This window comes from Actinoplanes sp. NPDC051388, from assembly GCF_055586225.1.
Window position 1 is genome coordinate 113296 of record NZ_JBVJIP010000021.1, and the last position, 55004, is coordinate 168299.

Below are 55004 nucleotides of genomic sequence, written 5' to 3' on the forward strand. Positions count from 1 at the left end.
ACGATCAAGGGCGGCAAGTTCGAGCCCACCGAGTACTCGCGCAAGAAGCTCGGCGGGCAATGACCGGCGCGGCCCTTCAGGTCAGCGGGATCGCCCGGTCGTTCGGCGGCGTCTATGCGGTCCGCGACGCCGACCTGAGCGTCGCGCCCGGCGAGCTGCGCGCGGTGATCGGCCCGAACGGGGCCGGCAAATCGACCCTGTTCGCGCTGATCGGGGGCCAGCTCGTGCCGGACGCCGGCACGGTGCGGCTGGACGGCGCGCCGGTCGAGAAGCTGGCCGCGCACCGCCGGGCGCGGCTCGGCGTCGGCGTCGTCTTCCAGGGCGCCCGGGTCTTCCACGGCCTGAGCGTCCTGGAGAACGTCATGGTCGGCGCGCACAGCACCACCCGGGCCGGGTTCGTCGCGGCGGCGTTCCGGCTGCCCGCGCACCACCGGGCCGAGCGGGTGATCCGCGAACGCGCCGCGGAGTGCCTGCGCCGGACCGGCATCGCCGAGTGGGCCGACCGGCCCGCCGAGGAGCTGCCGCTCGGCCAGCAGCGGGCGCTGCAACTGGCCCGGGCGCTGTGCGGGCGGCCGCGGCTGCTGCTGCTCGACGAGCCGGCCTCCGGGTTGCGCACGGCCGAGCGGGAACGCCTGGCCACCCTGATCGAGGATCTGCGCTCGGAGGGGCTGACGATGCTGCTGGTCGAGCACGACGTCGGCTTCGTGATGCGGCTCGCCGACCGGGTGACGGTGCTCGACCTGGGCCAGGTGATCGCCGACGGGACCGCCGCGGAGGTCCGCGCCGACTCCCGGGTGATCACGGCCTATCTGGGCGACGAGGCCGGGGCCGCGGCATGAGCCCGCCGGTGGTCGAGGTGACCGGCCTGACGGTGCGCTATGCCGGCGCCACGGCGCTGGACGGCGTGGACCTGACCGTCGGCGAGGGCGAGCTGGTCGCGCTGATCGGGGCCAACGGCGCCGGCAAGTCCACCCTGGTCAAGGCCGTCTCCGGCCTGGTGCGGCCGGACGCCGGGCAGATCACCGTACGCGGGCGGCTGGCCCAGTCGCCCGAGGGCCGGGAGGTCTTCGGCGACCTGACCGTCGACGACAACCTGCGCCTCGGCGGCTGGCGCAACGGGCGTCGCGGCCGGGACACCACCGCGGTCTACGAGTTGCTGCCCGAGCTGGCCGGGCTGCGGCGCCGCAAGGCCGGGCGGCTGTCCGGCGGCGAACAGCAGATGGTGGCGATCGGGCGGGCGCTGATGGCCCGGCCGGAGATCCTGGTGGTGGACGAGCTGAGCCTCGGGCTGGCGCCGCTGATCGTCGCGACCCTGGTCGAGCATCTGCGCACGCTCAACGCCGAGCGGGGACTCGCGGTGCTGCTGATCGAGCAGAACGCCCGCCTCGCGCTGGAGCTGTGCCACCGGGCGTACGTGCTGGAGGCCGGCCGGATCGTGCTCAGCGGCAAGGCGGCCGACCTGGCCCGCGACCCGCGGGTGACGGCGGCCTACCTCGGCGGGCACGTGGCGGCGTCGTGACCGACTTCCTGGGCTACGTGCTGACCGGGCTGGGCATCGGCGCCGGATACGCGCTGGTGGCCAGCGGGCTGGTCGCGATCTACCGGGTCACCCGGGTGGTCAACTTCGCGCAGGGCGCCTTCGCGGTGATCGCGGCGATGCTGACCGGCACGCTGCTGGCCGCCGGTCTGCCGCACGGCCTCGCCGAGCTGGCCGGGTTGCTCGTCGCCACGCTCACCGGTCTGCTGGTCGGGATGGTCGCGATCGGACGGTCCGGCACCACGCCGGGCACATCGCTGATCGTCACGCTCGGGCTGGGCGTGTTCGCGTACGCGGTGGAGATCTTGATCTGGGGAGACCAGCCGAGATCCTTCGCCGGGCTGACCGGCGTGGCCGAGGTCGCCGGCGCCCGCCTGCAGGCGCACTACTTGCTGATCCTCGCCGTGGCCGTGCCGATCTTCCTGGTCATGGCGGCGTTCTTCGCCCGCACCGACCTGGGCAAGGCGCTCTCCGCCTGCGCCTCCAACCGCTATGCGGCGCGGGTCGTCGGCATCGACGTGCGCCGGATGGGGTTGCTCGCGTTCGCCCTGGGCGGCGCGCTCGGCGGGCTGGCCGGCGTGCTCACCACTCCGGTGCAGCAGGTCACCTTCGACAGCGACGTGACCCTGATCGTGAACGGGTTCGCGGCGGCCATCCTCGGCGGTCTCACCCGGCCGGCGATCGCGCTGCTCGGCGGGCTGCTGCTCGGCGTCGCGCAGACCCTGATCGCCGGTTACGGCGGCGGCGCCTACCAGCTGGAGGTCGCCCTGTTGCTGATGCTCACCGTGATGATCGTGCAGGCGGCCCGCACCGGCCAGGTTCAGGAGGCGCTCCGATGAACCGCTGGTGGCTCGCCGGGCTCGCGGCGCTCACCCTGGCGTTGCCGCCGCTGCTGCCGGAACGGCATCTCGCGATCTATGTGCTGCTCGGTCTCGCCGCGACCGTCACGGTCGGCGTGTCGATGCTGATGGGGTACGCCGGGCAGGTCTCGCTCGGCCAGGCGTCCTTCTATGCCATCGGTGGCTACGCCGCCGGTCTGCTCACCGTGCACGGCCTGCCGTCGCTCGTGGGCCTGCTCGCGGCGCCGGTCATCGCGGCGGCCGCGGCGGTCCTGCTGGGCGCGCCACTGCTGCGGCTGCGCGGCCACCATCTGGCGTTCGCCACCCTGGCCATGCAACTGATCCTGTTGTCGCTGCTGGGCCAGGGCGACTGGGCGGGCGGCGCGATCGGGTTGCAGGGCATCCCGCGGCTCTCGCTCGGCGGCCTGGAGCTGCGCGACGACCTGGGCTATGCGTACGTGGTGTGGGGTGTGCTCGCGGTCGTGCTGCTGATCTCCCGCAACGTGGTCGCGTCCCGGGCCGGCCGGGGCCTGCGCGCGGCCGCGACCAACGAGATCGCCGCGGCGGCCAGCGGCATCCCGATCGGCGGCTACCGGCTCGCCGTCTTCGCGCTGTCCGCCGCGTTCGCCGGGCTGGCCGGCGGGGTCTACGCCTTCTACGTCGGCTATCTGGCGCCGGGCTCGTTCCCGGTGCTGCTGTCCATCGAGTACGTGGTGATGGCCGTGGTCGGCGGGCTCGGCACGATCGCCGGCCCGGTGGTCGGCGCCACCGTCATCATCCTGCTGGTCCAGGTGCTGACCGCGCTCGGCACCCAGCCCGGCATGCCGAGTTACGCGCCGAGCGTCCTCTCCTACGCGGTCTACGCCCTGCTGCTCGTCGTGGCCGTGCTCTATCTGCCGCGGGGCATCGTCCCGGCCCTGCGCGACCTCTCCCCCAAGGGTGGTGCCAAGAATGCGTCTCACTGACAAGGTCGCGATCGTCACCGGCAGCGGACGGGGCCTCGGCCTGGCCTACGCCCGCGCGCTCGCGGCCGAGGGAGCCGCCGTGGTGGTCAACGACCTCGACGCCGCGGCCGTCGACGAGGCGGTCGCCGCGATCACCGCGGCCGGCGGACGGGCGACCGGGGTGGCCGCCGCGGTCGGTGACACGGCGGCCGCCGAGCGGCTGGTCGAGGCGGCGGTCCGGGAGTTCGGCCGGCTCGACGTGCTGATCACCAACGCCGGCATCCTGCGCGACCGGGTGCTCTGGAAGATGACCGACGACGACTTCGACGCGGTGATCCGGGTGCACCTGCGCGGCACGTTCACCTGCGCGCGGGCGGCCGCGATCCGGATGCGCGAGCAGGGCGACGGCGGCCGGCTCATCCTGATCTCGTCGCCGGCCGGGCAGCGCGGCAACTTCGGGCAGACGAACTACGCGGCGGCCAAGGCCGGGATCGCGGCGATGGCCCGCACCTGGGCGCTCGAACTGGCCCGCAGCGGGATCACGGTGAACGCCGTGGTGCCGGTGGCGGCCACCGAGATGACCCGGACCATCCCGGCCTTCAAGCCGGTCATCGAGGAGGCCGAGCGCACCGGCACGCCGCTGCCGGACTGGCTGCGGCGCGACGCGGGCCTCGGCACCGTCGAGGACGTCACCGGCCTGATCACCTTCCTGGCGTCGGACGCCGCGAAGGACGTCACCGGGCAGGCGATCGGGGTGGGCGGCGACCGACTGGCGCTCTGGGCACACCCGAAGGAGAAGACGGTGGCCTTCGCCGACGGCGGGTGGAGTGCCGCGGCGATCGCCGGGCAGTGGCACTCCGGGGTGGGCGCCGAGCTCGAGACCTACGGAATCTGACATGGACATCGAGTCGCTCGACGCCATCGACGTGCACACGCATGCCGAGGTCGGCGCGGACGGGCACGGGTCGCTGAGCCCCTCCCTGCTGGACGCCTCGGCGGCATATTTCAAGACCGGAGGGCATCGGCAGCCGACCATCGACGAGACCGCCGCCCACTACCGTGAGCGCCGGATGGCCGCGGTCGTCTTCACGGTGGACGCCGAGCACGCGACCGGGCATCCGCGGATCGCCAACGAGGAGGTCGCCGCGGGCTGCGCCGCGCACCCGGACGTGCTGATCCCGTTCGCGAGCATCGATCCGCACAAGGGCCGGGCGGGCGTGCGGGAGGCTCGGCGGCTGGTGCGCGACCACGGCGTGCGGGGCTTCAAGTTCCACCCCAGCCTGCAGGGGTTCGCGCCGGACGATCGGATGGCATACCCGCTCTACGAGGCGATCGAGGAGCTCGAGGTGCCCGCGCTGTTCCACACCGGACAGACCGGGATCGGCGCGGGCGTGCGGGGTGGCGGCGGGATCCGGCTGAAGTATTCCCACCCGATGCTGGTCGACGACGTCGCCGCCGACTTCCCCGACCTGCGCATCATCCTGGCCCATCCGTCCTTCCCGTGGCAGGACGAGGCCCTCGCCGTGGCCACGCACAAGCCGCACGTGCACATCGACTTGTCCGGCTGGTCGCCCAAATACTTCCCGCCGCAGCTCGTCCGTTACGCCAACACCCTGCTCCAGGACAAGGTGCTCTTCGGATCGGACTGGCCGGTGCTCACCCCGGACCGCTGGCTCGCCGACTTCGCCGCCCTCGACATCAAGCCCGAGGTCCGCCCGAAGATCCTCAAGGCGAACGCCGCCCGGCTGCTCGGCCTCACCTCATGAGCGGCCTCGGATCATGGCCGGCCAGGCGGGCGGAGATCTCCCCGGACCGGGTCGCGCTGGTCTTCGGCGAGGAGCACATCACGTACGCCGAACTGCACGACCGCGTGCTCCGGACGGCCGGGCACCTGCACGAGGCCGGCGTGCGCGCGGGCGACCGGGTCGCCTACCTCGGCCCGAACCATCCGAGGTTCGTCGAGACCATGTTCGCCACCTACCGGCTGGGCGGCATCTTCGTGCCGCTGAACTTCCGGCTCGCCGCCCCCGAGATCGACTACATGCTCGCGCACAGCGGCGCGAAGGTCCTGCTGCACGCCCCGGAGTCCGCGCCGACCGTCCAGGCCTGCAAGCGCGTCCCCACGGTGGTGACGTCGGCCGAACACGCTGCCCCGTTCTTGTCTCAGGTCCCCGTCGCGGACGACGATCCCGCGTGCATCCTCTACACCTCCGGCACCACGGGCCACCCCAAGGGCGCCGTGCTCACCCACGGCAACCTCATCTGGAACTGCTACAACCTGCTGGTCTCGGTCGACGTGGCGAGCGACGAGGTCACCCTGGTCGGCGCTCCGCTGTTCCACGTCGCGGCGCTCAACCAGTGCCTGCTGCCGACGATCCTCAAGGGCGGCCGCTGCGTGCTCATGCCGTCCTGGAGCATCGACGGCGCCTTCGACCTGATCGCCCGGCACCGGGTGACCTGGATGTTCGGCGTCACCACCATGTACTCCACGCTCGCCCAGTCGCCGCGCTGGGCGGACGCCGACCTGTCCTCGGTGCGGACCATGATGACCGGCGGCGCCGCCGTGCCGGCCGCCCTGATCCGCACCTACCAGGACCGCGGTCTGACCTTCTGCCAGGGCTACGGCATGACCGAGACCGCACCCGGCGCCACCTTCCTGGAGGCCCCGGAGAGCGCCGCGCACGTCGGCTCGGCCGGGGTGCCGGTGTTCTTCACCGAGGTGCGCTGCGTGCGCCCGGACCTGACCGACACCGCGCCCGGCGAGCCCGGCGAGGTGCTCATCCGCGGCCCGAACGTCACCCCCGGCTACTGGAACGACCCCGGCGCGACAGCGGCGTCGTTCGCCGGCGACGGCTGGTTCCGCTCCGGCGACGTGGCCACGGTCGACGAGGCCGGCCACTACTTCATCGTCGACCGGATCAAGGACATGTACGTCTCGGGCGGCGAGAACGTCTATCCGGCCGAGGTCGAGGCGGCGATCTTCGAGCATCCGGCGGTGGCCGAGGTGGCGGTGGTCGGCGTCCCCGACGAGCGCTGGGGCGAGGTGGGCCGGGCCTTCATCGTGCCGGCGCCGGACCGGTCGGTCGACGCGGCCGGCCTGCGCGCGTTCCTGGACGGGCGGCTGGCCCGCTACAAGCTCCCGGTCTACGTCGACGTCGTGGCCGAACTCCCCCGCACCGGCTCCAACAAGATCCGCAAGGCGCCGCTGCGGGCGCTACCCCTCCGCGATCCGGCCTAGGAAAGGGCTACATCCGGGTGCATTCGTGCCGAAAAGGTTCCATGTGAAGGAGCAGGCGACCGGAGGCGGCGATTCGATCTCGCTCGTCGAGATCGCCGGGCGGCGGATGCACCTCCTGGCCGGCGCCACCATTCCGCTCTACCTGGTCGGTGTCGTCCAGACGAACGGCGCCCGGCGGGTGACGATGATCGTCATCGGCGTCGTCATCGCCGTCTCCGTCGCCATCCGCAAGCAGCACCACACGCGGATGAACGAGGCGCCCATCACGGTGGCCTCCGCGGCCCTGATCGTCGCGCTGTGGGGCTGGCTGATGCCGGACGAACCGCAGATGGCCGTCACCATCATGGCGGCCTCGATTCTCTACATGGCGCTGATGACGCCACGCCCGTTCGCCGAGATCGGCCTGAGCGTCGTCCCCGCCACCTACGCCGTCTCGCAGATCGTCCTGCGCGGGGCGGACGTGGCCGGCGTGGTCATCGGGGTCGGGGTGGCCCATGTCGCCCTCGGTTTGCTGGTGCTGTTCATCCGGGTCAGGACGGAACGCACGGTCGCCGACAACACGCGCGCCCTCGCCGCCGCCAACGACCGCCTCGAACTGCTCAGCCGCACCGATCCCCTCACCGGCATGGCCAACCGCCGGCACCTGAGCGAGACGCTGGCGGGCAAGTGGAACGAGGCGATCCGCACCGGCCTGCCGATCGGGCTCGTCATGATCGACATCGACCACTTCAAGCAGTACAACGACCACTACGGCCACCTCGGCGGCGACGAGTGCCTGCGCAAGGTCGGCGCCGCGGTGACCAGCGGCATCCGCAACACCGACCTGGCCGTCCGCTATGGCGGCGAGGAGTTCCTGGTGCTGCTGCCGGGCTCGGACGTGGCCGGCGCCCGGCTGGCGGCCGAGCGGATCCGGCGCAACCTGGCCGATCTCGACGAGAAGCATGCGGTGTCGCCGATCGGCGTGGTCTCGGTCAGCATGGGAGTCGCCGCCATGACCCCGGCGAGCGGCGGCACCGCGGACGAGCTGGTCCAGCTCGCCGACCGGGCACTCTACGAGGCGAAGCGCGAGGGCCGGAACCGGATCAACATCACCCCGGTGGCCGCGTAGGCCCGACGTTCGCGTCGAGCCACGACGTCAGCGGCTTACTCGTACGCAGGAAGTCGACGATCTTCTTCTTTGCCGCCGCCGTGCCCAGCCACCCGGCCGGCGGCCATTCCTTCCAGGTGATGAGCCCCTTGTGCCGCAGCAGGTCCAGCCGCGGATGGTCCTTCGGATAGCCCCGGGGCACCTTCTTCAGGCTGTCTCGCCCGCGCACCCCGATCCCGGCCCGCTCGATCGCCGCGATCAGGCCGGTCAGCTCCCCGCCGGAGCGGTCGTCCGCGACCGCCCGCCGATATCGATCGAGCTGGTCCGGGGCCATCTGGTACATCCCGGAACCGGCCGCCAGGCCGTCGGCCGACAGCTGCAGATAGCCGCCCTCGGCGAGCCACGCGCCCAGATGCGTCTTGTACGGCGTCTTGTCCTTGCTGAACCGCACGTCCCGGTACGGCCGGAAGATCTTGCCCGGCCCGAACTCCGGCTCGAGCGCGGCGAGCAGTTGCTCCATCGGCTCGCGCACCCGGCTCTCGTAGACCTTCGTCCGCGCGGTCCAGTAGGTCTTCGAATTGTCGGCGCTGAGCCCCTCGTAGAACTCGAGCGCCTCGTCCGGCCAGCCACGGAATGTCACTCCGCGAGTCTGAGCCTCCGCCCGGACGCGGGCAACCCGAGGGTGGCGTCGTGGTCGTAGAGCCAGCCGAGGCCGTTGAACGACCAGTCCCGCGGACCGGCCGCCAGCTGACTGTCGCGCTCCCGCTGGGCCGGCCCGTCCGGCAGGTGGAAGCGGGTCTTGTTGCCGGCCGACATCTCCTGCAGGCGTGCGGTGCGCGGCAGCCGGGCCCGCTCGTAGCCGGCCAGGGCGCCGGCCACCTCGGCCGCGCTCGCACCGCGCCGCAGCGGCCGCAGTGCCGCGGCCAGGGTGGCGCCGTCCTCGATCGCCTGCGCGGCGCCCTGCGCCATGAACGGCAGCATCGCGTGGGCGGCGTCGCCCAGCAGCGTGGACCGCCCGGCCGACCAGCCGGGCATCGGCGGCCGGTCGAACAGCGCCCACACGTACATCTCGTCGGCGGCGCCGATCAGCTCCCGCACCTGGGGATGCCACCCGGCGAACGCGGCCCGCACATCCGCGGTCTCGGCCCGGTCGGTCCACGACTCGCGGGTCCACCGATCCTGTTCCACCACCGCCACGAAGTTGACCGAGCGCCGGCCGCTGATGAAGTAGTGCACGAAGTGCCGGCCCGGCCCCATCCAGATCTGCGCGGTCACCTCGAGATCCAGGTGGCGGAGCCGGTCGGCGGGGACCACGGCCCGGTAGGCGACACAGCCGGTGAACCGGGCGTCGGCGGGACCGAACAGCAGCCCGCGCACCGCGGAGTGGATGCCGTCCGCACCCACCAGCACGTCGAACCGGGCCCGGCCGCCGTCGGCGAACACGGCCCGCACCCCGTCGTCGTGGTCGGCGAGGCCGGTGAGGCGGTGCCCGAGGTGGATCCGGCCGGCCGGCAGCGCCGCGGCCAGCGCGTCGAGCAGATCGGCCCGGTGCATCTGATAGTGCGGGAAGCCGAAGGTCGCCTCCAGCGCCTCGGCCAGCGGCGCGCGCAGCAGGGTTCGGCCGTCGTCCCAGCGGCGCTGGTGCCAGGCCAGCGGCTTCACGCCGGTCGCGCCGAGCGGGCCGGCCAGCCCCAGCCCGTGCAGGACGCGCGACGCGTTCGGGCTGACCTGCACGCCGGCGCCCACCTCGGACAGCCGGGCCGCCTGCTCGTACACGTGCACGTCCAGGCCCGCCCGCAGCAGGCTCGCGGCGGCGGCCAGACCGCCGATGCCCCCGCCGACGACGCCGACCGACAACGAATCCGCCATCGCACGATGGTCCACCGCCTCCGGCAGCGCCGCTGCCGGGTAACAGACAGCGGTCAGCTGCCCGAGGCCCACGGCTGACCGGGCGCCAGGCCCCGGGCCTGGGCCGCCGCGACGGCCTGCGCGAGGACGTCGTGGATCGGGACGCCGCGCCGGTCCGCGACGCCCTGGACGTCGTCGAACTCGGGGGTGGCGCGGAGGATCACGTGGTCCTGGTGCGCGATCTTGATGCGTACCGTCTCGCCGTCGAGGTCGACCGGCAGCCAGCTCCGGGGCAGGGCGAACTTTCGCACCGCGGTCTCGCGTACCCCGATCGTGCTGGTGTGCGCGATCATCGCGCCGCGCACCTCGGCGACCCGGGGTGCCGGGGTCAGGGCGTGCACCGTGTGGGCGGGACGGCCCTTCTTCATGACGATCGGGGTCAGCCAGGCGTCGGCGGCGCCGGCCGCCAGCAGGGCGGCCAGCACCGACGGCCACACCCGCGGATCGAGATCGTCGACGTTGGCCTCGATCACCACCTCCGCGGACACGGACGCGGCGGCCGGCTCGCCCAGCACCACCCGGACCACGTTCGCCAGGCCGGCCGGGTCGCGGGCGCCGGCGCCGACCCCCACCCGCGCCACCCGCATCGAGGGCATCGACGCGACCTCGTGGGCGAGGGTGGTGACCAGCGCGACGCCGGTCGGCGTCGCCAGCTCACCCGGGCGGTCGCCGCCGGACACGAGCCATCCCCGGGACAACTCCAGGACCGCGGGCACCGGCACGGCCAGCGCGCCGTGGGCGGTGGCCACGCGGCCCGAGCCGAGCGCGATCGGCCCGGCGGTCAGCCGCCCGACGCCCAGGTCGTGCAGCGCGGCACAGACCCCGACGATGTCCGCGACGGAGTCCACCGCGCCGACCTCGTGGAAGTGGACGTCGTCCGCGGCGATGCCGTGCACCCGCCCCTCGGCCTGCGCCAGCGCGGTGAACACGGCGATCACGTCGCGGCGGACCGGCCCGTCCAGCGGCGCCCGCTCGAGCATGCCGCGCAGGTCGTGCCAGCGGCGGTGCGGCTGGATCGGCTCGGCCACGTCGACGGTCAGCTTGGCCGCCCGCAGCGCGGCCCGCACGACGGGCGCCACCGACAGGGTCACCGCGCCCGGCACCACGGCGTCGACCGCCGCCTGGACCACCGCCAGCGAGGCGCCCGCGTCGAGAAGAGCGCCGAGCAGCATGTCTCCGGCCACGCCGGCGGAGACGTCCAGCCAGGCTTCCCGCATCGTCGATGGCATCCGATCAGGACTTGCCGCGCCGGCGGCGGCGCAGGGCGAAGGCGGCCGAGTCCCGGTCGAGCCGGAAGGACCAGAGACCGTCGAGTCGCTTGTTCTCGCGGGTGGAGCTGTCCTGGGGGCGGAGCATGATCGGGCCCTTTCGCTTCGGTGATGCTCCATTGACCCATCGCGACCCGCGATTGACCCATCGCGACCCGCGGCGGGCGCAGGGATTGCCAGGAGTTGCCTCGGCTCACCGCAGGCGGAACAGGACCTCGCCGGCGTTGGGCACGACGAACGTGCCGGCCGCGATCTCGGCCGGCAGGTCGATGGTGTCCGGGTCCAGGTAGCCCAGGTTGGCGGCGTGGCAGACCTCGGCCGGGATGCGGGTCGCCAGGGTCACCCGCACGCGCAGCCGCTCCTCGCCGGTCTCCGGGTCGTAGGTGCCGGAGCCGCGCAGGTGGGTCGAGTGGGCCAGGGTGCCCCAGTGGATGTGCTTGAAGCGGTCCCACTGCTTCACGAAGTAGTCGCGGCAGTGGTAGCCGATCTCGTTGATCTCCGGGTGGCTCGTCGAGATCTCGGTGATGTGCGGGGCGTAGAGGATGACCTCGCCGCCGTCGGCCACCGCCGGTTCGAGCTTGTAGAAGCCCTTGGCGCCGGTCCAGATGTCCTGGTACATCTCCGGCACCAGGGAGATGACCCGGTGCACCGGCTCGTCGAGGTAGTGCACGTGGGTCGCCGCGCAGACCTCGGCGGCGTCGGACCAGGCCGAGATGGTGTCGCCGAAGGAGATCGAGTGCAGGGCCGGGCTGCCGGCTTCGCCGACCACACAGAAGGACAACTTCTCCGCCGGTACGAGCGCGGCGCCCTCATTGATCAGCGCCCGGACCGGGGTGACCGCCGTGGTGCCGATGATCTCCGCCGAGGTGATCAGCGCGCCGATCCAGTGCGAGACGTCGATGATCTCCTGACCGGCCACCCCCGGGAAGAAGTACTTGTTGCCGCCGGAGATCCCGACCACCTCGTGCGGCAGCACCGGCCCGACGACCAGGGCGACGTCGTGCTCGACGACGGCCCGGTTCAGCAGCACCCGGACGTCCATGGCGAGCCGCCCCTCGGACAGCTCCGACAGCCGCTCCGCGGGAATCGTGCCCAGGTCGGCGAACGTCTCGGGCAGCCACCACTCGTGGTTGAGGACCGTCATGCCGGGATAGGTCGCTTCCAGCGCCCCCTCGGTGAACCCGAGGTGCCGGGCGATCGCCGCGTCGCTCATCGGCTGGTGCGTGCCGAGCGCGATGAGCGTGGTCATCCGGCTCGCCCGCCCGGACAGCGCCTCGTGGATCGCGCCGAGCAGCAGCGGCAGCGGGCAGGTGCGGGTGCCGTCCGGCACCAGGATGCAGACGCTGCGGCCGTCCAGGTCGACGGCGGCCAGCTGCTCGCGAACGAAGTCCCGCACCTGATCGTCGGTCAGCACGCCCTCGGCTCCGCCGAGTCGTGCGGCGGGGAGGTGGTTCTGGACAGCGGTGTCGGTGCGGCTCGTCATGGGTCCCAATCTGACCCGGCACCGGTACGCACGGCAAGCGCGGACGGCAACTGATGGCAACCTCTTGGACTAAGACGCCGATTTCGGCGGTAATGAGGGACGGCGCGCCACCCCGGCCGCGCCCGAAGGGAACGATTCGACAATGGACGCCATGGATCCCGAGGCCGATCTCGGCGACCTGACCGGGACCGCCGACCGCGTCGGCGCCACGCTGCGCGGCATCCGGCGGCTCGGGGTCGCCTATTCCGGCGGCGTCGACTCCGCCGTGCTGGTCGCGCTGGCGGTGCGGGCGCTCGGCGTACACCAGGTGCTCGCCGTCCTGGGCGTCTCGCCCAGCCTGGCCGCCGCCGAGCGCACCGCCGCGCACGAGGTCGCCGCCTTCATCGGCGTCCCCGTGGTCGAGGTCGTCACCCACGAGGCCGAGCGGCCGGCCTATGTCGCCAACGGTCCCGATCGCTGCTACCACTGCAAGGACGAGCTCTTCACCCGCATCGACGCCGAACTGGCCGCCCGGCACGCCCTCGACGCGGTCGCGTACGGCGAGAACGCCGACGACGCCCGGCGCCCCGACCGGCCCGGGTCCCGGGCCGCCACCGAGCACGGGGTCCTGCGTCCCCTGGCGGAAGCCGGCCTGGCCAAGGCCGACGTGCGCCGCCTGGCCCGCGCGATGCGCCTGCCGTGCGCGGAGAAACCGGCGGCGCCCTGCCTCGCCTCCCGGATCCCGCACGCCGAGCGGGTCGACCCGGGCAAACTGCGCCAGATCGAGGAGGCCGAGGCGGCGCTGCGCACGCTCGGATTCACCGATTCCCGGGTACGCCATCACGGCGACGTCGCCCGGGTCGAGCTGCTCGCCGACGACCTGCCGAAGGCGGTGTCCCCGCCGGTCCGCGACCTGATCGTCACCGCGGTCCGGGCGGCCGGCTTCCGGTTCGTGGCCGTCGACCTGGCCGGCATCCAGTCCGGCGCCTTCACCCTCCCCCTGCTCGCCGCCCGGCATGGCTGACGCCTGGCAGCCACCGCGGCCGCTGCACGAGCTGGCCGACCTCGACCACGACCGGGCACACCGGCGCGGCTACCCGGAGGCCGTGTACTGCGAAGGCAAGTCCACCGACCAGCTCCGCACCATCGCCCGGTCCCTGGCCGCCCGTCCCGGCCCGCCGGCGACGACGCTGTTCACCCGCGCCACCCCGGCACACGCCGAAGCGGTCCGCGCCGAGCTCGCCGATGCCTTCCACGACCCCGAGGCCGGTCTGCTCGCCTGGCCGCCGCAGGCTCCCCGGGCCACCGGCGGGCTCGTCGTCGTGGTCGCGGCCGGCACCTCCGACCTGCCGGTGGCCCGCGAGGCCGAGCTCACCGCCGGCTACCTCGGCCGCCCGACCCGGGCCGTGGTGGACGTCGGGGTCGCCGGGCTGCACCGCATCGTCGCCCGGCTGGAACTGCTCCGGCAGGCCCGCGCGATCGTGGTCGTGGCCGGCATGGACGGCGCGCTCCCCGGCGTCGTCGCCGGCCTGGTCGCGGCGCCGGTGGTGGCCGTGCCGACCTCGGTCGGTTACGGAGCCGCGTTCGGCGGCATCGCGGCCCTGCTGACCATGCTCAACGCCTGCGCGCCCGGGGTCGGCGTGGTGAACATCGACAACGGGTACGGCGCCGGGCACCTCGCGGCCCAGATCGCCGCGCCCGCGCCCTAAGGTGCAGCTATGAGCGAGTTTCCCCGCGGCCTGGCCGCGTTCTCCGTGCAGGGTCGCAAGGCGCTGATCACCGGTGGCAACCGCGGCCTCGGGTACGCGTTCACTCAGGCACTGGCCGACTGCGGCGCCTCGGTCGCGTTCATCGGCAGGGACGCCGACGCCAATCGGACGGCGGTCGACCGGCTCGCCGCCGACGGCATCGAGGCCCACGCCATCGCCGCCGACCTGTCGAACGACGACGACGTGCAGCGCGGCGTCGATGAGGCCGTCGAGGCGCTCGGCGGGCTCGACATCGTGGTGAACAACGCCGGCACCGGTTTCCACAACCCGGCGTGGGACGCCACCGACGACGAATGGCAGCAGGTGTTCGACCTCAACGTCCGCGCGGTGTGGAAGGTCAGCCTCGCCGCCGGGCGTCACCTGCGGGCCACCGGCGGCGGCAGCATCGTGAACATCGGCTCCATCTCGGGGCTGATCGTCAACCGGCCGCAGGCGCAGGCGCCGTACAACGCGTCCAAGGCCGCCGTCCACCAGCTGACCAGGTCGCTGGCCGCGGAGTGGGCGCCGGATCACATCCGGGTCAACGCGGTGGCGCCCGGTTACGTCAAGACCGACATGGCGCCGGTCGACCGGCCGGAACTGCGCCGGATGTGGATCGAGGACGCTCCGCAACAGCGGTACGCGATGCCGCCCGAGATCGCCCCGACCGTGGTCTATCTCTGCTCCCCCGCGGCGGCGTTCGTCACCGGCTCGGTTCTGGTCATCGACGGCGGATACACCGTGTACTGAACAGCCCTTGTGCCCGGCCCGGATGGCACGCATGGTGTGCAGGGTGACCTCCGACGAATCCGTGGAACCGGTCCGCCTCGGCCTGGCCCTGGGCGGTGGCGCGGTGCGCGGGGCGGCGCACATCGGGGTCCTGGAGGTGCTGGACGGCGCCGGCCTCGAGCCCGCCGTGCTCACCGGCACCAGCGCCGGAGCCCTGGTCGGCGCCCTCTATGCGGCGGGCACCAGCCCCGCGGACATCAGCAAGCTGGCCCGCACGCTGCGCTGGGCCCGGCTGATCCGCCCGGCGCGCACCCGCAAGGCGCTCTTCGAAACGACCCGGCTGGCCACCTTCATCGACGGCCTGCTCGGCTCGCGTGACTTCGACGCGCTGATCCGGCCGTTCGGCGCGATCGCCTGCGACCTGACCACCGGCCGCGAGGTGGTGCTGCGCGACGGCCCGGTGGCCACCGCGGTGCTGGCCAGCGCGGCGATCCCGGGCGTCTTCCCGCCGGTCGAGCGGGACGGTCAGGTGCTGGTCGACGGCAGCCTGGTCACCATGGTGCCGGCCGCGCTGGCCCGCGAGCTGGGCGCCGACATCGTGCTGGCGGTCGACGTCTCCGGCCCGCTGCCGCGGCGCCCGCCGACCACCCTGCTGCAGATCCTGGTGGCGGCGAGCACGCTGCAGCCGGGCGGCGCGGACACCGTCGACGGCCACGCCGACCTGGTGCTAACCCCCACCCTCGACGAGTACGCCTTCTGGGAGCTGTCCCGCGTCGCGGAGTTCGAGGAGGCGGGCCGGCGGGCGGCCGAGGAGGCGCTGCCCCTGATCCGCGCGCTGATCGCCACCGCCGCGGCCCGGCGCGCCTGGCAGCACGGGACCGGGACGGACGACGCCTGACCGGCCCGGCCCCGGTGGTCAGCGGGCGGCGCCGGCCAGCGCCGTGCGGATCTTGCCGGCGCCGGCCGGGACGGCGACCTCGAACGAGGCCCCGTCGCCGTACGGCTTGCCGTACGCGGGATTGTCGCCGGCCTGGAAGCGCCAGCCCTCGGCCAGCGGACCCGCGTCGACCGCGTCGTAGCCGATCGCGTCCAGAAAGTCGGTGACCAGCACCTTCGCGCCGGCGTTGTCACCGGCGACGGCCAGCGCCGAGCGATCCGGGGCGCCGGCCGGGCGACCGAGCGAGCCCAGCGACCGCCAGAAGATGTTGTTGAAGAGCTTCACCACGCGTGACGTCGGCAGGTGCCGCTGCAGGAGCTCGCTGCTGGTCGCCGAACCGTCGTCCAGCTCCGCGATGCTGCCGTCCCGCGCCGGGTAGTAGTTGGTGGTGTCGATCACCGTCTTGCCGGCCAGCGCCTCCACCGGGGCGCTCCGATAGGCGTGCAGCGGCACCGACAGCACCACGAAGTCTCCGGCCTCGGCGGCCTCGGTCGCGGTGGCCGCGCGCGCCTTCGGGCCGAGCTCCTCCACCAGGTCCTCGAGCGTCTCCGGCCCGCGTGAGTTGCTCACCACGACGTCGTAGCCCGCCGCGACGGCCAGCCGGGCGACGGTGCCGCCGATCTTCCCGCTACCGATGATTCCCACAGTCGTCATGCCCGCGGCAACCCGCCCGGCCGGACCGCTATTTCCCGTCGCGGCTGCGGCCTGGGTCACAGCGCGTCATTGTTCGCGGTCGTTCCGCTCGATCGCCCGGGCGATCTCGACCCGGGAGTTGACGGACAGTTTCTGGAACATGCTCCGGATGTGCGCCTCCACCGTCTTGGTGCTCAGGTACAGCTCCGCGGCGATCTCCGCGTTCGTGCGCCGGTCCGTGACGAGCCGTGCGACCTGCCGTTCCCGCTCGGTCAGGGTGGCGACGTCGGTGCCGCTCCCGGAGCCACGCTCGGTGCGGTGGTGGACGCGCCGGTGACCGAGCCGGCGGAGCTGCCGCTCGGCCTCGGCGCGGCGTCGCGGGGCTCCGCACCGGTCGTACACCGCGCAGGCCTGCTGGAGTTGCGTGACCGCCTGCTCCGGGTCGCCGGCCTCGGCGAGGGCACGCGCGGCGAGTTGCCGCGCGATGGCGGCTTCCAGGACGGCGCCCGCGGTCTCGGCGGTTCTCGCGGCGGCCAGCGCCAGGTCCGCGGCATGCCGGGGCTGTCCGGTGTGCAGGGCGACCGCGGCCGCGGCACGATCGGCCACCGCCCGGGCGAGAGCCGACCCGGAGCCGACCGCGTACGCCCGGGCCCGGTCGGCCGCGTCGGCCGCCTCGGACCCCCGGCCCAGCGCGATCCGGCAGCGGCTCAGCAGTTCGAAGGCGGCGGGCCGGGTCGGACCGGGCACCAGCGCCAGCTCGTCGCCGCCCAGATCCGTGCTCAGCAGTTGCTCGGCCGGAGCCGGATCGCCCGCCTCGACCAGCGCGGCGGCGAGCGCGACCCGGGCCCACACGCCGGGCAGCGCCGTCGGCGCGCCGTGTGCCTCGACGCATTCCTCCGCCGCGGCGCGGGCCGCGGCGGCGTCGCCCTGGGCCACCGCCAGCGATGAGCGGGCGAGCAGCGCCCAGCCCAGCATGGAGGGGTTCCCGTAGATCCGGGCGACGTCGACGGCCTCGTCGACCACCGCCGCGGCGTCGGACAGCCGGCCCAGCCCGGTCCACACCGTGCCGGCCCAGTAGAGCACCGGCACGTGGTGCGGGGAGCCGAGGTGTTGCGCGACGGCCAGGGCCCGGTCGGCGTGCCGGCCGGCGGCCCGGAGGCGGCCGGTGAACAGTTCGCCGGCGGCGAGCCGGGCGGCCATCGGAATCGGCGAGTGCCCGATCTCCTCATCGGTCAGCGCGTCGATCAGCAGGGCGGCGTCGTCGCACGCCGGCCCGGCATCGGCCTGGACCCCGGTGAGCGCGGCGCCCAGGGCCAGCCCGGCGGCGGCCTCGGCGAGCATGTGGCGGTCGCCGAGCCGGTCGGCGGCGGCGCCGGCCCGGCGCGCCCACTCGACCGCCCGCCCGTAGTCCATCCGGAACAGATGGTCCTGCGCGATCGCGTTCATCAGCCGGACCGAGACCGCCGGGTTCGTCTCGCCGGTCAGCGCGAGCGCGCCCATGAGGCGTCGGTGCGCGGCGTCGTAGTGGCCGAGAGCATGTTCGATGCGGGCGCAGTCGGCGATCACCGGAACGTGCGCCGCCATCGCCTCCCCGGGCAGCAGCTCGATGGCCCGGACCAGCGCGGACCGGGCGTCGGCGAGTCGGCCGGCCGCCCCGAGCGCGCCGCCGAGCGCCGTCCACAGCGCGGCCGCTTCGGGCGGCGGCGCGTCCGTCAGCAGGTCCACCGCGGCGCGATACCAGCGGGCCGCCTCGCCCGGCGCCCGCCGGACCACCGCGTCGCCCGCCTCCCGGAGCAGCGCCACCGCGGCCGGATCACCGCGACGGGCGCCCTGCACGACGTGATAGGCGCGTCCGGCCGCGGGGACCCCGCGGGCCGCCAGCGCGTCGGCGATGCGCTCGTGCGCGCCGACCCGCCACGCCCGTGGCGCCGCGTCATAGACGGCCCGGCGCAGCAACGGATGCCGGAACCGGAAGCGGCGCGGCGCCTCGGTCGGCCGGACCAGATCCCGGGCCAGCAGCAGGTCGAGCGCCTCGGCCACGGCCGCCTCGGACAGTTCGGCGGCGGGGGCGACCAGTTCGATGACGAAGGGGTCCCCGGCCACCGCGGCGCCCTCCAGCACGCGCCGGGTGGTCCGGTCGAGCAGGGCCAGCTCGTCCGACATAGCGGTCGTCACGGCCGGCGGCACCTCGTCGCCGGCCGGGCGCGCGACGGCGCCGGGCGGCACGTCACGCCGGGTCCGCGCCAGCTGTCCGAGGTAGAACGGGTTGCCGCCGCTCTCGGTGTGCAGAGCCGCGGCGTTCCGGCCGTCGACGCCGGCTCCCAGCAGCTCCCGTGCGTGCGGCAGGCTCAGCGGGCCCAGTTCCAGCCGGGTCACGAGGCCGGCGGCCTGCGCCCGCTCCAGCCCGGCGGTCAGCCGGCCGCCGGTCTGCCGGGGTCGCATCGCCAGGCCGAAGAGCACCGGGCCGACCGGCGGCCGGCGCAGCAGCGCGCAGATCAGCTCCACCGATCCGGAATCCGCCCAGTGCAGGTCGTCGAGCAGCAGCACCAGCGGACCGCCGGCGGCGAGCGTCTCCAACAGCTGACGCATGGCCCGATGGGTGCGGTATCGCGGATCTCCGCGCTCCGGCGCGGCGCCGGCCCTCACCGGCCAGGACGGCAGCACCTCGGCGAGGTCGGCCGCGACGTCGTCCAGGCCGTCGAGGCGTTCCGGGCCGGCCGCCCGCAGATATTCGTCGAGCGCGTCGACGAACAGCCAGAAGGGCAGGTCCTGCTCGAACTCCGAAGCGCTCGCGGCCAGCACCAGCATGCGGCTCGCGTCGGCGCGCTCGCCCAGTTCGGCCAGCAGGCGGCTCTTCCCGATGCCCGGCTCACCGGCCAGCAGCACGACGGCCGGCCGGCCGGACGCGAGCGCGTCGAGCGCGGTGTCGAACGTGTCCAGTTCGGCGCCCCGCCCCACCAGGCTGCGACCGTCCTCCGCCACCGGTATGCCACCCCTCCCCCGGCAGCATGCCGCATGGCGGCGGCGCGGACCAGGGTGCGGTTGAGGGTCACACCCCAATGTCGGCGGGCGCGAAAGTCACGATGCTCGTCATGTGACGTACTTCCTTCTCCACAATCACCACGCCGCCGACGACTGCGGGGTCGTGTTCGCCGCGTTCCGCGGATTCGCCAGCCCGTTGCGGCACACCGAGGCGCTGGCCTCGTGCCGCAGCGGCGGCCACGAGGTGTGGTGGCGGGTCGCGGCCGAGGACGCGGCCTCGGCACTGAGCCAGCTTCCGCGCTACGTCGCCGGCAACAGCACGGCCACCCGCGTCGACACGGTCGCCGTTCCCTGATCTCCACCCACCCACCCACCCACCCACCCGACCTGGGAGACACCATGACAACCGACCAGCCCCGCACCCCCGCCCTGCCGGCCCGGAGCGGCGTCGTGATCGTCGGCGCCGGACCGACCGGACTGACGCTGGCCTGCACCCTGGCCGCCCGAGGCGTCGACTTCCTGCTCATCGACCAGGCCGAGCAGGGCGGCAACACCTCCCGGGCCGCCGTCATCCACGCCCGCACGCTGGAGGTCCTCGACGACATCGGGGTGACCGACGAGCTGTGCCGCCGCGGTGTCGTCGTGCCCCGGTTCAGCATCCGCGACCGCGACCGGGCCCTGCTGGACGTGCCCTTCGACGGCCTGCCCACCAAGTTCCCCTACACCCTGATGCTGCCTCAGGACCAGACCGAGCAGATCCTCGGCGAACGCCTCGCCGACGGCGGCGGCACCGTGCACTGGCGTCATCAGCTGACCGGCATCGAGAACGGCGACGACGGCGTCGTCGCCACCATCGCCGGCCCCGGCGGCGCCGTGCACCAGGTCCACGCCCGGTACGTCGCCGGCTGCGACGGCATGCACAGCGCCGTCCGGGAGCGGGCCGGCATCGGCTTCACCGGCGCCCGGTACGAGGAGTCCTTCGTGCTGGCCGACGTACGGATGACCTGGCCGCACCCGCGCGACGCCGTGCACCTGTACTTCTCGCCGGGCGGCCTGGTCGTGGTGGCGCCCCTGCCCGACAACCGCTACCGGATCGTGGCCACCCTCGACGAGGCGCCCGAGCAGCCGGACATCTCCGACGTGCAGCGCCTGCTCGACGCCCGCGGCCCGCGCACCGCCCCCGCCCGGGTCACCGAGATGGTGTGGGGCTCCCGCTTCCGCGTGCACCACCGGCTGGCCGACAACTACCGGCGCCGGTCGGTGTTCCTCGCCGGCGACGCGGCGCACGTGCACAGCCCGGCCGGCGGCCAGGGCATGAACACCGGCATCCAGGACGCCGTGGCGCTGGCCCGGGTCCTCACCGACGCGATCGCGGCGCCCGCCGGGGCGGTCGACCTCGACGCCTACGAGGCCCAGCGACGCCCGGTCGCGGCCGGTGTCGTCGCCATGACCGACCGCCTCACCCGCGCGGCGACCGTCCGCAACCCGGTGGTCCGCCGGATCCGCAACACGGTGCTCGGCCTGGCCGGCCGGTCCGCGACCGTGCGGCGAAAGCTCGCCATGAATCTCTCCGAACTCTCCGTCGACGCCGCCCGCCCCAGTGACCAGGAGGACATCCCATGTCCGGCTTCCGAACGTTCGTAAGCACCCACCGCATCCTCGCCTTCTTCGCTCTCGCCTACCTCCTGACCTGGGCGCCGCTGCCGTGGGGCACCTTCTTCAACACCGGCGCGCTGATCGCCGCCCTGATCGTCGCCGCCGTCGCGGACGGCCCGGCCGGCCTCCGACAGATCGGCGCGCGCCTGATCCGCTGGCGGGTCAACTGGATCTGGTACGCGCTCGCCCTCGGCGTGCCGCTGCTGGTCAACGCGGCCACCATGGGTCTCACCATGGCGACCGGCGCACCGGCGCCCGAGGGCCTGCTGAGCGCCCTGGCCGGCGTACCGCTGGCGATCGGGATCACCATCGTCAACCCGCTCAACGGCCCGCTCAGCGAGGAGCCCGGTTTCCGCGGCTACGCCCTGCCGATCCTGCAGAGCCGCAACTCGCCGCTGGTCTCCGGCCTCGTCCTCGCCGTCCTGATCACGATCTGGCACGGGCCACTGTTCTTCATCGACCAGTTCAACCTGCGGCCCTATCAGGCGGTCACCACGTTCGCCGTGACCCTCTGGTACGTGTGGCTGTTCGATCACGCCTCCGGCAGCGCCCTGATCACCCTGATCGCGCACGCCACCGAGGGCTCGCTCAACATCGAGGGCCTCTACCCGGCGGGCAGCCACGCGACCCGCGCCATCGTCGTCAACCTGCTGCTCTGGTGCGTCGTCGCGGTGGTTCTGCTCTTCGCGTACCGCAGGTTCTGGACCTCGCCGGCGCCGGAGGCCGACCGGTCCCCCGCCCACCTGGAAGAGGTCCGGCGGTGATGCCATGGGTGCGGCCCCCGATCGGTACGCTGCGCGCACTCGTGCCGTCGACCGCCATCTCGGAACGGAGCGCATCGTGACCGCGTACCAGATCATCGCTCTGCTCGTCGCCGGCGGGTCGGCGCTCGCCGGCGCCGGTCTGCTGGCCCAGGCCCTCGCCAGCCGGCGCGATCGGCGCCGATTCCCGCCGCCCGGCGCCCTGGTCGACGTCGGCGGACACCGCCTGCATCTGGTGGTGGCCGGGGCGCCCTCGGCCGCACCGACAGTCGTCCTCGAGGCGGGCATGGCCTCCATGTCGGCCAACTGGGCCTGGGTCCGCGACGATCTCGCCCGCGACGGCCGGGTGGTCTCCTACGACCGCGCCCGGCTGGGATGGAGCGATGCCGGCACCGGCCGGCTGGACGCCGCTACCAGCGCCGACGAGCTGCACGCGCTGCTCGGCGCGGCCGGCCTCGAGCCGCCGTACGTGCTGGCCGGCCATTCCTACGGCGGGCTGGTCGTGCGGATGTTCGCCGATCGGTATCCCGGCGAGGTGGCCGGCCTGGTGCTGGTCGACGCGTCGCATCCCGACCAATGGATCTCGATTCCGGCCTCCCGCAACGGACGCACCGTCGCCGCCGGAAACCGGCTGACCGCCCTGTTCGCCCGCGTCGGGCTGTTGCGCCTGTTCCGCGCGGAACGGTCCTTCATCGCGGGGCTGCCCGCCCTCGAGTACGCCCAGATGCGCGCCTACCTGGCCCGGCCGGACGGGTGGGCGGCCGGCGCGGACGGGCTGCTCGCCTGGGACCGCCAGACCCGCGGCCAGGTGAACGCCGCGCGGGATCTGCGCGACCTCCCGCTGCTCGTGCTCAGCGTCACCGACCAGGACCGGTACGCCGACCAGCTGACCCGGCTGCAGGCGGAGCTGGCCGGCCTGTCCACCAACAGCCGGCACGTCACCGTGGCCGACGCCACCCACTACACGCTGGTCTCCGAGCGGGCGCACGCCGCGGTCGTGTCCGACGCCGTCCGAGCGGTCATCGAGGCGGCCCGATCCGGTGGCCGTGTCCGGCTGCCGTCGCCGGCCGGATCATCATCGCGGAAGCGCCCATCGGCCGATGGTTCCACTCCCGTGACCGGTCCATAGTGCGAAGGTGGGAAGCGAACAGCTCGCGTGGTCCGGCCGCGACTGGCGGATGCCGGTCTGGCTCTGGCTGGGCCTGGCCACGATGTTCGTCAGCGCTCTGCACATCATCATCGACTTCGGCGTCGGACTGTTCGACCTGCACGGAAAGCTCAGCCTGTCCGAGGCGGCGACACTTGTCGGCGTCGCGCTGATCCAGATCTGGTGGGCGATCTCCTTCATGGCCGGCGCCCGGGGCAACGGCAGCGGCGTGGCCAGCGCCGGGATTCTCGGCGCCGGGTGGGCGGCACTGACCAACGGCTTCCCGATCGTCTACTGCCCGCCCGTGTGCCAGGAGGCGTGGCCGCTGACCGACCTGGGCCACGTCGGCAGCATCGTGTTCGGCATCCTGCTCGCGCTGATCTCCCTCTGGTCGCTGTGGCGCGCCCGGGTGCGGCCGGGCTGGTTCATGCCGGCCGTGGCGACCGTCCTGGTGATCGGAACCGTCGTGTCGCTGGCGAGCACCCCGATCACCTAGTCTCACCGCGGACGGCGACTCACGATGAGGAGCAGGATCCCCAGGGCGGTGAGGGCGCCGAGAACGGCCGCTCCGACCGCCGGCTTGAAATACAGCAGGAAGCCGGCTCCGGTGGCGACGAGCAACAGCACGAAGCCGTGGAGATCGATCAACGATCGACCCCTGTCCGGCGGCGCCCACGACTCGTCGTCGGCCGGATTCACCGGGGAGTCTGACATGTTCGGTCCTTTCGCCGCATTGCTCGCGGCCGGCTGACGGGGTGGTGTTCTGCCACCCCCTTCTACGCCGAAACCACGTCTGTGGTTGGCGCTACCCGGTCCTTCCGGTCCCCGACGAGATCGCCTGGAGCAGCACCTGGGCGGTGGTGGCCGGATCCTCCGCGATGAACACGCGGCCGCCGGTTGGAGCCACAATGGTTCGGAGTTCCTCAGGATCGGTGCCGGTGCCGACACCGACGGCGATGATGCGGACCGGCCGCTCCGGGTCGGCCGCCCTCCGCAGCTCCGTCACCAACTGCTGACGGCTGAGGCCGTCCCGGTCGTCGTTCCGGCCGGCCGTCACGAGCAGCACCGAGTTGACAGTGCCGGGCGCATAGTCGTTCTGCAGCCGCCGGTACGCGGCGAGGGTGGTGTCGTAGAGGCCGAGGCCGCTCCCCGATCGCGGTGCGATGCCATCGATCGCCACACTGAGGTCACCTCGCGACGCGGCCAGCGAACCGACCGGCACGACCTCGCGCCAGTCCCGGTCACCGTCCATGCCGGCGGAGAACAGCCACAGGCCCAGGGACCACCTGTCATCCAAGTAGGACAGATCCGACTGGAACCCCTTCCGGGCCACCTCCGCACGGGATACGCCGCCCGCGGCCGGGACAGGGACCGCCATCGCGCTGGACACGTCGAAGACGGCAAGCGCACGACCGGGGCCGACCACCGCGAGCCAGGCACCCAGCGCCTGGCTGATCGCACTGCGATCGAGGCTGCCGGTGTCAGCGGCACCGGCCGATTCGACCGGCGCACCAGTGGGGGCGGGGAAGCCGGCGCCGGTCACTCCGCCCGGCCCGCGCAGTCCGAGCGCCCCGAGCCGGTCGCAGAATTCCGGCCGCCGGAGGATGTCGAGGAAGGCATCCGCCACCGCACCTCGGGCGTGGCCGAGGTGCGGAAGTGTCACGAACGGGTAGTCCAGCGGCGCGGGCTCCGGATCGAGGTGCACGGCGGCGAGCTTCACGGGTGGCTTCGCCGCATTGAAGTCGATCACATCGGACTCGGACATCGGCGCCGCGCTGAGCGTCTCCGCGAGGTCGTCCTCGGACCGGGGGAACTTCTCGAACAGGTCCTCCGTCAGCGTGGAGCTGTCCGCGGCGAACGCCCGCAGGATGCCGGCCATCGCGGCCTGGTCGTCGGTGCGGGTGCCCACGGCACGGCTCAAGGACATCAGGCCGGTCAGGCCGGCGGCGCTCCGCGTGGGGTCGACCAGGCCCACGCGGCTGCGACCGGCTTCGATCTGTGCCGCGAGAGATGACCAGCTCAGCTTCTTGTTCGGCCAGCCGATCCGCCGAGCGACGGGCTCCGGCATCGCGACGACGACGGGGCTCTCGGCGATCGAGCGCCCCGGCTCCTGAATCGCGGCAGAGGCTTCGGCACGCAGCCTGAGCGGCCACGTCGATGAGTCCGGGATCCACACATCAGGTGCGGCCATGGACAAGGGGGCGGCGCCGACTCCGCCGAGGTCGACTCCGTTCTCGCGCGCGATGGCTGCGGCGACCGTCGCGGAACCGACGGCGGTTACCGAGACCTCACCGCACGCGCCGCGGGTTTTCGCGACCTCGGCATTCCATGCGGTGGCCACGCCCCGCACCGCGGGTGCGATCTCCGGGGTGGCCGCGATCGTCAGCCCGACGCCGCCGGCGCAGCTCGATCCGGCGAGCTGGTGACCTCCGATCCACGGCACGGCGACGACGACGGCGATGCTCAACGCGGTGGCGACACCCGAACCCCACCGGAAGTCGAGGCTTCGGTGGGGTGCGCCGCGGCCGACGCTGCGCAGGTGTCGCATCAGCCGAACCACCGGACGGCGCCGGTAGCGGTCGACCTTGAGAAGCATGTCGGCCGCGGACGGAACCGCGTCGTGTCCCGGATGGTCGTGCGTCTCGTGAGTCATCCCCGGCCCTCCTCCTCGGCCATGGTGCGGAGCTGCCGGAAAGCGTCGGAGGTGCTCCACTTGATCGTTCCCTCCGGCGCGCCCATCTCCTCGGCGACCTGCTTGCTGCTCTGATCCATCACGTGCCGGCGAAAGACGATCTCGCGCTGGGAAGGCTTCAACCCGGCCAGGTGGACCTTGAGCCGGGCCCATCGATCGATCCGGTCGATGTGCTCATCCGTGCCATCCGGGCCGGCCCGATCAACGAAGCATCGATCATCGGGATCGGTGAGCGTCTCCGGTGCGCGTTTGGCGGCGCTGGTCCGGCGATGCGCGCTCGTGCACTCGTTCTTCACCGCGGTGATCGTGTAGGCGATGGGGTCACGCGACCGGGCACTGTCCCACTTCTTCCACACCTTGAGCAGCGCGTCCTGGATGCGGTCCAGCGCCTCCTCCCGAGGGTCGGGACAACCGCGGCACTCCTTCACCGCGATGCGGAAGAACGTGACCCGATTCGCGGCGACGAAGGCATCGAACTCGGCGGCCCAGTGATCCTTCATCTCGCCAACCCATGGCAATCCGTGGTCACCGCGGTGACCTGGACGATGGCGAGCAGGGCATCGTTCGCTCCTCGGCGGCTGACGACGTTGTCCCCTACCACTACGCATTTCGGGCTCGGCGCGGCGGGCGATGTCACCCGTTCGGACGACGCCGGGGCCGGCTCACCAGGTCGTGGCGGGCGTCCAGGCGCGGATCGCCGCGCAGGATGGCGCCGTGCAACTCGTGCAGCCGCCTAGCGGAGCCCCCACACGGTGTAGTGGAACGTCAGCCTGGGGAACGCGGCGCTCGGAGCCTGATCGACGGTGAGCATCGCGAGGCCGTCCTCCTTGGTGCGCACGCAGACGTCTCGGCCGCGGGTCAGGCGGTCCCGCAGGTTGTCCTGAATGCTGTCCGCATACCGCTCGGCGGCGAGGCAGCGGGACACGGCGTGATCCCCGGGGGTCTCCAGCACGGACAGCCATCCGTACACGCGGGTGCCCTCATGCGACAGGGCGAGGTCCATGCTCGGAGGATTGTTCTCGAGGTCCAGATCGAAATCGGCGCTCCCGCCGGTCTCGAAGTCGATCATGCGCCAGTCGTTGAGCGTGACGTCGCGACCGGTGCGCAGAGATGTCCAGCCGGCCGCCGCCGCGTCGTCCCGGGTGCCGCTGGTCGTCGCACCGGGCGCGCCCGGGCCGGTTCGATCCTGACCGACGGATGTCACACCGATGTAGACGAACAGCAGGACCATCGCCACCGTGACCGCGGCCAGGATCTGCGCCAGCCGGCCGCCGCGCCGGACCGCCGAGTGCAGGCGGGACAACGGCCGGGCACTCGGGGCGTACCGGTGGACTTGCGGGTCGGCCGGGCCGGGCCCAGAGGTCTCGATCCGCGTCGCGAGGGTGACGGCGAACGCGGCAGCGTGCGCCGCGGCCCGCGATTGCCATCCGGCCGCATCGATGTGGCGCTTGGCGCCGTCGGCGGCGTCGCTGATCCCCCGGATCGTGATCGCCTGGTGGAAGTTCTTGCGGTGGGCGGCCTCGGCGACGCCCGCGCTCTCCATGTCGATCGCGATGGCGTCGCTGTAGTACTTCGCGATCAGCCCGGCCAGCGGAGAGGTGCGCGAGTCGAGGACGACGTCACCGGAGACGAGCGGCTTGAAATGCACCCGGGGCGCGGACCCACCGGCGACCCCGGGCAGGGCCGCGGTCCAGGCGCCGGACTGGGCCACCTCGCGGGCGAGCTGCTCCAGGCCGTGCGCCAGCGGCCAGGCTCTCGTGCGTGGCCGGAACACCTCGGACTCCTCCCGTCCACCCTGGAAGGTGTGGACCCGGGTGGCCACGACCACGTCGCCGACCGCCGCGTCATCGGTCAACCCGCCGGCGACTCCGACGAGCATCAGCGCTCGGGGCTGGAAGTCCTGGATCGCCCGCCCGGCCAGAGCGGCGGCGGCGAGGTTGCCCTCGCCGATCAGTGCCAGCGCGACCCGGCGTCCGACACCGGGGAGGCCGCCGATCGCGTAGCGCGTGCCGTCCGGGTCGATGTGCGAGCGCGCATCGGTCAGGTGTGCGTGTATCGCGTCGTATTCGAGGCTGAGGGCGGTGAGGAACACGATGTCCGCACCGAGGTCAGACGCCACGTCCTCAAACTACTAGCGCCGTCAATCGTGCGCGGCGGCTCGAACCCACATCCAGCGGGGTGATCAGTCCGGCCGGGGGTGTGGTGCTGGGACACCTGCCATCCGGCATCTCAGCACCCGTGGGTTGCCGCGTCAGATGCGCTTCAGCGAGCTGGCCTTGTTCGAGAACTTGTTGTTCCTGAAGTTCGAGTCGTAGGAGAAGCCTTCGCGGTGTACCGGGAGGAGCCGCCGCATCCGGGGATGTCCCACATCCGCACGCGGTGGCTCCGGTAGTTCCGCATCGAGTTCGCGTCGTAGTTGATGCCGGCGGACAGGTTGCGGCACGCCGTGCTCGGGGCGTACTTGTACTGGTCGCCCTTGTAGCCGGCCGACTCGTACAGGCAGAACCGGTTGGCCGGACAGTCCGCGAGCGCCGGGCTGATCGTTCGGTGGACGTCCACCGATCGAGAGCCTGCCGACTATTAAGCGCGATCGTCCGCTAAGACAGCAATCGCACCAATCGGCGTCTGAACGTAATGCGGGGGCTCGAATCGGCCGCGCCCACTAGCGTACGGCCCCATGACCGATCCGGCCCCGCCCGAGATCATCCCACCCGCCGTTTCGGTGCCGAGCCGCGCGCCGGACGCCAATTGGCTGGCCGTGTGGGCCGGCGCGGTCGCGGCCCTGGGCACGGTCGTGGCCGGTCCACGTCTCGAACGCCTGGCCGAATACGACGCCACGCTGGCGCCGTTGATTCCGGCCGCGACCTCGCTGATCGTCGCGGTCATCGCCCGGATCTGGCACCCGAGGCGGGCCGCCGATCTGCAGATCCTCTCCCTCTCCACCCTCCTGGTCGTCATCCTCATCGGTGCTCCGCTGGTGATTCTCGACGTCGTCCACACCGCGCCCGGACGGTCCGCCCGATCGGCGGCGACGGACTGGGCCACAGTGGATTCCCAGCGCTTCGAGGGCTCCTCGGGCCGCACCGGTCTCCCCGGGGATTCGCACGGCATCGGACAGCGCTGCCTGCACGACGGCGCCCTGCGCATCCAGCTGACGATGAAGGGCCTGGACTCCGCCTCACAGGAGACGACCGGCCTGACTCCCCCGGTCGCCGGCACGTGGTATGCGGAGGTCCGGGTCCGCCGGGTCGACGGCCCGGACGGCACCGTGTGCGCCCTGCTGTTCGGGCACGTCGCCGAGGACCGCTTCTACGCGTTGCGGATGCAGGCGGGAACGCTCGAGGTCACCCTGTTCACCGGCGCCGGGGCCGCCCGTTCGATCTTCCAGGCCAAGCTCCCCCGCAATGCGAAGGCCGACCGGTGGACACGGTTGGGGGTGCGGTTCGAGGGGAATCAGGCGACCTTCTTCGCCAACGATCGCCGCGTCGGCGAGACCACCCTCGCGCCGCCGCCGGACGGCACCGCGCCGCTGCCGGACGGCCCTGTCGACCTGGCCACGATCCTACCGCGGGGAAACCGGCCCTACCAGGCCACCTGTGCCTTCGACGACCTGCTCGTCGCCCGGGCCTGACCGAAGCGACGAACCGATCATCGGATGGGTGCACCACTACCCTTCTGCGACCCTGATGGGGATGGCGAGGCTCGCGACACTGGCTCAGGGAGGTTGCCGTGTTCGGACGATTGTTGTGCGCCGTCGGTCTGCACAAGTGGGAGCGGCGGACGAACCCCGACCAAGGCGGCAAGGGCGCGGTCTACTCAGCCTGCCGACGCTGCGGCAAGGAGAAGACTGAGTACGGTCCGCCAACCGAGGGCCAGTCCATCGGGTTGGGCGGGTGACGCCCGGAGCGACCCACCGCTACGAGGCGTAGATCGAGAACTTCGCGGTCCAGCGGCTCGACGTGCCGAACGTCGCCGGCCACGTGCCGAACGTGCGCGGCTGGCTCCACGCGCCCTGGTTGGCGCTGCCGATGTCGAAGCTCAGGTTGTTGTCCCCATTCGTGTTGTACATCAGCCAATAGGCCGTGTTCGGCGCCAGCGTCGTGCTCACCGGACGGCTGTTCCACGAGTTGGCGGTCAGCGCGCCGGACGTGCTCGACGCCACCAGCGTGCCCGGTGAGCCGTTGGCGTCGGCGTAGATCGCCACCTGATACTGGTTGCCCGGCGCGGCCTGGACAGTCCGGAGGTAGACGGAGATCTGGCTGACCGGCAGCGCGGTGGGGCCGTTCACGAACCGCGAGCCGTTCATGTAGTTCACGTCGCCGGAGTCCAGCGTGCCGCCGATCTGGTCGTACCCGAATCGCGGCGCGCTCGGATCGGCTGTGGTGAACGAGAACTGGTGGTTGGCCGCGAGGGCGTTGCCCGCCGTGTCGGTCACGCCGGTCCGCACGGTCACCGCATACGCGGTCGAAGCGGTCAGCGCCGCGGACGGCGTGATCGTGGCCGCCTGGTTGGCCGCGTCATAGGTCACGGTCCGGTTGACCAAGGTGCCGCCCGGGCCGCGCAGTTCCAGGTTGGCCGGCGTGATGGTGCCCGCCGCCATGGCCTCGCTGAACCGCACGGTGATCGGCGCGTTCAGCGCCACCCCGATGGCGCCGCCGGTCGGGGTGGTGGAGGCGACCGTGGGCGCGGCGGTGTCCGCACCGGTGGTCGCATAGATGGAGAACTTCGCGTTCCACCGGCTGGACGTGCCGAACGTCGCCGGCCACGTGCCGAACGTCGTGGCTCCGCTCCAGGCGCCCTGACCGGCCGTGCCCGCGTCGAAGCTCAGGTTGTTGTCGCCGTTGGTGTTGTACATCAGCCAGTACGCGGTGTTGGCGGCCAGCGACGCGGCGATCGGCCGGGTGTTCCACGAGTTGGCGGTCAGCGCGCCCGAGGTGCTGGTGGCCACGCGGGCGGCGGGCGAGCCGTTCGCGTCGGCAAAGATGGCGAGCTGGTACTGGTTGTTCGGGGCCGGCCGCACGGTCTTCAGGTATACCGACATGGACTGGACCGTCGCCGGGTCGGACCCGGTGACGAACCGCGAGCCGTTCATGTGGTTCATGTCGCCGGTGTCCGTCGACGCGCCGGCCTGGGTGTAGCCGATCCGCTGCGGTGTCGGGGCGGTCGCATAGGTCGCGGTGTAGGTGGTCGCCGCCGTGGGCGCGGCGATGACGTGGTTCTGCTGCCCGCCGTCGGACCACGACGTGAACGTCGAGGAGGCCTGGGGGGACGGCGCCGACACCGAGTTGGTGGAGCCTTGGATCACCGTACGGGAGAAGGGTGTGGTCCCTGACGAGGAGCCGACGGTGAGCTGGAGTCCGGACGGCACGGTGGCGAAGGTCAGGTCGACCGTCTTCGGGTCCAGCCGGCGCGTGACCGTGTGGCTCAGGCCCTCCTGGTCGGTGGCCACCAGCTTGAGCTCCAAATAGGACGGATAGTCGTGGTCGGGCGCCTCGAACGATCCGGACGCCGCACCGGTCCAGCTGCGGATCGCGTGCGCGTGGCAGTTGTCCGGCGCGGAGCAGTGGTGCATGACCAGGTCCCAGCTGAGGCGGGACGCGGGCAGCGCGCCTTGCTGCGGATCGGTGGCGTGGCCGGAGAAGGCGATCACGTCGCCGACCTTCCAGGTCGTGCCCAGGACCGGCGTGTCGATCACGGCGGTCGGCGCCTCGTTGCCGGGCGTGATGGCGATCGTGCTGGTGTGCGTCGCGTTCAACGTGTCGGTCACGGTCAGCCGCGCGGTGAAGGGACCCGCCGCGGTGTAGGTGAACGACGCCGTCGGCGCGGTCGAGTCGGTCACGCCGTCGTTGGTGAAGTCCCAGGCGTAGCGCAGGCGTCCCTCGTCGGCCGGATCCGGGTCGGTGGAGCCGGTGCCGTTGAACGCCACGGTCAGCGGCGTCGGGCCCTGCGTCGGCGACGCCGCGATCACCGCGGTCGGCGGCTGGTTGCCGGGGAAGTAGCGCACCCGCCGGATGGTGCCGCCGCCCAGATCGGCGTAGTAGAGCTCACCGCCGGGACCGACCTCGAGGTCGACCGGGTTGGCGGCGTCGGAGATGAACGTCTGCAGGTTGGCCGGATCGGGCAGGCCGCCCGGCGTGGACGGCAACGACGCCCAGATGCACCGGCGCGAGTAGTCGGCGAAGAAGACCGCGCCGTTGTACGCGGCCGGGTAGGGACCGCCGGCGGCCGGATAGAACGCCACGCCGGTCGACGACGAGCTGCCGGTCGGGCAGGCCTCGCCCGAGACCAGCCGGCTGGAGTGGTTCCAGGCGACGAACGGCAGCGTGTGGGCGCTCGCCGGCTCGGTGTAGAGGGTCTCGCAGATCGGCAGGTTCGCGCTGTCGTAACCGGATTGCCGGGCGTTGCCCTCCCAGCACGGCCAGCCGAAGTTGGTCACGCCCGCGGTCGGGTTGACCACCCGGTTGACCTCTTCCCAGGTGTTCCATCCGGTGTCGGAGATCCAGGTCTCGCTGGTGCCGGGCCGCATGGTGATCCGGTACGGGTTGCGCAGACCGTTGGCGACGATCCGGCGGGTGTCCGGGTCGGCGGAGCCGATGTTCGGGTTGCCGGCCGCGGCCGCGCCGGTGACCGGGTCGAGCCGCAGCAGGGTGCCGTCGAGCTGGGTCTCGTCGCCCGGCGTGCGGATGTCCTGCGATCGCAACGCCCCGCCCTCGTTGACCGGGTCGCCGCACGGGTTCGTCGGCGCCCCGGAGGGGAACTGGCCGTAGTCGACCGCGCTGAAGCTCGCGCCATCGCCCGCGGCGACATAGAGCATGCCGTCCGCGCCGAAGGCGATGTCACCGATGGAGTGGCTCGGGAACTGCTGGCACCAGTCGTGCAGCAGCACCTGCTCGCTGCCGGTCATCGTGTCGCCGGCGGCCTGCAGACGGGAGAGCCGGCCGGTGACCACGCAGCGTCCGTCGTTCGCGTTGGCGCACACGTCGTTCCAGACCGGGGCGGTCTGCCCGGGCGGCGCGTCGTAGGTGTAAAGCACGTATACATAGGGATTCGCGGGAAAATTGGGCGCCAGCGTCATCCCGAGCAGACCGCGGTCCCACTGGTTGTGCACGTTGGTCGACAGGTCGGCGAACACCGTCGGGGTCGTGTCGGCGAGGTCGTCGAAGACCTTGATGCGGCCGCCCTTCTCGGCGACGAAGACGCGCCCGTCCGGCGCGAACTCCAGGTCGACCGGGGAGCTGAGACCGCTGAAGACGATCTGCTCCTGGAAGCCGCTCGGCAGCACGACCGCGGAAGCGGTCTGCGGGCCGACGAATGACGTCACCGCGAACACGGTCGCAAGAGCGACAAACCCACTCAGCGTACGCCGAAGCACGGGCAATCCCCTCCCAGTTCGCGGTGGGACAGAGGTCCGCCACCTCGCAAGATTGCCGAAGCCTATGGGGATTCCGAGCCCCCGAGCCGTCGGCTGTGCGACTCGACCGCCCGGCGACCGGCCAGAACTGGCCGTCCGTCCGGTGGATGCCCGTCGATCGGCGGACGGGGCGGACCGGACGCGGGTGTCCGCAATGATCCCGAAGTGTTTGCATGCCGAGGTGACGTTCGCTGCGCTCGGCCGGTGGTGCGCCCGCCGGCGGTGGCCGGTCCTCGGCGCCTGGCTGGTCCTGGTCGCCGCCGGACTGGTTCTGGGGGGTCAGGTCTTCGACCGGGTCAGCACCGCGGACAGCCTGCGGCCGGGCGCCGAGTCGCAGCTCGCCGACCGGCGACTCGACCGGATGCTGCCCGAGGGCCCGGTGGTCGTCGCCGTCGTCGGTGGACGCGACGTGTACGACCGGGCGCTGGTCGACGACATCACCGCGGTGACCGCCGAGATCCGTGCCATCGACGGCGTCGCCGAGGTCGAGGATTTGTACGGCTCTCCGGGCGGGCGGATCGGCGCCGACAACCGGAGCTCGCTGATCCGGGCCGAGTTGGAGCGAGGCCTGCCGGACGACCGGCGCGAGCGGGTCGAGGACGCGGTTGCCGTTGCCCTGCACGGCATCGACGCGCCCGAGGTGCTGGTCGGCGGCGAAAAGCTCGCCGAGCGCGCGTTCGCCGACCAGGCCATCGCGGACGCGGCCCTCGGCGAGTCGGTCGCGATCGTCGTCCTGCTGGTCGTGCTGACGCTGATTCTCGGCGGCTTCGTGGCCGGCTTGATCCCACTCGCCGCCGCGCTGACCACCGTGTCGGTGACGCTGCTCGGTCTGTTCGGACTGACCGCGGTCACCGGAGTCAGCGAATTCACCGTCAATGTGGTCACCCTGCTCGGTATCGGGCTCGCCGTCGACTATGCGCTGCTGGTGATCGCCCGATTCCGGGAGGAACGCGACGCCGGCCCCGGCGCCCCGGTCGCGGAACTCCTCGCCCGCACCACCGCGACCGCCGGCCGCACGGTGCTGATCTCCGGGCTCGCCGTGGCCGCCGCGATGGTCGGCCTGTTCGCGTTCGCCGAACCACTGCTCGGCGCGATGGCGCTGGGTGGCGCGGTCGCCGTGCTGCTGGCCACGCTGGCCGGCCTGACGATGGTGCCCGCGCTCATCGCCGTGGCCCACCGCCGCATCCCCGGCCCGCGCTCCGGACGCGGCCCGAGCATGCTCGCGCGGCCGGCGACTTTCGCGCAGGCCCGGCCCGCACCGGTCGCGCTCGCCGTCACGGCCGGGCTCATCGTGCTGTCGATGCCCTTCGTGTTCGCCGTCAACCTGGAGAACTCGGACGCCCGCGCATTGCCCGCTTCGGCCGAGGCCCGCCGGCTGCAGGAGGCCGTGCAACGCGACTTCAGCGGCGGCCAGGCCGACCCGGTCGTGGTCGTGGTCGAGGCCGATCCGGCCGGCGCCGAGGTCCGCGACTTCATGAACGAGCTCAACACGCTGGACGGCGTGCTGCGGCTCGCGCCTCGCCCGGACATCACCGCGCCGGCGGCCGTCATCGACGTCACGCCGGAGGGCGAGACGGCCGGCCCGGTCTCCCGCGACCTGGTCCGCGCCATCCGGGCGCTGGACCCGCCGTTCCCGGTGCTCGTCGGCGGCGGCGCCGCGGAGCTGGTCGACTACCGCGACTCGGTGGCCGGCCGGTTCCCGATCGCGCTGCTGGTCGTCCTGCTGTCCACGGCGGTGCTGCTCTTCGTGCTGACCGGCTCGCTGGTGATTCCGGCCAAGGCGCTGCTGATGAACGCGCTCACCCTGCTCGCCACGCTCGGCGTGCTGGTCGTGGTGTTCCAGTGGGGCATCGGCGACGCCCTGTTCGGCTTCGACTCGTGGGGCGCGATCGACGTCACCACGCCCGTGCTGCTGTTCGTATTCATCTTCGGGCTCTCGATGGACTATGAGGTGTTCCTGCTCGCCCGCATCAAGGAGGAGTGGGACCGCGGGACGGCCGGCGACCGCGCCGTACGCATCGGCATCGAGAAGTCCGGACCGGTGGTCACCGCCGCGGCCCTGTGCATCGGCGTGGTGTTCCTCGGCTTCCTGCTCGGCGACCTGATCGCCGTCAAGGAGATCGGTTTCGCGATGGCGGTCGCGCTGCTGCTCGACGTCACGGTCGTCCGCGGCCTGCTCCTGCCCGCGGTGATGAGCCTGCTCGGCGACTGGAACTGGTGGGCCCCGGCGCCGCTGCGCCGGCTGCACGAACGCTGGTTCGCGCCGCGCCTCACCAGTCCGGAGCCGGTGGCCGCGCGCGTCCCGGCGGCCGCCATTCGCGAAACCTAACCGCGATGGGGCATAGTGACCCGCCATCGACCGGAGTCGCTTGCCGTGCAGAGGATGGTTGGACGTGACGACACGCTCAGGTTGCCGGTGGGTTCGAGCCGCCGTGACGATCGCGCTGGTCGGAGCGCCGCTCGCGGTGTCCGCGGCGCCGGCGGCGGCCGCCCCTCCGGCCATCCGCATCGAAAGCGTGTCGTCGGAGAGCGTGCGGTCCGGTGGGTCGGTGCGCGTCCGGTTCCGGGCCACGAACAACAACCGCGCGACGGAGAAGGTCTTCGTAGCTGTCTCCGGCGGCCTCCGATGCACGGCCGGATGCTCCGCGGCCGAGGACATCGGCCCCGGCCGGAGCGAGACCTTCGAGGCCACGGTCGTCGCACCCCAGGTGCGCGCGGGCGAGGAGACCGGCCTCAATCTCGCGGTCAGCGTGCGGATCGGCCGGGAGACGGCCTTCGACCACCAGATGATTCTGGTACGCGGCTCGAAGCAGCCGCCATCCGCGGAGAGCCGGGTCTCCGGCCGGGTCCGCGACGCCGCCGGTAAGGCGATCAGGGGCGCGACCGTGGCGGTGCGGGACAGCGCCGGGAACGACTACCAGGCGACCAGCGACCGTGGTGGCAGGTTCTCGATCAGGTCGGTGACGGCCGGCCTCATCACGGTCGTCGCGGGCAAGGACGGCTACCGCCCCGCTCGCGCGACCGTGCAGGGCGCCGCCGGCCGGGCCGCGACCGTGCGGCTGACGCTGACCGCCGAGACCGCGCCGTCCCAGGCGCCGCCCTCGGTCGTGGCGAGCCCGGTGGTGGAGGCCGACGAGCCCGCCCCGGAGGAAAGTGTCGCCGTGGCGGCGCCGCCGGCCACCACCCCGGCCGCCGGCGACGGAGGCAACGGCACGCTGCTGTTCACCATCCTGGGCGGGCTGCTGGTCGCCGCCGGCCTGGGCGCCCTCGCGCTGCTGCTGATCCGCCGGAGAAACACGCCGGCCGCAGTGGCCGCGACGGAAATCAGATCCGGCCGAGATCTACGTCGATGACGAAGGGCGCCGTCACCTTCACGACGCCGGTGAAGATCTCGCTGTCGCGGTAGCGCCCGGTCGCCGGGTCGAGCAGGTAGGTGTAGACGAGACTCAAGATACCGCGGTGTCGTCCGGTCACGGACGGTGTCGGATACCACCGTCGTGGTAGCCGCGGCGTCCGGTGTCTTACCGCGCCCGGACGACGTGGGCGCGGTCGCGGTCCCGTACGGTCACCGGCATGGCCCCGTTCCCGACCTGGCCGCCGCGAGCCCGGGCAACCGCGGCGCGCCACCCCCGGGAGGTGGACGCGCTGCTGGGGGCGCTCGTCGGCGGGTTGTCCCTGCTGTCGGTGCTGGCGGGTCCCCGGGGCATCCCGGGTCGCAGCCTGACGGCGCGGGACTTCCTGATCGCCGCGGCCGCGGCCCTGCTGATCACCTGGCGGCGCCGATGGCCGGTGCCGGTCCTGCTGATCGCCGCCGGTGGTGCGGCATGGGCGGTCGCCACGGTCGGCGAGATCTACGTTCTGACGGCGGTGTCGGTGATCTGCGCGTACACCGTGGCCTTGCACCGGAGGCGGACCACCGCCTGGGTCTCGGGTGTGGCCGCCGCGCTGGTCGTCTATCTCGCCGCGGTGATCTTCAGCGGGCAGGGCTGGGACTCCTCGGAGAGCCTCGAGGACCTGGGCTGGATGGGGATGGCGGTGGCGGTCGGCGATTCGGTGCGGACCCGGCGGGCGTACGTGACGGCGGTCGAGGAGCGTGCCGCGCGCGCCGAGCAGAGCCGCGACGAGGAGGCCCGGCGCCGCGTGGCGGAGGAGCGGCTGCGGATCGCCCGCGAACTGCACGACATCGTGGCGCACCACATCGCCCTGATCAACGTCCAGGCCGAGGTGGCGGCTCATCTCCTGCGGCCGGAGCCGGAACGGGCCGAGGAGGCCCTGACACACATCCGCCAGGCCGTCCGGACCGTGCTCGAGGAGCTCGCCGCCGTGCTCACCGTGCTGCGCCGCGGCGACGTTCCGGAGGCCTCCACCGAACCGGCGCCCGGCCTGAACCGGCTCGCCGGGCTGCTCGACTCCGTGGCGGCGGCCGGCCTGCAGGTCGCTCACCAGCAGGACGGTGACGCGAGACCGCTGCCGCCCTCCGTCGACCTCGCCGCCTACCGCATCGTCCAGGAATCGCTGACCAACGCCCGCAAGCATGGCGGCGACCCCACCGCCCGGGTCCGGCTCGGCTATCACCCGAACGGGCTCACTATCATCGTCGAGAACCGCGCCGGCTCCGCGGCCGAGAGCTCCGGCACCGGGCACGGCCTGACCGGCATGCGGGAGCGGGCCGCGTCCGTGGGCGGAACCCTCGACGCCGGACGCGACGGGAGCGGCCGGTTCACCGTGAGCGCCTTCCTGCCCGCACCGATCGACCAGGGGGTGTCGACATGACCGGCCGGATCCGGGTGTTGCTCGCCGACGACCAGGCGCTCATCCGCGCCGGGTTCCGCGTGCTCATCGAATCCGCACCCGACCTGGAGGTCGTCGGAGAGGCCGCGGACGGCCGGGCAGCGGTCGCGCTCGCTCGCAGCGCCCGCGCCGACGTGATCCTGATGGACATCCGGATGCCGGAGCTCGACGGCATCGAGGCGACCCGCATGATCACGGCCGACGAGAACCTGGCCGGCGTGCGCGTGCTGATCCTGACCACCTTCGAGCTCGACGAGAACGTGCTGCGGGCGATACGCGCCGGCGCCAGCGGCTTCCTCAGCAAGAGCGTCAACCGGGCCGACCTGCTCGAGGCCGTCCGGATCGTCGCCGGTGGGGAGGCGCTGCTGTCCCCCCGGGCCACCCAGAGCCTGATCACCCGGTTCCTCGACCTGCCCGAACCGATGCCGCGGCCCGCCCCCGCCGCGCTCGACGTGCTGACCGACCGCGAGCGCGAGACGCTCGCCCTGGTCGGCGCCGGCCTCTCGAACGACGACATCGCCGAGCGGCTCTTCGTCTCGCCGCTCACCGCGAAGACCCACGTCAACCGGGCCATGACCAAGCTCGGCGTACGCGACCGGGCGCAACTGGTCGTCATCGCGTACCAGACCGGGCTGGTCCGCCCCGGCGAGATGCCACCGGCACGCAGGGGTGAACCGCCGGGCGCCGAGGTGTAGCGTGCTGGCCTGCCGGTCGGAAAGCAGGGCTGCCGCGAGCAAAGGGTCGATGGATCGACGTGTTGGGTGACGACGACTTCGCCAGGGCGTTGAGCGGTGCGATCGCCGGGGACGAGGCCGGATTCGCCGTCCTGTGGCGCGGGCTTCAGCCTGCCGTGCTGCGTTATCTGCGGGTGGTGGTCGGCGACGCCGCCGAGGACGTCGCCTCCGAGACCTGGCTGCAGGCCGCCCGCGACCTGCATCGCTTCGACGGTGACCCGCCGGCGTTCCGGGGCTGGCTGTTCCGGATCGCGCGGCACCGGGCGATCGACGACCGCCGGCGGGTGACCCGGCGTCCGGAGGAGCCGGCTCCCTCGATCGACGACCGGGGGCTGGAAGCGCGAGACGCGGCCGCCGAGGCGTCGGAGCGGTCCGGCACCGCCTGGGCTCTCGATCTCATCGCGCGCCTGCCGCGCGACCAGGCCGAGGCCGTGATGTTGCGGGTCGTGGCCGGACTGGACGTCGCTGCCACCGCCGAGGTGCTCGGCAAGCGGCCCGGCGCGGTGCGCGTGGCCACGATGCGTGGCCTGCGGAAACTGGCCGCCATGCCGCAGGTGCAGGCCCGCAACGGGGCCCTGGACCTGGCCCGCGGACTGCCCGGACATCCGGCGCCGGGAGAGGTGTAACGCGATGGACGTCTGGGGCGCTCTTCAGGGTGCGATGCGCAGACGGCGAAATCCTCGGATCAGCTCGGCGGACCTTGATCGGCTTCTGGCCGGTGGCTCTCCGGGTCGCGATCAGCATGGTCTGGCCGCATTGCTCGACGCCGCGACGGCTCCCGCATCCCCCGAGGAGCTGGCCGGCGAACGAGCTGCGGTCACCGCTTTCGTGGCGGCGAATCGCGGTGCCATGCCGACCGGAACGCCGATGAGGAGAAGCCGTGCTCGCATTCCGTCGCTCGCCAGGGCGGCCACGATGAAGGTGGCGGCCGGAGTGGCCGTCCTGGTGGTCGGCGGAACCGCGGTCGCGGCGGAGGCGGGTTCGCTCCCGTCCGCCGCACAGCACCACGCGCACCGCTGGTTCTCCTCGCTGGGCGTGCCGCCACCGGCAGCGCCGTCGACGACGCCCAGCGCACCATCGACCGGCGGCGCACCCACCACGATCCCCCCGTCCCTCACCCCGTCCCCGACCGCGGCCGGCACGACCGCGCCCACGCCGGGCTCGAGCGGTGCCGTCCCGGAGGCTCGGGGGCTGTGCCAGGCCTGGCAGGCCGCCGGCGACAAGCAGCACGGCAAGCCGATGAAGGCGAAGTCCCGGCGCGCGCTCGCCGAGCTGGCCGGCGATGCGTCGAACATCGGAGAGTTCTGCGCTCCCTACGTCGCCGGGTCCTCGTCCTCCCCCGTCCCCACACCGAGTCCCACCACCAGCGCCACCAAACCCGGCAACGGGAATGGAAACGGCAATGGAAACGGCAACGGCAACGGCAACGGCAACGGGAACCAGGGCTCGAAGGGCCCACCCGAATAGCTCACTTCCCCCCGTGATCCCGGTTCGGTGTGGCATCCCAGCCACACCGGACCGGGATCGATTCGGCGCGCCCCGACCAGCTTCGGAAATGAGGCAGAGAACCGTGGTGGAACGACTCGTGGTGGAACGACAACGCGGCGACGACCCGATCTTCGTGGACCGCTCCGGCCGCCGGCGCCGGCTCATCGCGGTCGCCGGTTCCGCGGGCGGCCTCGTGCTGGGCCTGACCCTGCTGGCGTTCGTGGCGGGCTTCACCGGTGTCGGCCCGGCCGCGGTCCCGGGCTGGCCGGACAGCATCGCCGGCATCGCTCAGGGGCCGCGCCCCGAGCCGTCGCCCACCACGTCCTCGGCCCGGCCACAGCCGAGCCCGCCCAGGCCGGCCCGGTCCGGGCGGACGCCCACGCCGAGCACGACGGCTCCCGCGGTCACACCGACACCGACGAGCGCGGAACCCACTCCGACGCCCTCGGCCAGCGTCACACCCACGCCGAAGAACAACGGGCGCAAACCCTCCCGTACGCCGAACCCGCACTCGTCGAAGAAGAGCTGACGCATGGGCAAACGGGTGCTGCGGCGTGAGCCGCGGGCGCACTGGGTGGTGCTGGTCCTGTTCCTGCTCGTCGTCCTGGCCGAGCTGTGCCTCAACGGGTACGTCTCGCACGTCGGCGCGGAGGACGGGGATCCGGCGTCGCGCCCCGGCGACTCCGGCGCCGCGCCGGCCGCGGTCACCGGCGGCGCGGCGATCCAGCGCATCGGACCCGGCGCGTCCGTGAGCAGCCGCCGAATGCCGCCGAAGACGATCGCCCTCACCTTCGACGACGGCCCGGACCCGGCCTGGACGCCCCGGATTCTCGACGTCCTCGCCCGGCACCGTGCGCACGCCACGTTCTTCCAGATCGGGTCCCGGGTCAACGAGCATCCGGAGATCGCGCGGCGGGTGCTGGCCGAGGGACACGAGATCGGTTCGCACACGTTCACCCATGTCACGGCCGCGGCCACGCCGACGTGGCGGCTCGCCGCCGAACTGACCCTGACCGACAACGCGATCGCGGCCGCCACCGGCCGGCGTCCGCTGCTGATGCGGCCGCCGTACTCGTCCACGCCGGGCGCGGTGACCGGCGCGGACTTCGCCGCGCTGCGCCAGATCGCCGACCACGGTCATCTCGTCGTGCTCACCGATCTCGACACCGAGGACTGGCGGCGGCCGGGTGCCGCAGCGATCGCCGCGGCCGCCCGGCCCGCGGCTCCGGCCGGTGCGGTGGTGATGATGCACGACTCCGGTGGCGATCGATCCCAGACCGTACGGGCTCTGGATCTCCTCATCCCCCGGCTGCAGGCCGAGGGGTACCGCTTCGTCACCGTCTCCGAGGGGCTCGGCCTGCTCGGCATGCCCGGCGCCGCGGCCTCGCAACGCTGGCGGGGTCACCTGCTGCGGGTCGCTCAGCTCGGCGGCGCGTGGCTCGCCCGGCTGATGACCACGCTGATGGCGATCGCCGTGCTGCTCGCCGGGCTGCGCCTGCTGGTCCAGGTGTTCGGCGCCCGGCTCCACCTGCGCCGCCACCGGCGTCTCAGCCGGGCGCCGCTGCGCTATCTGGGTCCCGTCTCGGTGATCGTTCCGGCGTTCAACGAGGCCGCCAACATCGCCGCCACCGTGCGTTCGCTGGTCAGCAACGACTACCCCGGGCTCGAGGTGATCGTCGTCGACGACGGGTCCACCGACGGGACGGCCGAGATCGTCGACGCTCTGGGCCTGCCCGGCGTCTTCGTCGTCCGCCAGGCCAACGCCGGCAAACCGGCGGCGCTCAACGCGGGCATCCGGTACGCCCGGCACGAGATCCTGGTGCTGGTCGACGGCGACACCGTCTTCGAGCGGGACACCATCGGGCGCCTGGTCCAGCAGCTGAGTGATCCCGGCGTGGGTGCGGTCTCCGGCAACGCGAAGGTCGCCAACCGCACCGGACTGCTGGGCCGCTGGCAGCACCTGGAATATGTGACCGGCTTCAACCTGGACCGCCGCATGTTCGACGTCGGCGGCTGCATGGCGACGGTGCCGGGAGCCATCGGCGCGTTCCGGCGTTCGGCGATCGAGGACGTCGACGGGGTGTCGGCACACACCCTGGCCGAGGACACCGACTTCACCATGGCGGTCATCCGCTCGGGCTGGCGGGTGGTCTACGAGCCGAGGGCGATCGCCTGGACCGAGGCGCCGGCATCGTTGCGCCAGCTGTGGCGGCAGCGGTACCGCTGGTGCTACGGCACGATGCAGGCGATGTGGAAGCACCGCCGCGCGCTGGTGCAACGCGGCGCCGGCGGGCGGCTGGGCCGGCGCGGCCTCACCTATCTGCTGCTCTTCCAGGTGTTACTGCCGCTGAGCGCCCCGATGGTCGACATCTACGGCATCTACGGGTTGATCTTCCTGCCGCCGGCCAAGGTGGCGGCCATCTGGATCGCCTTCACCGCGCTGCAGATGGCCACCGCCGGCTACGCGTTGCACCTCGACGGCGAACGCTACGGACCACTGTGGAGCCTGCCGCTGCAGCAGATCGTCTACCGCCAGCTCATGTATCTGGTGGTCGTGCAGGCCACCGTGATGGCGCTGCTGGGCAGCCGGCTGCGCTGGCACACCATGGTCCGCACCGGCGCCGCCTCGGCCGTGGCCCGCGACACGATCTCGAACCGGCCCATGGAGCGCTTCGATCAGACGGGTCCCCGGACCAACATCAGGGCGACGACGAACTGCACGACGATCCCCTGGAATGTGCCGGAGACCTCGTTCGGCCGGTCGGACCCCGCGGAAGCGCGACGGCCGGCGAACACCCGCTGGCCGGTCAACTGAGCAGCGCCTCGAGCTCGGGCAGCCGGCCGAACAGTTCGGGCAGGCCGCGCACCGCGTCGCGCACGGATTCGTGCGACAGTGCGAGGCCGGGTCCGGTGCGGGGCTCGACGCCGGCCAGGCAGCGCAGGACGTTCCACCTGGTGTGCCCCAGCCAGCCGCCGATCATGAACACGAACCAGCTCGGGCCCGGCGGCGGCAACGCCGCGCCTCCGGTGACGTAGCCGTCGAGCACCGAGCGGAAGACGGCGGGCTCGATGTCGTCGAAGCCGGGTCCCTTCGCGAGGCTCAGCGCCGTCGAGCCGAGCTCGCCGGACAGGTCGAGCATCCCCGAGAGCTCCCAGTCGAGCAGCACCGGCCGGCCCGCTCGGGCGAGCAGGTTCCACGGTTGGATGTCCCGGTGGGTCAGCACGACGGGGCCCGGTCGCTCGCAGGTGTCGACGAGATCCGCGATGGCGAGGAACGTCCCGACCCGGGCGGCGAGCTCACCGGCCCACGGCTGTCCGGTCGCCGCCGCCCGCTCGGCGAGTTCCGGCCAGTCCCGTGCCGCCGGGTCCTCGATCGAGTCCTGGTTCCACGCGACGTCGAGCGCGTGGATGCGCGCGAGGATCTCGCCGATCTCGAACGCGTACGCGGGCGACACGGGCGCCTCGGGCACCTTCTCGCCCTCGACCCACCGGTGGACGAGCGTGCCGTGGCCGGCCGAGATCGGCTCCGGCATCGGGATGCCCGCGGCGAAGGCCGCCCGCTCGAACCTGAACACGTCCGCGGCGCGGTAGGCCGAGCGGCGATCGAGGAGGTTCAACTCCTTCACCGCGAACGACCCGCGGTCGGTGTCGAGCCGGTACATCCGGTTGGCGAACCCACCGTGGACACGGGTCATCGGACCGGTCGGCGCGCCGAGATGTGACAGGTCCATCCCCCGCAATCTAGGGCCGGCGGTTCCTCGACGCATCCGCCCCCAGCGCGGTGAGTGCGGCCGCGGCGACCAGGCAGGTGACGGCGGTGGCGACGAAGACGCCGATGTAGCCGCCGCCGGCGGCGTGCAGCCCGGCCGCCGCGAGCGGCGCGGCGGCTTTCGCGATGGTGATCGGGACGACCATCATCCCGGCGATGGTGGCGTAGCGGCGCGTGTCGTAGCGCTGGGCGAGCAGGTGCGGTTTGGCGATGGAGGCGACGCCGAAGCCGAGCCCGAAGCCGATCACCGCGATGGTCGCGCCCAGCCGGTCGCGCCCGGCGATCGGCAGCAGGGCCGCGGCGATGCCCTGGATGACGAAGATGGCGGCAACCACTGTCGTGGTCCGGTAGAAGCGCTGCAAACCGGTGGTGACCAAGCGCCCGGTCACGGACAGCACGCCGAACAGCCCGGCGACTGTGGCCGCGAACGTGGCCGAGTGCCCCCAGGCGATGAGTGCTGCGACGAGGTGGACGGTGACCGCGGCGATCGCCGCGGTATGGGCGGTGAAACTCAGCCCCAGCAACCAGAAGCCCCGGTCGGCGAGAACCGCCCGCAACCGGATCGGTGCGCGGTCCGGTCGGTGTTCCGGGGAGAGCGAGGCGTGCGGCGGAGCCCGCAACACGAGCGCGTGCAGCGGAACGGTCAGAACCGCCTGGATCCCGCCGAGGACGAGCAGGGCGGTGCGCCAGCCGTGCTGGTCGACCAGCCAGCCGGTCAGCGGCAGGAAGACGGTGCTGGCGAAGCCCGCGACGACGGTGAGCGCGAGCAGCGCGTTCGGGCGTCGGCGCGGGCTGTGCCAGGCGATGACGACCGCGAAGGCGGCCTCGTAGAGGCTCGCCGCGGCGGCCACCCCGATGCCGGTCTGCACCAGGTAGAGCTGCCACAGGCTGTGCACCTGCGACCAGGCGAAGAGCATGCCGGCTCCGAGGAGGGAGCCGGCGGTCATCAGGGCGCGGCCCCCGCGGTGGTCCAGCCACCTTCCGACGGGTACGGCGAGCGCCGCGGACACCAGGATCGACAGGGTGAACGTGCCGGTGACCGCGGCGGTGGAGGTGTGCAGGTCGGCGGCGATCGGAGTGAGGAACACGGCGAACGCGTAGTAGAGCGTGCCGTAGCCGACGGTCTGGGTGATCGCCAGCGCGGCCACGATCCCCCGGGCCCGGCTCGAGTCGGGCGCGGAGTGGCCGCCGGGCACCCGCCCGGCGGCCACCTGCCCGGTCTCTGCCATGCCTCAGCTGCAGCAGCCGCCGGCCTGCTCGTCCGCGCCGGATGGCACGGTGATCAGGGTCAGGGGCGCGCTGATCAGCCCGCCGGCGATGCCGGTCGCGAGGCCACGGCCGGCCGGCTCGGCCGCGGGTGCGCCGCAGCAGCCGGCGCCCGGGGCGACACTGTCCTGGCCGAGGACCGGGTTGCCGTTGCAGACGCCGGTTTCCGGCAGGTCGAGCTGCACGTCGCGGGCCGCGGTCCAGTCGCCGGCGAGCGCGGCGACCACCGAGCGCGCCTGCTCGTGCCCGGTGGCGATCAGGAACGTCGGCGCCCGGCCGTAGGACTTCACCCCGATCGCGTAGTAGCCGGGCTCCGGGTGGCCGAGCTCGTCGACGCCGTGCGGTGGCACGGTGCCGCAGGAGTGCTCGTTCGGGTCGATCAGCGGTGCCAGCGCCCGGGTCGAGCCCATGATCGGGTCGAGGTCGAGGCGCAGCTCGGCGGTCACGGTGTGGTCGGGCCGGAAACCGGTGGCGGAGACGATCCGGTCGGCCACCAGCTCGCGGGAGCCGTCCGAGACGGTGATCCCGTCCGCGGCCGGGCTGAGGCTCGCCGCGGAGAAGCCGGTGACCAGGGCGATCCGGCCGGTCTCGACGTGTTCGCGCAGCACGGTGCCGAGGGCCCCGCGGGCGGGCAGCGCGTCGCCGGCCTCCCCGCCATAGGTGCGGGCCGGGCTGTCGGCCCGGATCGCCCAGGTGACGGTGGTGCCGGGCGCCTGCTCGGCGAGGTCGGCCAGGGCCAGGACGGTGTTGGCGGCGGAGTGGCCGGCCCCGATGACCAGAACCCGCTGGCCGGCGAACCGGTCGCGGTCCGCGCCCAGCACGTCCGGGAGCGCGTGCTCGAGAGAGGACGCCGCGTCGGTTTCGCCGTGGGCGGGGATGCCGGAGGCGCCGAGCACGTTGGGCGTACCCCAGGTGCCGGAGGCGTCGATGACCGCCCGGCCGAGGATGTCCTGGCCGTCGGCCAGGCGCACCAGGAAGGGTGTGGTGTCGCGGCCGGCCGTGCGCAGCCGATCGAGGCCGAGCCGGGTCACGGCGGCCACCCGGGCGCCGTAGCGGATGTACGCCTTCAGCGCGGGCAGCTCGGCGAGCGGCCGCAGATAGTCGGCGGCCAGCTCGGCGCCGGTGGGCAGCCGGTCGTCGTCGGGCCGCACCCATCCGGCTTCGCCGAGCAGCCGGGCCGCCGCGGGATCGATGTTGAACCGCCACGGCGAGAAGAGGCGGACGTGCCCCCACTCGCGGACCGCGGCCGCGGGGCCGTCGCCGGCTTCCAGGACGGTGAAGTCGAGGCCGCGCTCGGCGAGGTGCGCGGCGGCGGCGAGGCCGATCGGCCCGGCGCCGATGACGACGACCGGCAACTGGTCGAGGTGGGTGCTCACGATGAACTCCTGTCGGAAGTGGGTCGGGGATCGGCGAATCGGCGCGGCAGCGCGGCGGCGTGCCAGGCCGTCGCTACCACGAGGCGGGCGACGGCGGTCAGGGTTCGGGTGTCGACGCGGTCGGCGGTGTCGGCGGGGCTGTGATAGCCGGCCATGCCGACCGCGGCGAGTCCGGCGGCGGCGTAGCGGCGGTTGTCCGACGCGACCGGGCCGGCCGCGACCGACCCCGCCGGCAACGCGGGCGCGAGGATGCGGGCGGCCTCGAGGACGACGGCGACGCCGCCGGCGTCCGGATGAACGGCGATCTCGCGACCGAAGGCGAGGTGGTGCCGGGTGTCGCCGTCGTGCCACGTCACGGGCGGTTTCGCGTACACCTCGGGGGCGGCCGCGCCACCCGCGGAACCCACCCGGCGGCCGGCGAGGGAATCTCCCGCCAGGGTGACGACGGTTGCGGCCATCCGTTCGCCGCTCACCGCGGCGAGGAGGCCGTCGAGGGTGGGCGTCATCAGCAACAGCCCTGGCCGGAGTCGACGGCGTCGGCCTTCGCCGTGCCGCCGCAGCAGGACTGATCCGCGGCCGCCTCCGCCGCCGTGCCGCAACACGGCGAGCCGGCCGCCGCGGGGTCGGGAAGCGGGAGCGCGGACCGCGGCTGGTTGCCGCAGCAGCCCCCGGTTCCGCCGGCCGCGAGAGCCTGGAGGGGATCACCGGAGAAGCCTCCGGCACGCCGGGCGTCGCTCATGACCGTCCTCACTTTCATCTTTATCGAACTCGACGTTTATCGAAACCGAGACTTGCACGTGGTTTCGACATCTGTCAACCTCGAAGCATGTCGAAATCAGCAGCGCTGCCAGCGGCCCCGGACGCCGGCTGCTGCCCCCCGATGGCGCAGGACCGCATCCCCGCCGAGACCGCCGCGGTGCTGGCCCCGGCCTTCAAGGCCCTCGGCGACCCGACCCGGCTGCAGCTCATGTCGATGATCGCCTCGGCGCCCGGCGGCGAGATCTGTGTATGCGACCTCACCCCGGCGTTCGCCATCTCCGGCACGACGATCTCCCACCATCTCAAGGTGCTGCGCGAGGCCGGCCTGGTCGACGCCGAACGCCGCGCCAGCTGGGTCTACTACCGGCCCCGGCCCGGCCTGATGCGGCAGCTCGCCACCCTGCTCGCCGTCGACGAGCCGGCGAGCGCCTGAGCTCTACGACTCGTCCTTGAACAGCGGACTGCGACGTTCGATGAAGATGACGTCGCGCCACCGGTTGCCCTGGGCGAGGTGCCGGCCGACCCGCTCCCGGACACCGACGACACGGAACCCGGCGTCCCGGTGCAGGGCGAGGCTGGCGCGATTCTCCGGGAACACCCCCGATTGCAGGGTCCAGATCCCGCCCGCCTCGGTGGACTCGATCAGCGCGTCGAGCAGGGCACGCCCGACGCCCCGCCCGCGGGCGACCGGATCGACGTAGACCGAGTGCTCGACCACGCCCGCATAGGCGACCCTCGGTGAGACGTGGCTGACGGCCACCCAGCCGAGCACGGTGCCCTGCTCGTCGACGGTGCCCTGCTCGTCGACGGCGACGAGGCGATGCTCGGGCAGCTTGCCGGCGTCGAATGCCGCCCAGGACGGCGCGGTGTCCTCGAAGCTGGCGTTTCCGCCGTCCATGCCGGCCTGATAGATGGCCAGCACCGCGGCCGCGTCGGCCGCCGTCATCGGCCGGATCACGATCCCGGTCATCCGCAGTCCCCGGCGGCGATCGGGGCGGGCCGGCCCATCACGACGTCCGCGGCGGACGGGAAGCACGCGACGCACAGTCGATTGATCCGGTAGTGCCGGGCGTTGCCCACCGCGTCGACGAGCACGAACCGCACCTCGGTCAGGATCTTCAGGTGCTGCGACACGGTGGATTGCGCCAGCCCGGCCGCGGCCACGATCTCTCCGACGCTCATCGGCCGGTCGGCCCGGGCCAGGTATTCCACGATCTGCACCCGGGACGGATCAGCCAGCGCCCGGAACCACGAGGCGTACTCCACCGCGGTGTTCCGATCGAGCAGTTCGCTCATCGCCCACCCCATTATCGTCAATCGCCGATGAGCGATACTATCCGCATTTGACCCCGCAGATTGAGTCAGTAATTATTGAGTCAATGAATGACGATGCTTCTCTGCGAGCTCGGGCTCGGGTGCACGCCGCTCTCGGCGATCCCGCCCGGCTGGCCATCGTCGACGCGCTCAGCCTCGGCGACGCCTCGCCCGGCGAGCTCGGCCAGGCGCTCGGCATGCCGACCAACCTGGTCGCCCATCACCTGAAGGTGCTCCAGCAGGCCGGACTGACCGGGCGCACCCGATCCGAGGGCGACCGCCGCCGCACCTATCTGCGCCTGCGGCCCGAGGCGCTCGCGTCACTCACGCCACCGGCGTTGCAAGCCGCCGACCGGGTCGTCTTCGTGTGCACGCACAACTCGGCCCGCTCGCAGCTCGCCGCCGCGCTCTGGCAGGACCGGATCGGCGGCCCGGTGGACTCCGCCGGCACCGAGCCCGCGCGCCGGGTCCACCCCCGCGCGGTCGAGGTGGCCCACCGGCACGGCCTCGCCCTCGACGCCACCCGCACCGCGCACGTCGCCGAGGTGGTGCACGACGGCGATCTGGTCATCGCCGTCTGCGACAACGCACACGAGGACCTCACCGGCGATGTCCGGCCCCGGCTGCACTGGTCGATCGCCGACCCGGTCCGCGTCGACACCGACGCGGCGTTCGAGCGGGCGTACGCCGACCTGGCCGGCCGCATCGACCGCCTGGCGCCGGCCGTCCGCCCCGCCACCACACCGAGCTGAAGGGAACCCATGCGCCGGACCCCACTGTGGCGACGCCTGCTGGCCGAGTTCGTCGGCACCGCGCTGCTCGTCACCGCCGTCGTCGGCTCCGGCGTCATGGCCACCACGCTGTCACCCGGCGACGTCGGCCTGCAGCTGCTGGAGAACTCGATCGCCACCGCGTTCGCCCTCGGCGCGCTGATCCTGACCTTCGGCCCGGTGTCCGGAGCACATTTCAACCCGGTGGTGTCGGCCGCGGACTGGTTTCTCGGGCGCCGCGCCCGCACCGGCCTGACCGCCGCCGATCTCGGCGGCTACGCGGTGGCACAGATCCTCGGCGCGATCGCGGGCTCGGTGCTGGCGAACCTGATGTTCGACCTGGCCGCGGTGAGCTTCTCCGGCAAGGACCGCAGCGCCGGACACCTGTGGCTCGGCGAAGTCGTCGCGACCGCCGGCCTGCTGCTGCTGATCTTCGCGCTGGCCCGCTCCGGCCGCGCCACGGTGGCCCCGGCGGCCGTCGGGGCCTACATCGGCGCCGCGTACTGGTTCACCAGCAGCACCAGCTTCGCCAACCCGGCGGTCACCGTCGGGCGCGCCTTCACCGACACGTTCGCCGGCATCGCACCGGCCTCCGTGCCCGGCTTCATCGCCGCTCAACTGATCGGGCTGCTGGCCGGCACCGGTCTGCTGCTGGTCCTCTATCCCGCCGTCCGCGCATCCGAAGGAGCAATCCATGAGTGACAAGCCCAGCGTCCTGTTCGTGTGCGTGCACAACGCCGGCCGCTCCCAGATGGCCGCCGGCTGGCTGCGCCACCTCGCCGGCGACCGGGTCGAGGTCCGCTCCGCCGGGTCGGCCCCGGCCGAGACGATCAACCCCGCCGCCGTCGAGGCCATGCGTGAGGTCGGCATCGACATCACCGGCCAAACCCCCAAGATCCTCGAGTACGAGGTCGCGCAGGACTCCGACGTCATCATCACCATGGGCTGCGGCGACGCCTGCCCGATCTTCCCCGGCAAGCGTTACGAGGACTGGAAACTCGACGACCCGGCCGGCCAGGGTGTCGCGGCGGTCCGGCCGATCCGCGACGAGATCAGGTCCCGGGTCGAGCGCCTGCTGGCCGGTCTAGTCTGAGGCGCGACCAGCCCGCTTCCACCACGGAGGTGACAGCGATGCCGATCGGACGGCTGCATCACTTGATCGTCGACTGCCCGGACCCGATGGCCGAGGCCCGCTTCTGGAGCGCCGTTCTCGGCGAGCCGATCACCCACGCCGACGACGACTTCACGGTGGTGTCGGCGAACACCACGACCTCCGGCCTGGCCTTCCAGCGCGCCACCGACCAGACCCCGCCGACCTGGCCCAAGCCCGACGTGCCGCAGCAGATGCACCTCGACGTGATGGTCGACGACCAGAGCGCGGCGAGCGAGGCGGTCCTCGCGCTGGGCGCACGCCCGCTGCCCGGCGACCATGTCTACGCCGACCCGGCCGGCCACCCGTTCTGCCTGATCAGGCGTCCCTCCTGGGCTCCGCCGGTGAACTGAGCCCACCCGGGCTCGGGATCGCTCAGGTCGAAGCAACTCGCGCATTGACGCGATGTCTCCGGCCCTCGTGGAAGGTCTTCCGGCCCGCCTGGACGGGTCCCGTCACCCTGTCGATCAGCGCCGAGGGGCAGGAGGATCGGGTACGACTCGGAGGGCAGACCCATGTGGCGTAACGACATCGTGGTCGGCGTGAACGGCGACCGGACCGGCGGATCGGCAGTGGCGTGGGCGGCGCGGGCGGCGGACCGCCAGGGCGTCGGGCTGCAGATCGTGCACGTGATCGACGCCGACCGGGGAGCCGAACCGGACGGCCGCGCTGCCAGCTGTCTCGACGACGGCCGGACGCTGGCGGACGCGGTCGTCGCACACGCCGTCCAGCGGGCGCGCGCAGTGGCGCCGAACGTCGCGGTGACCGCGGAGACCCGGGTCGGCAAGCTGGTCCCGGAACTGCTCGAGATGAGCGGCCACGCACGGATGGTGGTGGTGGGCACCCGTGGCACCAGCGGCTTCCGCGACGTCCTGGGCCGGTCGGTCTGCTCCCGCCTCGCCTTTGGCGCCGGCTGCCCGGTGGTGATCGTGCGCGGACGCCGGGACACCGCCCCGACGGACGGGCCCGTCGTCGCCGGTGTCGACGACTCCAGCCTGGCCGACGAGGTGCTGGCGACGGCGTTCGACATCGCCGAGGGCGAGGGCAGCACCCTGACCGTGGTGCGGGCCGCTCTGCAGTCGGCAACCGGGACACCGCCGGACATCGAGAGACGGCTGCTGCCGTGGCGGGAGAAGTTCCCCGAGGTCGTGGCCACCGTGCGGCTGTCTCGCGACAGCGCCGCGGCCACGCTGGCCGGGGCTTCGCGGAGCGCGCGCCTGGTCGTCGTCGGCAGCCATGGACGTGGGGTCCTCGATCCGGCGTTCCTGGGTTCGACGGCACACCACCTGCTGCAGCACGCGGACTGCCCGGTGCTGATCGTCCGGCCGGCCCGGCGATGAGGCCGTTCACCAGGTGAACGGCCCCATCTCGGTAGGTGTGTGTCAGGCGATGCCGTAGATGATCCCGGTGCCGAGGATGGCGCTGTCGTCGTAGTCGAACTCCAGATCGTTCACCACGTCGACGACCCCGGGCACCTGACTGACCAGCCGCTCCACGAGGTTCTTCGTGGACAGCCGGTCGACCCGGCCGGTCAGGGTCACGATGCCGGCCGTGACAGCCGCCTCCACCACGCTCGCCTCGCCGCCGGAGTGCGAGTCCAGCACGCCGGACTCGACGTCGGCCCGAATGTCGTCATCCGGGCGCAGGTGCACCTTGAGCAGGTCGGAGCGCGCGACGATGCCGACCAGCCGGCCCAGGTCGTCGACCACCGGCAGCCGCTTGACCTGCTCGCCGTCGAGCAGTCGGGCGGCGGCCGCGATGGAGGTGCCGGCGACAGCCGTCACCGGGGGCGAACTCATCACCTCCGCGGCCGTCCGGCCGGTGGACTTGGCTCGATCGCCACGGCGGCGCCGGCCCTCGAAGAACCGGGGCTCGCTGTCGCCGGCGTACTCGATCTTGCGGAGCAGATCCGCCTCGGACACGACGCCGGTCACCCGACGGAACTCGTCCACCACCGGCACGGCGCTGAATCGGTGCGCCACCAGGAGATCGACCAGCTCGCGATAGGTCGCGGTCCGGGGGACGGTGACCACCGCGGTGGTCATCACGTCGTCCACGCGCCAGTTCTTCATCACGGTTCCTCCCTCAGCTGTCGAGCAGAACGCTAGGCGCGGCCCGGACCGGAGGTGAGGGTCGACCGGCCCTCTTCGGCGGGACCGAGGACCCGGCGGCGCCGAGCGGGCGGCGCCTCGCGCGGCTGGCGTCCGACACCTGTCGCGACGGCATCCGGCCGGTCTGCTCGGGACCTTCGGCCCTGCTCCGGCGCCACCGGGCACAGGCACTGTGAAGGGGACCGAAACCGGAGGTTCCACCATGATCGCGTCATCCGCCGATGCGCGCCGGGACGCGCGCGCCGTCCTCGAATCCGCCGCCCGCGCCTCGCTGCGTGCGCCGTCGGTGTTCAACACCCAGCCGTGGAAGTGGCGCATCAGCGGCACCACCATGAGCCTCGAGGTGGAGCCCGAGCGGCGCCTGCCGGCCACCGATCCGGACGGCCGGCTCCTCCTGATCAGCTGTGGCGGGGCCCTGCATCACGCCCGCGTGGCGCTGACCACCGCGGGGTGGGACGCGGTGGTCGACCGTCTGCCGGACGAGGCCGAACCGGACGTGCTGGCCCGGATCACTCTCGGCGAGGCGACGAAGCCCGCACCCGACGCCGTGCTGATGGCCGACGCGATCCGCCGTCGGCACACTGATCGCCGGGCTTTCGGTGAACGGCCCATCGCCGAGGAGCAGCTGACCGCCCTCCGCCGCGCGGTCGAGGCGGAGGGTGCCTACCTGCACGTCGTGCCGCACGACGACGTGCCGCTGCTGGCCCTGTCCACCGAGCGGGCGGCCGAGGCCGAGTCGCTGGATCCCGCGTACCGCTCGGAACTGACCCGCTGGACCAACCGTCCGGCCTGGACCGGCGACGGTGTTCCGCCCGCCACCGCCGTCGAGGCGGCGCTGCGGCGAGTCCCGGTCCGCGAGTTCGCGCCGCAGGGCGCCGAGGTTTTGCCGGTCGGCGACGGCTACGACCAGGGCGCGGAGTACGTCGTGATCTTCGGAACCGGCGACCAGCCCGTCGACCTGCTCCACGCCGGCGAGGCGCTGTCCGCTCTGCTGTTGCTGGCCACCGCGTACGGGCTCTCGACCGCACCGCTCAGCGAGGCGGTCGAGGCCGCCTGGCCGCGGCAGCTGCTGCGCGGCCTGCTGTCCCAGATCGGTGAGCCCTACGTCGCGGTCCGGCTCGGTTATGTGAGTGGCGGCCCACCGCTGCCCGCCACGCCGCGCCGCACGCCGACGGACGCCATCGTGTTCGGCGACTGACGGGACGGGACGGGGTGCGTGATGTCGGCCGGCCCGGCGCGGAACTGATCGCGGAGACCCACCGTCGGGCGGCCGTCTTCGCGATCCTGCACGGGCCGGGCAACGAGCGCCGCGACTGGCTCGGCGCCGGTTTCGCCCTGTCCGCCGGCTGGCTCACCGCGACGTGGCCGCCCGGGTTCCGGCCCGGCTCGTGCTGCTGCCCTGACCAGGATCCGAGGAGGAGTGATGGTCCAGCAAACGCTCGGTGCGTGGCGTGGCTTCGGAGGTGTCGCCTGGCGCGATGCGATCGACGTCGCCGCGTTCGTCCACGACAACGTCCGGCCGTACACCGGCAGTCCGGACTGATCTTCTCCAGGTATCGCAAGACGCACAACGACGGCGTGTTCGACTCTGGACGGACTCTTCTCGGACGCCGACGTGATCCGCGACCGCGAGGAGCGCGCTCGACACCAGCGGATTTCTGGGCGATCGCGCGGACGACGCGCTGCTGGACGCGACCGACCTCGTCCTGCTCGACATCAAGTCCGGGGATCCGGCGACCTACCGGCGGGTGACCAGGACCGGCCGGCTGGAGCCGACCGTGCGCTTCGCACACCGGCTCGCCGAGCGGGGCATCCCGATCCGGGTACGGTTCGTGCTCGTCCCCGGGCTCACCGACGCACCGGACAACGTGGACGCCGTGGCCGCCGTCGTCGCCGGCCTGGGCACCGTGGAGCGAGTGGACGTGCTGCCGTTCCACCGTCTCGGGGCCGCCAAGTACGCCGCCCTCGGTCTAGACTTCCCGCTGGCTCGCACTCCACCCCCCGATGCCGCGACGACGGAGCGGGCATGCGATGTGTTTCGATCCCGGGGTCTGACAGTGTCATGAGCTGCACGCCGTCCCGAGGGGTGTCCATGAGCGTCTCCACCGGTCCCGCGATCGAAATCTCGGCCCTGACCAAGTCCTTCGGCCGGAGCAAGGCCCTGGACGAGCTCGACCTGACCGTGGCGGCCGGCGAGGTGCACGGCTTCCTCGGGCCCAACGGCAGCGGGAAGACCACGACCATCCGCGTCCTGCTGGGCCTGCTGCGCGCCGACTCCGGCACCGCCCGGCTGCTGGGCGGCGACCCGTGGACCGACGCGGTCGCCCTGCACGGCCGGTTGGCCTACGTGCCCGGCGACGTCACCCTCTGGCCGGGCATCACCGGCGGCGAGGTGATCGACCTGCTCAGCCGGATGCGCGGCGGGCTCGACCGGCGCCGCCGCGACGAACTCCTCGACCGCTTCGATCTGGACCCGCGCAAGAAGGCCCGCGCCTAT

At 72.7% G+C, this 55004-nt stretch carries 58 protein-coding genes (2 of these 58 only partly in view); 36 read left to right on the forward strand and 22 right to left on the reverse strand.

Features of this window, described 5'->3' with window-relative positions; genetic code table 11:
- The 9 genes in view from ACZ6TI_RS39470 to ACZ6TI_RS39510 are tightly spaced (at most 43 nt apart) and all read left to right on the forward strand, a layout consistent with a single transcriptional unit that may run on beyond the window.
- A protein-coding gene (locus ACZ6TI_RS39470; protein WP_465350375.1) for an ABC transporter substrate-binding protein crosses the window boundary here: on the forward strand, nt 1-63 show its final stretch. The gene continues 1116 nt to the left of window position 1, outside the view; 63 of the gene's 1179 nt are visible here — the last part of the coding sequence; the start codon falls outside the window, past its left edge; it ends in the stop codon at nt 61-63.
- Nucleotides 60-839, forward strand: coding sequence for an ABC transporter ATP-binding protein (locus ACZ6TI_RS39475; RefSeq protein ID WP_465350376.1), 780 nt, complete (start codon nt 60-62; stop codon nt 837-839). The genes ACZ6TI_RS39470 and ACZ6TI_RS39475 overlap by 4 nt, the downstream gene beginning before the upstream one ends.
- Entirely contained in the window at nt 836-1519 is a 684-nt protein-coding gene (locus ACZ6TI_RS39480) for an ABC transporter ATP-binding protein (RefSeq protein WP_465350377.1), read from the forward strand. The genes ACZ6TI_RS39475 and ACZ6TI_RS39480 overlap by 4 nt, the downstream gene beginning before the upstream one ends.
- Entirely contained in the window at nt 1516-2376 is an 861-nt protein-coding gene (locus tag ACZ6TI_RS39485) for a branched-chain amino acid ABC transporter permease (protein ID WP_465350378.1), read from the forward strand. The genes ACZ6TI_RS39480 and ACZ6TI_RS39485 overlap by 4 nt, the downstream gene beginning before the upstream one ends.
- Nucleotides 2373-3341: a branched-chain amino acid ABC transporter permease gene (locus ACZ6TI_RS39490; RefSeq protein WP_465350379.1), complete on the forward strand. Its 969-nt coding sequence runs from the start codon at nt 2373-2375 to the stop codon at nt 3339-3341. The genes ACZ6TI_RS39485 and ACZ6TI_RS39490 overlap by 4 nt, the downstream gene beginning before the upstream one ends.
- On the forward strand, nt 3328-4215 hold the full coding sequence (locus ACZ6TI_RS39495; RefSeq protein ID WP_465350380.1) for an SDR family NAD(P)-dependent oxidoreductase: 888 nt from the start codon (nt 3328-3330) through the stop codon (nt 4213-4215). Before ACZ6TI_RS39490 ends, ACZ6TI_RS39495 begins: the two co-directional genes overlap by 14 nt.
- A gap of 1 nt (nt 4216) precedes the next feature.
- Nucleotides 4217-5086: an amidohydrolase family protein gene (locus ACZ6TI_RS39500; protein ID WP_465350381.1), complete on the forward strand. Its 870-nt coding sequence runs from the start codon at nt 4217-4219 to the stop codon at nt 5084-5086.
- Complete coding sequence (locus tag ACZ6TI_RS39505) at nt 5083-6558, forward strand: acyl-CoA synthetase (RefSeq protein ID WP_465350382.1); 1476 nt, start codon at nt 5083-5085, stop codon at nt 6556-6558. The genes ACZ6TI_RS39500 and ACZ6TI_RS39505 overlap by 4 nt, the downstream gene beginning before the upstream one ends.
- Before the next feature lie 43 nt (nt 6559-6601).
- On the forward strand, nt 6602-7666 hold the full coding sequence (locus tag ACZ6TI_RS39510; protein ID WP_465350383.1) for a GGDEF domain-containing protein: 1065 nt from the start codon (nt 6602-6604) through the stop codon (nt 7664-7666).
- Here ACZ6TI_RS39510 and ACZ6TI_RS39515 read toward each other — a convergent pair.
- From ACZ6TI_RS39515 to ACZ6TI_RS39535, 5 genes are all read right to left on the reverse strand, one after another.
- A complete protein-coding gene (locus tag ACZ6TI_RS39515) occupies nt 7647-8285 on the reverse strand; it encodes a DUF2461 domain-containing protein (RefSeq protein ID WP_465350384.1) in 639 nt (212 codons plus the stop codon). The two genes, ACZ6TI_RS39510 and ACZ6TI_RS39515, sit on opposite strands and share 20 nt — an antisense overlap.
- Nucleotides 8282-9514: an FAD-dependent monooxygenase gene (locus ACZ6TI_RS39520; protein ID WP_465350385.1), complete on the reverse strand. Its 1233-nt coding sequence runs from the start codon at nt 9512-9514 to the stop codon at nt 8282-8284. Before ACZ6TI_RS39520 ends, ACZ6TI_RS39515 begins: the two co-directional genes overlap by 4 nt.
- A gap of 53 nt (nt 9515-9567) precedes the next feature.
- The gene (larC, locus tag ACZ6TI_RS39525) at nt 9568-10770 is read right to left on the reverse strand and encodes a nickel pincer cofactor biosynthesis protein LarC (protein WP_465350386.1); all 1203 of its coding nucleotides are present in this window, start codon (nt 10768-10770) and stop codon (nt 9568-9570) included.
- A 16-nt stretch (nt 10771-10786) separates the two neighbouring features.
- Nucleotides 10787-10909 (reverse strand): hypothetical protein, encoded by a 123-nt coding sequence (locus ACZ6TI_RS39530; protein ID WP_465350387.1) that lies wholly within the window; start codon nt 10907-10909, stop codon nt 10787-10789.
- Nucleotides 10910-11014: 105 nt separating this feature from the next.
- Nucleotides 11015-12304, reverse strand: coding sequence for a lactate racemase domain-containing protein (locus ACZ6TI_RS39535; protein WP_465350388.1), 1290 nt, complete (start codon nt 12302-12304; stop codon nt 11015-11017).
- A 151-nt stretch (nt 12305-12455) separates the two neighbouring features.
- On the opposite strand from ACZ6TI_RS39535, the gene larE reads away from it, so the two are divergent.
- The 4 genes from larE to ACZ6TI_RS39555 are packed head-to-tail and all read left to right on the forward strand — an operon-like array spanning nt 12456 to nt 15658.
- Nucleotides 12456-13307: an ATP-dependent sacrificial sulfur transferase LarE gene (gene larE / locus ACZ6TI_RS39540; RefSeq protein ID WP_465350389.1), complete on the forward strand. Its 852-nt coding sequence runs from the start codon at nt 12456-12458 to the stop codon at nt 13305-13307.
- The gene (larB, locus tag ACZ6TI_RS39545) at nt 13300-13992 is read left to right on the forward strand and encodes a nickel pincer cofactor biosynthesis protein LarB (protein ID WP_465350390.1); all 693 of its coding nucleotides are present in this window, start codon (nt 13300-13302) and stop codon (nt 13990-13992) included. The genes larE and larB overlap by 8 nt, the downstream gene beginning before the upstream one ends.
- Nucleotides 13993-14001: 9 nt before the next feature.
- Nucleotides 14002-14781, forward strand: coding sequence for an SDR family NAD(P)-dependent oxidoreductase (locus ACZ6TI_RS39550; protein ID WP_465350391.1), 780 nt, complete (start codon nt 14002-14004; stop codon nt 14779-14781).
- 43 nt (nt 14782-14824) lie between these two features.
- On the forward strand, nt 14825-15658 hold the full coding sequence (locus ACZ6TI_RS39555; protein WP_465350392.1) for a patatin-like phospholipase family protein: 834 nt from the start codon (nt 14825-14827) through the stop codon (nt 15656-15658).
- An 18-nt stretch (nt 15659-15676) separates the two neighbouring features.
- Here the strand turns inward: ACZ6TI_RS39555 and ACZ6TI_RS39560 are convergent, their stop codons facing one another.
- Together ACZ6TI_RS39560 and ACZ6TI_RS39565 are read right to left on the reverse strand one after the other, a co-directional pair.
- Nucleotides 15677-16351, reverse strand: coding sequence for an NADPH-dependent F420 reductase (locus ACZ6TI_RS39560; protein ID WP_465350393.1), 675 nt, complete (start codon nt 16349-16351; stop codon nt 15677-15679).
- Between the two features lie 66 nt (nt 16352-16417).
- Entirely contained in the window at nt 16418-19312 is a 2895-nt protein-coding gene (locus ACZ6TI_RS39565) for a helix-turn-helix transcriptional regulator (protein ID WP_465350394.1), read from the reverse strand.
- Nucleotides 19313-19424: 112 nt separating this feature from the next.
- Between ACZ6TI_RS39565 and ACZ6TI_RS39570 the strand changes: the two genes are divergently transcribed.
- The 5 genes from ACZ6TI_RS39570 to ACZ6TI_RS39590 all read left to right on the forward strand — a co-directional run bounded on the left by ACZ6TI_RS39570 (nt 19425) and on the right by ACZ6TI_RS39590 (nt 23372).
- On the forward strand, nt 19425-19667 hold the full coding sequence (locus ACZ6TI_RS39570) for a hypothetical protein (protein WP_465350395.1): 243 nt from the start codon (nt 19425-19427) through the stop codon (nt 19665-19667).
- A 44-nt stretch (nt 19668-19711) separates the two neighbouring features.
- Complete coding sequence (locus ACZ6TI_RS39575; RefSeq protein ID WP_465350396.1) at nt 19712-20956, forward strand: FAD-dependent oxidoreductase; 1245 nt, start codon at nt 19712-19714, stop codon at nt 20954-20956.
- Entirely contained in the window at nt 20932-21732 is an 801-nt protein-coding gene (locus tag ACZ6TI_RS39580) for a CPBP family intramembrane glutamic endopeptidase (protein ID WP_465350397.1), read from the forward strand. Before ACZ6TI_RS39575 ends, ACZ6TI_RS39580 begins: the two co-directional genes overlap by 25 nt.
- A 76-nt stretch (nt 21733-21808) precedes the next feature.
- Complete coding sequence (locus ACZ6TI_RS39585; RefSeq protein ID WP_465350398.1) at nt 21809-22858, forward strand: alpha/beta fold hydrolase; 1050 nt, start codon at nt 21809-21811, stop codon at nt 22856-22858.
- A 7-nt stretch (nt 22859-22865) separates the two neighbouring features.
- On the forward strand, nt 22866-23372 hold the full coding sequence (locus ACZ6TI_RS39590; protein WP_465350399.1) for a hypothetical protein: 507 nt from the start codon (nt 22866-22868) through the stop codon (nt 23370-23372).
- A gap of 2 nt (nt 23373-23374) precedes the next feature.
- Here the strand turns inward: ACZ6TI_RS39590 and ACZ6TI_RS39595 are convergent, their stop codons facing one another.
- From ACZ6TI_RS39595 to ACZ6TI_RS39615, 5 genes are all read right to left on the reverse strand, one after another.
- The gene (locus ACZ6TI_RS39595; RefSeq protein WP_465350400.1) at nt 23375-23590 is read right to left on the reverse strand and encodes a hypothetical protein; all 216 of its coding nucleotides are present in this window, start codon (nt 23588-23590) and stop codon (nt 23375-23377) included.
- A gap of 91 nt (nt 23591-23681) precedes the next feature.
- Nucleotides 23682-25529, reverse strand: coding sequence for a substrate-binding domain-containing protein (locus ACZ6TI_RS39600; protein ID WP_465350401.1), 1848 nt, complete (start codon nt 25527-25529; stop codon nt 23682-23684).
- Entirely contained in the window at nt 25526-26068 is a 543-nt protein-coding gene (locus tag ACZ6TI_RS39605; protein WP_465350402.1) for an RNA polymerase sigma factor, read from the reverse strand. Before ACZ6TI_RS39605 ends, ACZ6TI_RS39600 begins: the two co-directional genes overlap by 4 nt.
- Before the next feature lie 233 nt (nt 26069-26301).
- A complete protein-coding gene (locus ACZ6TI_RS39610; RefSeq protein WP_465350403.1) occupies nt 26302-27687 on the reverse strand; it encodes a 5'-methylthioadenosine/S-adenosylhomocysteine nucleosidase family protein in 1386 nt (461 codons plus the stop codon).
- A 143-nt stretch (nt 27688-27830) separates the two neighbouring features.
- A complete protein-coding gene (locus ACZ6TI_RS39615) occupies nt 27831-28127 on the reverse strand; it encodes a peptidase inhibitor family I36 protein (protein ID WP_465350404.1) in 297 nt (98 codons plus the stop codon).
- Between the two features lie 118 nt (nt 28128-28245).
- On the opposite strand from ACZ6TI_RS39615, the gene ACZ6TI_RS39620 reads away from it, so the two are divergent.
- Complete coding sequence (locus ACZ6TI_RS39620; protein WP_465350405.1) at nt 28246-29199, forward strand: hypothetical protein; 954 nt, start codon at nt 28246-28248, stop codon at nt 29197-29199.
- Nucleotides 29200-29484: 285 nt separating this feature from the next.
- On the opposite strand, the gene ACZ6TI_RS39625 is transcribed toward ACZ6TI_RS39620, so the two are convergent.
- On the reverse strand, nt 29485-32889 hold the full coding sequence (locus tag ACZ6TI_RS39625) for a PQQ-dependent sugar dehydrogenase (RefSeq protein ID WP_465350406.1): 3405 nt from the start codon (nt 32887-32889) through the stop codon (nt 29485-29487).
- 271 nt (nt 32890-33160) lie between these two features.
- Here ACZ6TI_RS39625 and ACZ6TI_RS39630 point away from each other — a divergent pair, with 271 nt between their 5' ends.
- Together ACZ6TI_RS39630 and ACZ6TI_RS39635 are read left to right on the forward strand one after the other, a co-directional pair.
- Nucleotides 33161-35308, forward strand: coding sequence for an MMPL family transporter (locus tag ACZ6TI_RS39630; RefSeq protein ID WP_465350407.1), 2148 nt, complete (start codon nt 33161-33163; stop codon nt 35306-35308).
- A 103-nt stretch (nt 35309-35411) separates the two neighbouring features.
- The gene (locus ACZ6TI_RS39635) at nt 35412-36332 is read left to right on the forward strand and encodes a carboxypeptidase-like regulatory domain-containing protein (RefSeq protein ID WP_465350408.1); all 921 of its coding nucleotides are present in this window, start codon (nt 35412-35414) and stop codon (nt 36330-36332) included.
- Here ACZ6TI_RS39635 and ACZ6TI_RS39640 read toward each other — a convergent pair.
- Nucleotides 36304-36429, reverse strand: coding sequence for a hypothetical protein (locus ACZ6TI_RS39640; RefSeq protein WP_465350409.1), 126 nt, complete (start codon nt 36427-36429; stop codon nt 36304-36306). The genes ACZ6TI_RS39635 and ACZ6TI_RS39640 overlap by 29 nt on opposite strands.
- Nucleotides 36430-36552: 123 nt before the next feature.
- Between ACZ6TI_RS39640 and ACZ6TI_RS39645 the strand changes: the two genes are divergently transcribed.
- The 6 genes from ACZ6TI_RS39645 to ACZ6TI_RS39670 all read left to right on the forward strand — a co-directional run bounded on the left by ACZ6TI_RS39645 (nt 36553) and on the right by ACZ6TI_RS39670 (nt 42807).
- Nucleotides 36553-37752: a sensor histidine kinase gene (locus tag ACZ6TI_RS39645; protein ID WP_465350410.1), complete on the forward strand. Its 1200-nt coding sequence runs from the start codon at nt 36553-36555 to the stop codon at nt 37750-37752.
- On the forward strand, nt 37749-38465 hold the full coding sequence (locus ACZ6TI_RS39650) for a response regulator transcription factor (protein ID WP_465350411.1): 717 nt from the start codon (nt 37749-37751) through the stop codon (nt 38463-38465). Before ACZ6TI_RS39645 ends, ACZ6TI_RS39650 begins: the two co-directional genes overlap by 4 nt.
- Nucleotides 38466-38524: 59 nt before the next feature.
- Nucleotides 38525-39130, forward strand: a complete 606-nt coding sequence (locus tag ACZ6TI_RS39655) for an RNA polymerase sigma factor (protein ID WP_465350412.1) — start codon at nt 38525-38527, stop codon at nt 39128-39130.
- 241 nt (nt 39131-39371) lie between these two features.
- Nucleotides 39372-39971: a hypothetical protein gene (locus tag ACZ6TI_RS39660; RefSeq protein WP_465350413.1), complete on the forward strand. Its 600-nt coding sequence runs from the start codon at nt 39372-39374 to the stop codon at nt 39969-39971.
- Nucleotides 39972-40059: 88 nt separating this feature from the next.
- Entirely contained in the window at nt 40060-40521 is a 462-nt protein-coding gene (locus ACZ6TI_RS39665) for a hypothetical protein (RefSeq protein ID WP_465350414.1), read from the forward strand.
- A gap of 3 nt (nt 40522-40524) precedes the next feature.
- The gene (locus ACZ6TI_RS39670; RefSeq protein WP_465350415.1) at nt 40525-42807 is read left to right on the forward strand and encodes a bifunctional polysaccharide deacetylase/glycosyltransferase family 2 protein; all 2283 of its coding nucleotides are present in this window, start codon (nt 40525-40527) and stop codon (nt 42805-42807) included.
- On the opposite strand, the gene ACZ6TI_RS39675 is transcribed toward ACZ6TI_RS39670, so the two are convergent.
- Genes ACZ6TI_RS39675 through ACZ6TI_RS39695 form a run of 5 tightly spaced genes read right to left on the reverse strand, consistent with a single transcriptional unit; the run spans nt 42800 to nt 47142 of the window.
- Nucleotides 42800-43723, reverse strand: coding sequence for a phosphotransferase family protein (locus ACZ6TI_RS39675; protein ID WP_465350416.1), 924 nt, complete (start codon nt 43721-43723; stop codon nt 42800-42802). The genes ACZ6TI_RS39670 and ACZ6TI_RS39675 overlap by 8 nt on opposite strands.
- Nucleotides 43724-43733: 10 nt before the next feature.
- Entirely contained in the window at nt 43734-44990 is a 1257-nt protein-coding gene (locus ACZ6TI_RS39680; protein WP_465350417.1) for an MFS transporter, read from the reverse strand.
- Nucleotides 44991-44993: 3 nt separating this feature from the next.
- Nucleotides 44994-46406 carry an FAD-dependent oxidoreductase gene (locus tag ACZ6TI_RS39685; protein ID WP_465350442.1) on the reverse strand — a complete coding sequence of 471 codons (1413 nt, stop codon included), beginning with the start codon at nt 46404-46406 and terminating at the stop codon, nt 44994-44996.
- Complete coding sequence (locus tag ACZ6TI_RS39690) at nt 46400-46909, reverse strand: hypothetical protein (protein ID WP_465350446.1); 510 nt, start codon at nt 46907-46909, stop codon at nt 46400-46402. Before ACZ6TI_RS39690 ends, ACZ6TI_RS39685 begins: the two co-directional genes overlap by 7 nt.
- Complete coding sequence (locus tag ACZ6TI_RS39695; RefSeq protein WP_465350418.1) at nt 46909-47142, reverse strand: hypothetical protein; 234 nt, start codon at nt 47140-47142, stop codon at nt 46909-46911. Before ACZ6TI_RS39695 ends, ACZ6TI_RS39690 begins: the two co-directional genes overlap by 1 nt.
- Nucleotides 47143-47229: 87 nt before the next feature.
- Here ACZ6TI_RS39695 and ACZ6TI_RS39700 point away from each other — a divergent pair, with 87 nt between their 5' ends.
- Nucleotides 47230-47595, forward strand: a complete 366-nt coding sequence (locus ACZ6TI_RS39700) for an ArsR/SmtB family transcription factor (RefSeq protein ID WP_465350419.1) — start codon at nt 47230-47232, stop codon at nt 47593-47595.
- A gap of 3 nt (nt 47596-47598) precedes the next feature.
- Here ACZ6TI_RS39700 and ACZ6TI_RS39705 read toward each other — a convergent pair whose 3' ends face one another.
- Together ACZ6TI_RS39705 and ACZ6TI_RS39710 are read right to left on the reverse strand one after the other, a co-directional pair.
- The gene (locus ACZ6TI_RS39705) at nt 47599-48132 is read right to left on the reverse strand and encodes a GNAT family N-acetyltransferase (RefSeq protein WP_465350420.1); all 534 of its coding nucleotides are present in this window, start codon (nt 48130-48132) and stop codon (nt 47599-47601) included.
- Entirely contained in the window at nt 48129-48458 is a 330-nt protein-coding gene (locus ACZ6TI_RS39710) for an ArsR/SmtB family transcription factor (protein WP_465350421.1), read from the reverse strand. The genes ACZ6TI_RS39705 and ACZ6TI_RS39710 overlap by 4 nt, the downstream gene beginning before the upstream one ends.
- A gap of 83 nt (nt 48459-48541) precedes the next feature.
- On the opposite strand from ACZ6TI_RS39710, the gene ACZ6TI_RS39715 reads away from it, so the two are divergent.
- The 5 genes from ACZ6TI_RS39715 to ACZ6TI_RS39735 all read left to right on the forward strand — a co-directional run bounded on the left by ACZ6TI_RS39715 (nt 48542) and on the right by ACZ6TI_RS39735 (nt 51736).
- Nucleotides 48542-49228, forward strand: coding sequence for an arsenate reductase/protein-tyrosine-phosphatase family protein (locus ACZ6TI_RS39715; protein WP_465350422.1), 687 nt, complete (start codon nt 48542-48544; stop codon nt 49226-49228).
- Nucleotides 49229-49237: 9 nt separating this feature from the next.
- Complete coding sequence (locus tag ACZ6TI_RS39720; protein WP_465350423.1) at nt 49238-49948, forward strand: aquaporin; 711 nt, start codon at nt 49238-49240, stop codon at nt 49946-49948.
- Nucleotides 49941-50339, forward strand: coding sequence for an arsenate reductase ArsC (locus ACZ6TI_RS39725; RefSeq protein ID WP_465350424.1), 399 nt, complete (start codon nt 49941-49943; stop codon nt 50337-50339). The genes ACZ6TI_RS39720 and ACZ6TI_RS39725 overlap by 8 nt, the downstream gene beginning before the upstream one ends.
- A gap of 38 nt (nt 50340-50377) precedes the next feature.
- Nucleotides 50378-50749 carry a VOC family protein gene (locus tag ACZ6TI_RS39730; RefSeq protein WP_465350425.1) on the forward strand — a complete coding sequence of 124 codons (372 nt, stop codon included), beginning with the start codon at nt 50378-50380 and terminating at the stop codon, nt 50747-50749.
- A 162-nt stretch (nt 50750-50911) separates the two neighbouring features.
- A complete protein-coding gene (locus ACZ6TI_RS39735) occupies nt 50912-51736 on the forward strand; it encodes a universal stress protein (protein ID WP_465350426.1) in 825 nt (274 codons plus the stop codon).
- Nucleotides 51737-51778: 42 nt separating this feature from the next.
- Here the strand turns inward: ACZ6TI_RS39735 and ACZ6TI_RS39740 are convergent, their stop codons facing one another.
- The gene (locus ACZ6TI_RS39740) at nt 51779-52468 is read right to left on the reverse strand and encodes a CBS domain-containing protein (RefSeq protein ID WP_465350427.1); all 690 of its coding nucleotides are present in this window, start codon (nt 52466-52468) and stop codon (nt 51779-51781) included.
- A gap of 241 nt (nt 52469-52709) precedes the next feature.
- Between ACZ6TI_RS39740 and ACZ6TI_RS39745 the strand changes: the two genes are divergently transcribed.
- From ACZ6TI_RS39745 to ACZ6TI_RS39755, 3 genes are all read left to right on the forward strand, one after another.
- A complete protein-coding gene (locus ACZ6TI_RS39745) occupies nt 52710-53705 on the forward strand; it encodes an Acg family FMN-binding oxidoreductase (RefSeq protein WP_465350428.1) in 996 nt (331 codons plus the stop codon).
- A 487-nt stretch (nt 53706-54192) separates the two neighbouring features.
- Nucleotides 54193-54573 carry a radical SAM protein gene (locus tag ACZ6TI_RS39750; protein ID WP_465350443.1) on the forward strand — a complete coding sequence of 127 codons (381 nt, stop codon included), beginning with the start codon at nt 54193-54195 and terminating at the stop codon, nt 54571-54573.
- Nucleotides 54574-54599: 26 nt separating this feature from the next.
- Nucleotides 54600-55004: the 5' end (the start) of an ABC transporter ATP-binding protein gene (locus tag ACZ6TI_RS39755; protein ID WP_465350429.1), read on the forward strand. It continues 519 nt past the right edge of the window; only the first 405 of its 924 coding nucleotides appear in the window; it begins with the start codon at nt 54600-54602; its stop codon lies off the right edge, out of view.

Excerpts from the sequence above, each read along its gene's own strand:
- ACZ6TI_RS39530 (WP_465350387.1), bottom strand. The coding sequence starts at position 10,909 with ATGCTCCGCCCCCAGGACAGCTCCACCCGCGAGAACAAGCGACTCGAC.
- ACZ6TI_RS39550 (WP_465350391.1), top strand. The coding sequence starts at position 14,002 with ATGAGCGAGTTTCCCCGCGGCCTGGCCGCGTTCTCCGTGCAGGGTCGC.
- ACZ6TI_RS39670 (WP_465350415.1), top strand. The coding sequence starts at position 40,525 with ATGGGCAAACGGGTGCTGCGGCGTGAGCCGCGGGCGCACTGGGTGGTG.
- ACZ6TI_RS39580 (WP_465350397.1), top strand. The coding sequence starts at position 20,932 with ATGTCCGGCTTCCGAACGTTCGTAAGCACCCACCGCATCCTCGCCTTC.
- ACZ6TI_RS39535 (WP_465350388.1), bottom strand. The coding sequence starts at position 12,304 with ATGACGAGCCGCACCGACACCGCTGTCCAGAACCACCTCCCCGCCGCA.
- ACZ6TI_RS39735 (WP_465350426.1), top strand. The coding sequence starts at position 50,912 with ATGTGGCGTAACGACATCGTGGTCGGCGTGAACGGCGACCGGACCGGC.
- ACZ6TI_RS39690 (WP_465350446.1), bottom strand. The coding sequence starts at position 46,909 with ATGACGCCCACCCTCGACGGCCTCCTCGCCGCGGTGAGCGGCGAACGG.
- ACZ6TI_RS39730 (WP_465350425.1), top strand. The coding sequence starts at position 50,378 with ATGCCGATCGGACGGCTGCATCACTTGATCGTCGACTGCCCGGACCCG.
- ACZ6TI_RS39675 (WP_465350416.1), bottom strand. The coding sequence starts at position 43,723 with ATGGACCTGTCACATCTCGGCGCGCCGACCGGTCCGATGACCCGTGTC.
- ACZ6TI_RS39575 (WP_465350396.1), top strand. The coding sequence starts at position 19,712 with ATGACAACCGACCAGCCCCGCACCCCCGCCCTGCCGGCCCGGAGCGGC.
- ACZ6TI_RS39490 (WP_465350379.1), top strand. The coding sequence starts at position 2,373 with ATGAACCGCTGGTGGCTCGCCGGGCTCGCGGCGCTCACCCTGGCGTTG.
- ACZ6TI_RS39715 (WP_465350422.1), top strand. The coding sequence starts at position 48,542 with ATGAATGACGATGCTTCTCTGCGAGCTCGGGCTCGGGTGCACGCCGCT.
- ACZ6TI_RS39595 (WP_465350400.1), bottom strand. The coding sequence starts at position 23,590 with ATGTCAGACTCCCCGGTGAATCCGGCCGACGACGAGTCGTGGGCGCCG.
- ACZ6TI_RS39725 (WP_465350424.1), top strand. The coding sequence starts at position 49,941 with ATGAGTGACAAGCCCAGCGTCCTGTTCGTGTGCGTGCACAACGCCGGC.
- ACZ6TI_RS39720 (WP_465350423.1), top strand. The coding sequence starts at position 49,238 with ATGCGCCGGACCCCACTGTGGCGACGCCTGCTGGCCGAGTTCGTCGGC.
- ACZ6TI_RS39645 (WP_465350410.1), top strand. The coding sequence starts at position 36,553 with ATGGCCCCGTTCCCGACCTGGCCGCCGCGAGCCCGGGCAACCGCGGCG.
- ACZ6TI_RS39520 (WP_465350385.1), bottom strand. The coding sequence starts at position 9,514 with ATGGCGGATTCGTTGTCGGTCGGCGTCGTCGGCGGGGGCATCGGCGGT.
- larE (WP_465350389.1), top strand. The coding sequence starts at position 12,456 with ATGGATCCCGAGGCCGATCTCGGCGACCTGACCGGGACCGCCGACCGC.
- ACZ6TI_RS39705 (WP_465350420.1), bottom strand. The coding sequence starts at position 48,132 with ATGACCGGGATCGTGATCCGGCCGATGACGGCGGCCGACGCGGCCGCG.
- ACZ6TI_RS39740 (WP_465350427.1), bottom strand. The coding sequence starts at position 52,468 with ATGAAGAACTGGCGCGTGGACGACGTGATGACCACCGCGGTGGTCACC.
- ACZ6TI_RS39665 (WP_465350414.1), top strand. The coding sequence starts at position 40,060 with ATGAGGCAGAGAACCGTGGTGGAACGACTCGTGGTGGAACGACAACGC.
- ACZ6TI_RS39475 (WP_465350376.1), top strand. The coding sequence starts at position 60 with ATGACCGGCGCGGCCCTTCAGGTCAGCGGGATCGCCCGGTCGTTCGGC.
- ACZ6TI_RS39605 (WP_465350402.1), bottom strand. The coding sequence starts at position 26,068 with ATGAAGGATCACTGGGCCGCCGAGTTCGATGCCTTCGTCGCCGCGAAT.
- ACZ6TI_RS39620 (WP_465350405.1), top strand. The coding sequence starts at position 28,246 with ATGACCGATCCGGCCCCGCCCGAGATCATCCCACCCGCCGTTTCGGTG.
- larB (WP_465350390.1), top strand. The coding sequence starts at position 13,300 with ATGGCTGACGCCTGGCAGCCACCGCGGCCGCTGCACGAGCTGGCCGAC.
- larC (WP_465350386.1), bottom strand. The coding sequence starts at position 10,770 with ATGCGGGAAGCCTGGCTGGACGTCTCCGCCGGCGTGGCCGGAGACATG.
- ACZ6TI_RS39650 (WP_465350411.1), top strand. The coding sequence starts at position 37,749 with ATGACCGGCCGGATCCGGGTGTTGCTCGCCGACGACCAGGCGCTCATC.
- ACZ6TI_RS39495 (WP_465350380.1), top strand. The coding sequence starts at position 3,328 with ATGCGTCTCACTGACAAGGTCGCGATCGTCACCGGCAGCGGACGGGGC.
- ACZ6TI_RS39710 (WP_465350421.1), bottom strand. The coding sequence starts at position 48,458 with ATGAGCGAACTGCTCGATCGGAACACCGCGGTGGAGTACGCCTCGTGG.
- ACZ6TI_RS39695 (WP_465350418.1), bottom strand. The coding sequence starts at position 47,142 with ATGAGCGACGCCCGGCGTGCCGGAGGCTTCTCCGGTGATCCCCTCCAG.
- ACZ6TI_RS39505 (WP_465350382.1), top strand. The coding sequence starts at position 5,083 with ATGAGCGGCCTCGGATCATGGCCGGCCAGGCGGGCGGAGATCTCCCCG.
- ACZ6TI_RS39680 (WP_465350417.1), bottom strand. The coding sequence starts at position 44,990 with ATGGCAGAGACCGGGCAGGTGGCCGCCGGGCGGGTGCCCGGCGGCCAC.
- ACZ6TI_RS39480 (WP_465350377.1), top strand. The coding sequence starts at position 836 with ATGAGCCCGCCGGTGGTCGAGGTGACCGGCCTGACGGTGCGCTATGCC.
- ACZ6TI_RS39700 (WP_465350419.1), top strand. The coding sequence starts at position 47,230 with ATGTCGAAATCAGCAGCGCTGCCAGCGGCCCCGGACGCCGGCTGCTGC.
- ACZ6TI_RS39660 (WP_465350413.1), top strand. The coding sequence starts at position 39,372 with ATGAGGAGAAGCCGTGCTCGCATTCCGTCGCTCGCCAGGGCGGCCACG.
- ACZ6TI_RS39500 (WP_465350381.1), top strand. The coding sequence starts at position 4,217 with ATGGACATCGAGTCGCTCGACGCCATCGACGTGCACACGCATGCCGAG.
- ACZ6TI_RS39600 (WP_465350401.1), bottom strand. The coding sequence starts at position 25,529 with ATGACTCACGAGACGCACGACCATCCGGGACACGACGCGGTTCCGTCC.
- ACZ6TI_RS39745 (WP_465350428.1), top strand. The coding sequence starts at position 52,710 with ATGATCGCGTCATCCGCCGATGCGCGCCGGGACGCGCGCGCCGTCCTC.
- ACZ6TI_RS39560 (WP_465350393.1), bottom strand. The coding sequence starts at position 16,351 with ATGACGACTGTGGGAATCATCGGTAGCGGGAAGATCGGCGGCACCGTC.